Source organism: Paenibacillus sp. GXUN7292, from assembly GCF_050864975.1.
Classification (GTDB): domain Bacteria; phylum Bacillota; class Bacilli; order Paenibacillales; family Paenibacillaceae; genus Pristimantibacillus.
In genome coordinates, this window is record NZ_JBOZWO010000008.1 from 115,343 (window position 1) to 173,013 (window position 57,671).

At 45.6% G+C, this 57,671-nt stretch carries 41 protein-coding genes (2 of these 41 running past the window's edge); 28 read left to right on the forward strand and 13 right to left on the reverse strand.

Going from position 1 to position 57,671, the window contains the following annotated elements:
• On the reverse strand, window positions 1–32 hold the 5' portion of the coding sequence (locus ACRRU2_RS09700; protein ID WP_432501104.1) for a FadR/GntR family transcriptional regulator. Its footprint begins 655 nt before the window's first position; the window shows 32 of its 687 coding nt (coding positions 1–32); the start codon lies at window positions 30–32; its stop codon lies beyond the left edge, outside the window.
• Window positions 33–108: 76 nt separating this feature from the next.
• Window positions 109–1,188: a pyridoxal-phosphate dependent enzyme gene (locus ACRRU2_RS09705; RefSeq protein ID WP_432501106.1), complete on the reverse strand. Its 1,080-nt coding sequence runs from the start codon at window positions 1,186–1,188 to the stop codon at window positions 109–111.
• 280 nt (window positions 1,189–1,468) lie between these two features.
• Here ACRRU2_RS09705 and ACRRU2_RS09710 point away from each other — a divergent pair, with 280 nt between their 5' ends.
• The 4 genes from ACRRU2_RS09710 to ACRRU2_RS09725 all read left to right on the forward strand — a co-directional run bounded on the left by ACRRU2_RS09710 (window position 1,469) and on the right by ACRRU2_RS09725 (window position 5,226).
• Window positions 1,469–2,491, forward strand: coding sequence for a Gfo/Idh/MocA family protein (locus ACRRU2_RS09710; RefSeq protein WP_432501108.1), 1,023 nt, complete (start codon window positions 1,469–1,471; stop codon window positions 2,489–2,491).
• Window positions 2,492–2,512: 21 nt separating this feature from the next.
• Complete coding sequence (locus ACRRU2_RS09715) at window positions 2,513–3,247, forward strand: MBL fold metallo-hydrolase (RefSeq protein ID WP_432501110.1); 735 nt, start codon at window positions 2,513–2,515, stop codon at window positions 3,245–3,247.
• A 63-nt stretch (window positions 3,248–3,310) separates the two neighbouring features.
• The gene (locus tag ACRRU2_RS09720; RefSeq protein ID WP_432501112.1) at window positions 3,311–4,210 is read left to right on the forward strand and encodes a dihydrodipicolinate synthase family protein; all 900 of its coding nucleotides are present in this window, start codon (window positions 3,311–3,313) and stop codon (window positions 4,208–4,210) included.
• 11 nt (window positions 4,211–4,221) lie between these two features.
• Window positions 4,222–5,226 (forward strand): succinylglutamate desuccinylase/aspartoacylase family protein, encoded by a 1,005-nt coding sequence (locus tag ACRRU2_RS09725; RefSeq protein ID WP_432501114.1) that lies wholly within the window; start codon window positions 4,222–4,224, stop codon window positions 5,224–5,226.
• 299 nt (window positions 5,227–5,525) lie between these two features.
• Here the strand turns inward: ACRRU2_RS09725 and ACRRU2_RS09730 are convergent, their stop codons facing one another.
• The 7 genes from ACRRU2_RS09730 to ACRRU2_RS09760 form a co-directional block, all read right to left on the reverse strand.
• Window positions 5,526–6,311 (reverse strand): IclR family transcriptional regulator, encoded by a 786-nt coding sequence (locus tag ACRRU2_RS09730; RefSeq protein ID WP_432501116.1) that lies wholly within the window; start codon window positions 6,309–6,311, stop codon window positions 5,526–5,528.
• A gap of 45 nt (window positions 6,312–6,356) precedes the next feature.
• Entirely contained in the window at window positions 6,357–7,670 is a 1,314-nt protein-coding gene (locus ACRRU2_RS09735) for an aspartate aminotransferase family protein (RefSeq protein WP_432501118.1), read from the reverse strand.
• Between the two features lie 18 nt (window positions 7,671–7,688).
• On the reverse strand, window positions 7,689–9,161 hold the full coding sequence (locus ACRRU2_RS09740; RefSeq protein ID WP_432501120.1) for a M81 family metallopeptidase: 1,473 nt from the start codon (window positions 9,159–9,161) through the stop codon (window positions 7,689–7,691).
• The gene (locus ACRRU2_RS09745) at window positions 9,158–9,553 is read right to left on the reverse strand and encodes a RidA family protein (protein WP_432501122.1); all 396 of its coding nucleotides are present in this window, start codon (window positions 9,551–9,553) and stop codon (window positions 9,158–9,160) included. Before ACRRU2_RS09745 ends, ACRRU2_RS09740 begins: the two co-directional genes overlap by 4 nt.
• 28 nt (window positions 9,554–9,581) lie before the next feature.
• Complete coding sequence (locus ACRRU2_RS09750) at window positions 9,582–10,490, reverse strand: fumarylacetoacetate hydrolase family protein (RefSeq protein ID WP_432501125.1); 909 nt, start codon at window positions 10,488–10,490, stop codon at window positions 9,582–9,584.
• Between the two features lie 249 nt (window positions 10,491–10,739).
• Window positions 10,740–11,153: a hypothetical protein gene (locus ACRRU2_RS09755; RefSeq protein ID WP_331698050.1), complete on the reverse strand. Its 414-nt coding sequence runs from the start codon at window positions 11,151–11,153 to the stop codon at window positions 10,740–10,742.
• A gap of 23 nt (window positions 11,154–11,176) precedes the next feature.
• Complete coding sequence (locus tag ACRRU2_RS09760) at window positions 11,177–11,596, reverse strand: hypothetical protein (RefSeq protein ID WP_432501127.1); 420 nt, start codon at window positions 11,594–11,596, stop codon at window positions 11,177–11,179.
• Window positions 11,597–11,755: 159 nt separating this feature from the next.
• Between ACRRU2_RS09760 and ACRRU2_RS09765 the strand changes: the two genes are divergently transcribed.
• The gene (locus ACRRU2_RS09765) at window positions 11,756–12,754 is read left to right on the forward strand and encodes a MerR family transcriptional regulator (RefSeq protein WP_432501129.1); all 999 of its coding nucleotides are present in this window, start codon (window positions 11,756–11,758) and stop codon (window positions 12,752–12,754) included.
• Between the two features lie 93 nt (window positions 12,755–12,847).
• Window positions 12,848–13,534 (forward strand): class I SAM-dependent methyltransferase, encoded by a 687-nt coding sequence (locus tag ACRRU2_RS09770; RefSeq protein WP_432501131.1) that lies wholly within the window; start codon window positions 12,848–12,850, stop codon window positions 13,532–13,534.
• Window positions 13,535–13,796: 262 nt separating this feature from the next.
• Here ACRRU2_RS09770 and ACRRU2_RS09775 read toward each other — a convergent pair whose 3' ends face one another.
• Window positions 13,797–15,275 (reverse strand): MFS transporter, encoded by a 1,479-nt coding sequence (locus ACRRU2_RS09775; RefSeq protein ID WP_432501133.1) that lies wholly within the window; start codon window positions 15,273–15,275, stop codon window positions 13,797–13,799.
• Between the two features lie 139 nt (window positions 15,276–15,414).
• On the opposite strand from ACRRU2_RS09775, the gene ACRRU2_RS09780 reads away from it, so the two are divergent.
• From ACRRU2_RS09780 to ACRRU2_RS09790, 3 genes are all read left to right on the forward strand, one after another.
• Complete coding sequence (locus ACRRU2_RS09780; protein ID WP_432501135.1) at window positions 15,415–16,212, forward strand: SDR family NAD(P)-dependent oxidoreductase; 798 nt, start codon at window positions 15,415–15,417, stop codon at window positions 16,210–16,212.
• A 141-nt stretch (window positions 16,213–16,353) separates the two neighbouring features.
• The gene (locus tag ACRRU2_RS09785; protein WP_432501138.1) at window positions 16,354–17,949 is read left to right on the forward strand and encodes an AMP-binding protein; all 1,596 of its coding nucleotides are present in this window, start codon (window positions 16,354–16,356) and stop codon (window positions 17,947–17,949) included.
• Between the two features lie 13 nt (window positions 17,950–17,962).
• Window positions 17,963–20,179, forward strand: coding sequence for an ATP-dependent helicase (locus ACRRU2_RS09790; RefSeq protein ID WP_432501204.1), 2,217 nt, complete (start codon window positions 17,963–17,965; stop codon window positions 20,177–20,179).
• A 189-nt stretch (window positions 20,180–20,368) separates the two neighbouring features.
• On the opposite strand, the gene ACRRU2_RS09795 is transcribed toward ACRRU2_RS09790, so the two are convergent.
• Together ACRRU2_RS09795 and ACRRU2_RS09800 are read right to left on the reverse strand one after the other, a co-directional pair.
• A complete protein-coding gene (locus ACRRU2_RS09795; protein WP_432501140.1) occupies window positions 20,369–21,190 on the reverse strand; it encodes a Nif3-like dinuclear metal center hexameric protein in 822 nt (273 codons plus the stop codon).
• 1,408 nt (window positions 21,191–22,598) lie between these two features.
• On the reverse strand, window positions 22,599–23,264 hold the full coding sequence (locus tag ACRRU2_RS09800; RefSeq protein WP_432501142.1) for a GntR family transcriptional regulator: 666 nt from the start codon (window positions 23,262–23,264) through the stop codon (window positions 22,599–22,601).
• Between the two features lie 171 nt (window positions 23,265–23,435).
• On the opposite strand from ACRRU2_RS09800, the gene ilvD reads away from it, so the two are divergent.
• The 5 genes from ilvD to srtB all read left to right on the forward strand — a co-directional run bounded on the left by ilvD (window position 23,436) and on the right by srtB (window position 35,374).
• Window positions 23,436–25,193 (forward strand): dihydroxy-acid dehydratase, encoded by a 1,758-nt coding sequence (gene ilvD, locus ACRRU2_RS09805; RefSeq protein ID WP_432501144.1) that lies wholly within the window; start codon window positions 23,436–23,438, stop codon window positions 25,191–25,193.
• 12 nt (window positions 25,194–25,205) lie between these two features.
• Window positions 25,206–26,708, forward strand: coding sequence for a M81 family metallopeptidase (locus ACRRU2_RS09810; RefSeq protein ID WP_432501146.1), 1,503 nt, complete (start codon window positions 25,206–25,208; stop codon window positions 26,706–26,708).
• 35 nt (window positions 26,709–26,743) lie between these two features.
• Entirely contained in the window at window positions 26,744–27,508 is a 765-nt protein-coding gene (locus tag ACRRU2_RS09815) for an SDR family NAD(P)-dependent oxidoreductase (RefSeq protein WP_432501149.1), read from the forward strand.
• A gap of 359 nt (window positions 27,509–27,867) precedes the next feature.
• Window positions 27,868–34,464: a SpaA isopeptide-forming pilin-related protein gene (locus ACRRU2_RS09820; protein WP_432501151.1), complete on the forward strand. Its 6,597-nt coding sequence runs from the start codon at window positions 27,868–27,870 to the stop codon at window positions 34,462–34,464.
• Window positions 34,465–34,591: 127 nt separating this feature from the next.
• The gene (gene srtB / locus ACRRU2_RS09825) at window positions 34,592–35,374 is read left to right on the forward strand and encodes a class B sortase (RefSeq protein ID WP_432501206.1); all 783 of its coding nucleotides are present in this window, start codon (window positions 34,592–34,594) and stop codon (window positions 35,372–35,374) included.
• A 103-nt stretch (window positions 35,375–35,477) separates the two neighbouring features.
• Here srtB and ACRRU2_RS09830 read toward each other — a convergent pair whose 3' ends face one another.
• The gene (locus ACRRU2_RS09830; protein WP_432501154.1) at window positions 35,478–36,305 is read right to left on the reverse strand and encodes an AraC family transcriptional regulator; all 828 of its coding nucleotides are present in this window, start codon (window positions 36,303–36,305) and stop codon (window positions 35,478–35,480) included.
• Window positions 36,306–36,419: 114 nt separating this feature from the next.
• Here ACRRU2_RS09830 and ACRRU2_RS09835 point away from each other — a divergent pair, with 114 nt between their 5' ends.
• The 14 genes from ACRRU2_RS09835 to ACRRU2_RS09900 form a co-directional block, all read left to right on the forward strand.
• On the forward strand, window positions 36,420–37,241 hold the full coding sequence (locus ACRRU2_RS09835) for a phytanoyl-CoA dioxygenase family protein (RefSeq protein ID WP_432501156.1): 822 nt from the start codon (window positions 36,420–36,422) through the stop codon (window positions 37,239–37,241).
• A 251-nt stretch (window positions 37,242–37,492) separates the two neighbouring features.
• Window positions 37,493–38,203: an MBL fold metallo-hydrolase gene (locus tag ACRRU2_RS09840; protein WP_432501159.1), complete on the forward strand. Its 711-nt coding sequence runs from the start codon at window positions 37,493–37,495 to the stop codon at window positions 38,201–38,203.
• A 15-nt stretch (window positions 38,204–38,218) separates the two neighbouring features.
• Window positions 38,219–38,797, forward strand: a complete 579-nt coding sequence (locus ACRRU2_RS09845; protein ID WP_432501161.1) for a TetR/AcrR family transcriptional regulator — start codon at window positions 38,219–38,221, stop codon at window positions 38,795–38,797.
• A gap of 163 nt (window positions 38,798–38,960) precedes the next feature.
• Window positions 38,961–39,617 carry a hypothetical protein gene (locus ACRRU2_RS09850; protein WP_432501163.1) on the forward strand — a complete coding sequence of 219 codons (657 nt, stop codon included), beginning with the start codon at window positions 38,961–38,963 and terminating at the stop codon, window positions 39,615–39,617.
• Between the two features lie 76 nt (window positions 39,618–39,693).
• A complete protein-coding gene (locus ACRRU2_RS09855) occupies window positions 39,694–43,533 on the forward strand; it encodes a family 10 glycosylhydrolase (RefSeq protein WP_432501208.1) in 3,840 nt (1,279 codons plus the stop codon).
• A gap of 319 nt (window positions 43,534–43,852) precedes the next feature.
• A complete protein-coding gene (locus tag ACRRU2_RS09860; RefSeq protein WP_432501165.1) occupies window positions 43,853–47,749 on the forward strand; it encodes a family 10 glycosylhydrolase in 3,897 nt (1,298 codons plus the stop codon).
• Between the two features lie 504 nt (window positions 47,750–48,253).
• On the forward strand, window positions 48,254–49,792 hold the full coding sequence (locus ACRRU2_RS09865) for an ABC transporter substrate-binding protein (RefSeq protein WP_432501167.1): 1,539 nt from the start codon (window positions 48,254–48,256) through the stop codon (window positions 49,790–49,792).
• A gap of 100 nt (window positions 49,793–49,892) precedes the next feature.
• The gene (locus ACRRU2_RS09870) at window positions 49,893–50,861 is read left to right on the forward strand and encodes a carbohydrate ABC transporter permease (RefSeq protein WP_331698029.1); all 969 of its coding nucleotides are present in this window, start codon (window positions 49,893–49,895) and stop codon (window positions 50,859–50,861) included.
• Window positions 50,862–50,892: 31 nt separating this feature from the next.
• Window positions 50,893–51,732, forward strand: coding sequence for a carbohydrate ABC transporter permease (locus tag ACRRU2_RS09875; protein ID WP_331698028.1), 840 nt, complete (start codon window positions 50,893–50,895; stop codon window positions 51,730–51,732).
• 256 nt (window positions 51,733–51,988) lie between these two features.
• Window positions 51,989–53,821 (forward strand): cache domain-containing sensor histidine kinase, encoded by a 1,833-nt coding sequence (locus tag ACRRU2_RS09880; protein WP_432501169.1) that lies wholly within the window; start codon window positions 51,989–51,991, stop codon window positions 53,819–53,821.
• A complete protein-coding gene (locus ACRRU2_RS09885; RefSeq protein WP_432501171.1) occupies window positions 53,796–54,539 on the forward strand; it encodes a response regulator transcription factor in 744 nt (247 codons plus the stop codon). Before ACRRU2_RS09880 ends, ACRRU2_RS09885 begins: the two co-directional genes overlap by 26 nt.
• A 164-nt stretch (window positions 54,540–54,703) precedes the next feature.
• The gene (locus ACRRU2_RS09890; protein ID WP_331698025.1) at window positions 54,704–54,910 is read left to right on the forward strand and encodes a hypothetical protein; all 207 of its coding nucleotides are present in this window, start codon (window positions 54,704–54,706) and stop codon (window positions 54,908–54,910) included.
• Window positions 54,911–55,239: 329 nt separating this feature from the next.
• A complete protein-coding gene (gene hepB / locus ACRRU2_RS09895; RefSeq protein WP_432501174.1) occupies window positions 55,240–57,492 on the forward strand; it encodes a heparin/heparin-sulfate lyase HepB in 2,253 nt (750 codons plus the stop codon).
• Window positions 57,470–57,671, forward strand: the 5' portion of a protein-coding gene (locus tag ACRRU2_RS09900) for a sulfatase family protein (RefSeq protein ID WP_432501176.1). 1,307 nt of this gene lie beyond the right edge of the window; only the first 202 of its 1,509 coding nucleotides appear in the window; it begins with the start codon at window positions 57,470–57,472; its stop codon lies beyond the right edge, outside the window. Before hepB ends, ACRRU2_RS09900 begins: the two co-directional genes overlap by 23 nt.

Consider the following 57,671-nt stretch of genomic DNA (forward strand, 5'->3'; position numbering starts at 1 on the left):
GATTTGACTTCACTTGCTAATGGTTGTTTCAATTTGCAGAACCTCCTCTACATTATCATTATAGCCAACAATTTGAGAATGTCGATTGATTGTAAGTAGAATGAGGTTCTACAACTGGTCGGCGTCATACAGAGGGATATTGGTTGCTGTTCCCCGAACCATTAGTCGCTGCTGCTCCAAATCCTTATAGCCTGCGCCGCTAATGATGCATACTATTTTGTCAGTGCGGTTAATTTGGCCTGTTTCCACAGCCTGAACGAGACCGGCCAGTGAAATCGCTCCGGCAGGTTCGCAATAAATGCCTTCCCGCCTTGCAAGTTCACGCTGCCACTTCCATGTTTCCTCATCGGCTACGATGCAGCCCACGCCCTCGCTGCAATCCAGCGCTTCGAAGGCAATGTTTGCATCCGGCGGATTAGACACTTGAATGCCTGAAATCATAGATGTCGAGGCTCCTGCTGCAGGTTGTCCCAAACCTTGCTGCCAGCCTTTTACTAAATTGCTGCAGCCTTCTGATTGGCAGGCACCCATGTGGGGAAGCTTACTGGCTTTGTTTTGTTGGCAAATCTGTTGAAAGCCTTTATATATGCCGGAGAACAGCCCGCCTCCGCCAACAGGGACAAAGACGGCATCGGGCATGCCAAGCTGATCGGCTATTTCCCAAGCGATTGTTTGCACAGCTTCCATAGCTAGCGGAGCATAGGCGAAAGCAGTAATGACAGCTTCCCAATTATTGCGAACCGCCTTGTCCCGTACCTGTTCGAAAACCTTGTTTCCGATCGCCGGATCGAAGCCGAGCCCTTTTACCTTGTACACATGCGGTTGATGAACAAGCATTTGCTCCAGCTTGGCGGGAGTGATATTTTCCTGGACATAGACGTGATAAGGAATGCCCGCTTTGGCTGCATAGGCAGCGATAGACGCGCCTGCATTGCCGGAGGTGGTGCCAATACAGGCGGTTTTACCGGATTGTTTGGCCAGGGAGAGTGCCATTGCTGAGATGCGATCCTTGTAGGAACCGGTTGGATTCAGTGATTCCAGCTTAAAATAAAGCTTCGACAAACCTAGCTCTTCACCAATGGAACTGCTGGCAATAAGCGGTGTATGCCCTTCTCCAAGTGTAATGCGATTATGCGGCGCTACGGCCGGCAAGGAGTCTGCAAAATGCCATATACCTGTAGATATCATATAAAATAGCACCTTCCATATATGTTATGGTATTACCAATTATAGTACTGTATACTCATGGTAAGGTCAATGCTTATCTGGATACTTCAATCTATGAAGCGGCCTCGTATCCCCAATGAGTGAACAGATTTACATTGATCTAATCAAAAGTGAGCGGAAAACCGGACATAATGTATGATCGGAGGGGGATGCATGGAATGAAATGAAATTGACTAAAACAAAAAGTTAATGCTATATTAATTGGTAATACCATATTATAACTATACAAAGGGATGGTGCAATGGTTATTCATGAGCATCAGCAAGCTGCAGCGCATATTCGAGTGGGGATGATCGGGTTAGGACGCTTTTCACAATTTCATCTGAAATGCTTGAAACAGCTTTCAAATGTAAAATTAGTCGCTGCAGCAGATTTAAACGAGTCAAGAAGGCTGGAGACGGCTGAAGAGTGGGGCTGTGCCTGCTATGCAAGCTGGCAGGAAATGATCGACACAGAGAAGCTGGATGCGGTCATTGTGCTTACTCCCGAAATGCATCATGTCGAACCGGCTCTGGCAGCTTTACAGGCAGGCTGTCATGTATTTGTCGAGAAGCCAATGGCGCTTACAGAGCAGGATGCTGAGCGGATGATTGAAACTGCCAAGCGGAATAAGCGGTTGCTTATGGTGGGGCATGTTCTGCGTTTTGATCCTAGAATGCTTGCGGCAAGGCAAGCGGTTCAGCAAGGCGAGCTTGGCAGGATTCGCTCGATTTATTCGAGACGGAACAATCCGAGTCGTTATTTTTCGTTATATGAGCGTACGAATCTAATGTATATTCTCGGCATTCATGATATTGATCTGCAGCGTTGGTTGACAGGAGCAGAGGTTGTTGAAGTGTTTGCCCGATCAAGCAGCGGCGCCGGGAACGGACCGGATTTAATTTGGGCCATGCTTACCTTTTCAGATGGGACGATAGGTGTAATTGAGAATAATTGGCTCATTCCAGAGCAAGCGCCTGCGGAGATGGATGTGCGTATGGAGATTGTCGGCGAGGAGGGCAGCATACATTTTCAGGATCCTGATCAATCGCTTGTATTTTGGAGTGATCACGGCGTAGTTCATAAGGCTTCCTATATATGGAATGAAGCTTATGATTCTTATGCAGGCTATATTTTTGAGGAAATGAAGCATTTCTACCAATGCGTGCGCGATAGCACACCTTCTCCTATTTTGTTGCCAGAGGATGCGAAAGAAGCTGTTCGGGTGGCGGAAGCTATTATTTTGTCCAGTCAAACCGGTCAGCCGGTTCGATTAGCGCCTTGATGTGGAAGGGGAGGCGGCGCGATGGCGCAACTGACTGAGCGTGTTTATTTAGTAGGAAGCGGATTGTTAGGCAATCGTATGTCGGATGACTATGACTGTAATATTTACTATGTAAAGGCTGGTGATAAGGGGATATTGATTGATTGCGGAGGCGGAAGAAATACGCAGATATTGCTTGATCATCTTGCGCAGCATGGATTTTCGGGCGAAAAGCTGGAATGGCTTGTATTGACACATGCGCATGCGGATCATTCCGGTGGTGCCGCCATATTGCAGCAGCAATTCGGCGCTAAGGTCGTTTGTTCAAGTTTGACGGCAGAGCTGGTGAGCGGCGGGGAAGATACGCTTGGGATCGGCAAAGCGCGGGAACTAGGGATTTATCCGGCTGATTATCACTACGAGCCTTGCGTACCGACCATCGTGGTTGAAAATGGGGAAAAACTGTGCTGCGGCGACTTGGAGCTACATTTTATTGCGACACCCGGGCATAGCTGTGATCATATAAGTATCTACATCCCGCAGCTTGCTGCATTATTTTGCGGGGATGTACTATTTTCAAATGGAAGAATAGCTGTGCAGCAGGCAGAAGATTTCTCGCTTGAGGAGCTTGCTTGCAGTATACGCAGATTGAAGCTGTTGCCGGCAAAGGATTTGTTTCCGGGACACTGGCAAACATTATGTGGCGATGATGGAAAAACGTTGGCAGCGGCCGAACGGAAATTTGCAGCGGGGGAAATACCGGAGAGCATTGTGTAGGACGGATCGGATTGGATCGGTGTCCAGTAAGGAAAAATTTTGGGAAATGGTAGGGGATGAAGAATGAATCATTTATTGTCGGCAGGGTATTATCCAGCGCTTGGGACGCCTCTTGATGAGCAGGGGAATGTCATTGCTTCGAGCTTAAGTTTACATGTTGAGGATCAGTTGAGTGGGAATGCGGCAGGATTGTTGGTAATGGGCTCGATGGGCATACAAGCACAAATTAAAAACTCCGAATATGCAAGGACGGCACAGATCGCATCTGATGCTGTAAAGGCGGCGCAGTCTGATTGCCCGGTCATGGTTGGCGTTATGGACAACTCGATCGGACGGGTGATGGAACGAATAGAAAGTTTGAAAGGGATGGCTTTAAGCGGCGTTGTAGCGACTACACCTTATTATTTTGGATTGACGCAAATGGAGGTTAGAGCTTATTTCGAACGGATTGCGGCGGAGTCTGATTTTCCTGTGTATATGTATGATTTACCGGTTATAACAAAGACAAAGATTGAAGCGGCGACAGCTATTGAGCTCATGAAGCATCCGAATATTGCAGGAATCAAGACGGGAGACCTGGCTTTAGCCCGTGTGCTGCAACGCGAGAAGGCTCAGCATGCTCCTGGGTTTTCGGTATTGTTCAGCGGCCTGGATGTATTCGATGCGGCTTACGGTTATGGATTAACGAGCCAGCTTGACGGCATGTTCTCGTGTACGACGACTATTAATAAACAGTTGTATGAAAGTTTGAAGAATAATGATATGGCGACGGCTTCCGGCTGCCTGCATGATATTATTGCGCTTCGTGATGTATTTGCAAGTGTGGGTGTATTCGCCGGCTTTAGCTATGCGATGAACTTGCTCGGTTTTGCTGGAAGTTTTACGCCAGATTATGCGCTGCGGCTGACAGCTGAGCAAGAAGATAGGGTCCGGAGCTTCATGCAGTCACTTAAACTGGTTTAAGGAGAATAACGATGACGATTCCACATATTCCTGCAGAGTTATTCGATTGGGATTCAGTAAATCCGGGGCAGGTTAAGGATGTGATGTTGACTTTCCCATGTGAGGAAAGAGTCGGGGAAATTCCATTGCATATCGTAAAAGGGGAAGAGCAAGGGCCGACCTTACTTATTTTGGCTGCTGTTCATGGTGACGAATATGACGGGGTGCGTACTGTTATTGAACTTATTCATGCCTTGCAGCCGCAGCATATTCGCGGAACGGTATTGATGGTGCCTGTAGTAAACTTGCCTGCTTATGAAGAAATTTCACGCATTACACCGCTAGACGGCAAAAATCTCGCCAGAGCATTTCCAGGCTCACCAGAGGGAAGTTATACGGAAAGACTGGCTTATTACTTGGATCAGTATATTTTGGCGAAAGCGGATTTCTTGCTCGATCTTCATAGCGGCGCTATGGAATTTTCTATTCCGGTGCTTGTAGGCTATTATCATAATGAGGAAGAAGAGTTAGGGAGACGTTCTTGTGCTGCCGCAGAAGCGTTCGGCATGGAGACGATATGGGCTCATCCGCAGGTTGGGCCGGGGCGCACTGTAAGTGCAGCGATGCAGCGGGGTATTCCCTGGTTATACACAGAAGCGAGCGGCGGCCGCAGAATTAAACGTGCGGAACAGGAACAATACAGGCGGGGCGCTTATCGCTTGATGCATCATTTGGGTATGCTGCTTGGCCCTGAAGCCTGGCTGCTCGAGCCTGCCCCTGCTATTAAGCGAAGATTGAATGGTGATGGCAATTTTGATGCTTCTTTGCTTGCGTCCATTGAAGGTTTCTTTATCCCGGCAGTGGACTTACTGCAGATTGTTGAGGAAGGCGATAATGTCGGCAGTATCTATAATATATTTGGCGAGGAATTGGAGAAGCTGGGTGCGCCTTCCTTCGGGATCGTTGTGGGCCTGGCGGAAATGCCGTACGTCAAAAAAGGCGGGATCATTTGCTCCATTACGGGGTTGATCAGATGAAAACTAGTTTGGCTAAAATGTAGAGCTCAGTAAGCCGCTCATTTTGTAACGAATCCTAGAAGCGCTATTTCGCATAAAATGTACCTTTTGAAATTGTAACGCATCGTAGAAGTGCTATCTGTGAACAAAAGCTCATTTTGGCTGCGTTTTACAGCCAATAAGCACGCTAGGATTCGTTACATTTTTATAATGAGTTTTTTCGGTATAATAGCGCTACTAGCATTCGTTAGAGTTTCCAAATGAATTTTTAACAGTCTGAAATATGCCGACTTTTAACGCAAAAACTGGCGGTTACGCAATTAAACTTGAAAGCCGAGCTTTCGTGAAATAGCAGCTGCCGCTTCTTGCACATTGGCAGATATATCAGCCAGAAGCTCAGGCTTAAATCTATGCATGGCTCCCGAAAGGCTGATCGCTCCTGCCGGTTTGCCATACATATCGAATATAGTTGCTGCAACGCAGCGTGCACCTTCTACAATTTCCTCGTCATCAAGCGCATAACCGTCCGTTTGAATTTTTTTGAGCGCTGCTTTCAGCTGCAGCACGGACTGGATTGTATTTGGTGTAAGCGGGGGCAAGCCGTACACTTGCACAAGCCCCTCGACTTCCTTGCTGTCCATATAAGCGGCTATTGCTTTTCCCATTGCCGTAGCATGAAAAGGGGAGCGCGAGCCGATAGAGTCCATCATTCTAAGCGCATGCGTGCTTTCGATGATTTCGACGTAAAGAACCTTTCCATCAACTAATACACCCAGATTGACCGTGTCGCCATAACGCTCTGACAGCTTCTTCATTTCGTAAATGGCGGCAGTGCGCAGCGTATTTCTTTCAAGCAAATTCCGCGTCAGCATCAGCTGCTTATACCCCAGACAATATTTGCCGTCCTCATCGCTTCTGCTAATGTATCCCCGGTTCTCAAGCGTGAGTACAATACGGTAGGTTGAGGACTTGGGCTGCTCCAGCATGCTGGTAAGCTCAATCAGATTAAGCGAGCCATGCTCGGCCAAAAGCTCAATTAAATCGAGTGCCTTATCAACAGATTGAATAATATATCGTTCGGTGTTTTCGACTGCTTCTTTGCTCAAATGACATTCCTCCATTTATTCCAGGCGAAGCTGCTGCAGCATCAGTTAGAGACGGGCCAGCGCTCGATCAACGGCCTGCAAGGTAGCTTCGATGTCTGCCTCGCTATGGACCGTGGAAATATACCATAGTCCGCTAGGGCGAACAAGAACGCCTTCCTCCAGCATGATCTCCGCAAATTTCGTATATTTCGCAGCATCGCGCTTGCCGAAGGCTGTAAAATCTTCAACGCTGCTTTGATCGGTAAACATCATATGAAAGACTGGGCCAACGTGATTGATAAGCCCTTGTATTTGATGCTTGCCAAACAGCTTGCGAATCCCATCTGCAAGCTGCTTCATGAATTGCTCCATTCGATGATAGCTGCTTCCGTTATCTTTGCCAAGCTCATGCAGAGTTGCCAAAGCTGCGGCTGTTGCCGCGTAATTGCCGTTAAGCGTGCCAAGATGGCTGACCGTGCCATCTTCAATCAGCTTCATTATATCGTATTTGCCGGCTACGCCGCTAATGGCCATGCCGCCGCCCATCGCTTTGCCGATCGTGACCAGATCAGGGCTAAGTCCAAACTTGCCATGTGCGCCGCTTGTGCCGAGTCTAAAGCCGGTAATAACCTCATCCATGATCATAACAATGCCGTATTTAGCCGTCAACTCTCTCATTTTTTGCAAATATCCATCCTTAGGCTGGATACAGCCATTATTGCACATGATTGGCTCAGTAATGACGGCAGCGATAGTATGATGCTCTTCGTCCAGCAGCGCTTCAAGCGCAGCCGCGTCATTCCAAGGCAGCATAATAATATCGCCTAAGCTGCTGCTGCTTTGCCCATTCGTACCGGGTACGGCACTATCAGAGGCTGCTGCTGAAACAGCTGATTGCTTCATATCGGTGCTTGGGAAAGAGGTGAAGATCGTATCGGACCAGCCATGAAAATGGCCATGGAAGCGAACCACTTTTGTTTTGCCTGTATAAGCGCGAGACAGGCGCAGCGCCAGCATTACCGCTTCGGTGCCGGAGCCGCTTAAGGCTACCCGCTCAGCGCAAGGAAGTATCTCGGTAAGCAGCTTGGCGAGTTCAATTTCGCCGCGATGCTGAAGTCCGTACGTAAAGCCTAGCTTGGATGCCTTGCTCAACGCCTCCTCCAAAGCCGGATGGGCATGACCCAGAATAAGAGGTCCGTATGCCAGCAAATAATCAATATATTGATTGCCGTCTACATCAGTAACATAAGCACCCTTGCCCGATTCTACGAAAAGCGGGGCAGGCTTCATCGAGGCGCGCAGGGTGGAAGCGACGCCGCCAGCCAAGTAATGCTTGGACTCGGCAAACAGCTGCTCAGAGACTTTGGTCGTGTAAGTCATTTAAAATGCCTCCTAATATTAGGGTTGATTTATAGGGTCGAAAGGGTAGATTGGTCTGCGAATATGCTTATATTCGAAATGCTGCAGGTTCGCGCTGCAGCAGCCTGGCGTATCGACCAAGAGAACCTTTTTAGCGATTGGCCCAAATGCGGTTTGCCAGGCAATAGCTGATTTGACCACAATTAATTTAAAGCGGCTGGCATCCAGTCCTGCATATTGAATATGGCCGATGTCCCAAGGTGGAACGCGTTTTTCTGTTAAAACGACTATAAGCTTTCCGCATTCAATAACAGCGGTTAAACCCATAGCTGCTATTTGCCCGGTCATATAGGGACCCGCATGCCGATAGTTGCCATCGAATAATAGTTTGACTTTTCCTGTTACTTCAACGGGCTCGCCATGCAACCGGTCGCTTTTCCCGCCTATATGTGCTTTGAAATCGCCGCCGATGCCTAGAGCCGCAGCATACTGCACGGCCTCTTCATCCTTTATTACAATTAAGGCAGGCTGATCGATAGAAACAAGCTCCTCCAGCAAGTAGGTTGCATCAGCAGGGGCGCCGCCTCCGACATTGTCGGAGCCCTCCACCAATATAACAGGGCCTTCCCGCTCAGCGAGGGCGATAGAAATGGCTTCTGCTGGTGTGAGCTGATCGATAGCGAATGATTCCTTCATGCTAACCGCCAAATCGACGAGCTCGGCAGCGAGCTTGTTGGCAAGCTCCTGATTATTGTCAGTTGTAACGATAAAAGACATCCCGGCATCCGCCACATCGCTGTATGGAAAGCCGCCGATAACCGTTACATTAAGTACCGACTCTAACTCCTCCATCGCAAAAGCGCGGTCCATTAATATCTTCATGCTGCCTTCTTCAGTCATCATCGCTTGCGGCACGACAAGCATTTGCGTATGCTTCACACATCGCACTGGTGAGATATCCCCATTAATCATATTCACAAGCAGATGAAAGGCTTCGATAGCTCGTTCGTACATATCCACATGTGGATAGGTATCATAGCCTACGATAATATCGGCCAGCTGTCCCATCTCCTGGCTTACATTAGCGTGCAAATCGAGCGTCATTGCGATTGGAAGCTTATCTCCAAGCTTGGCTCGCAGCCGTCTTAGGCACTCTCCCTCGAAGTCGGGATATTGCTCGGAAACCATAGCGCCATGCGCGATAACGACAAGGCCATCGATATGCTCCGGCAGTGATTGTACAAGCTCGCCAAGCAGCAGCTCGGCACTGTTCGCTTCAATCATGCCACTGGGCGTAGTCGTTGTATATAAGCCGACCTCAAGCTGAATGCCGCGTTGCTTGGCAGCGTCCAGTACGCCGCCCATTGAGGTTCGTGTGCCAAGATAGCGCTGTTCAAACATTTCCTTTGTTGTGCTGCGCTCCTTTGAAAAATGCTCTGCGGTTGTCAATCCGGGAGCAAATGTGTTGGTTTCATGCAAAATACCAGCGACAGCGATTGTTAAAGGCTTCATGAATGTCCTCCCCGAACGCTCGGAGCATAGGCAATAGCATCGATTTCAACCAAATAGTCGCCTATGCCGCATTGAATAGAAGTGCGGGTAGGGAAAGGCTGCTTGATCATTTCTGAATAAGTACGGTTATAACCAGGGAAATCCTCGTATTTCGAAAGAAAAGCGTTCATTTTAACAATATGATCTAGAGTAAGTCCAGCTGCCTGCAAAATGGTTTCGATATTGCGCAGCGCTTGTGCCGTTTGCTCTTCAATGGTGGAACCTGCAACCTGCCGTGTTTGCGGGTCAACGCCTACTTGGCCGGATACATAGACAAAATCTCCTGCTCTCAGCGCCTGCGAGAAAGGCAGCGGAAATTGTGGTGCTAGCTCAGTATGAATAGGTTGTGACATTGTGCTCATCTCCTTTAAATGAATTGGATTATGAAGGATCGACCATACGATTTGTCAGAGAGCCAAGCTTTTCAATTTCGATCGTAACGATATCTCCGTCCTTGAGCCATACCTGCTTATCTTCTGGATAGCCGAGGACGACACCTTCAGGAGTTCCAGTCAAAATAATATCACCAGGAGATAGGGTCATATGCTTGGAAATATAGCTGACAATTTCGTCGCAATGGAAAATCATATCGGAAGTATTGGAGCTTTGGCGCACCTCGCCATTAACGGTGCATTTGATTTGCAAATCATTCGGATTGCCAACTTCGTCAGCCGTAACCAAATAAGGCCCAAGCGGGCTGAAGCCGTCGCAGCATTTGCCCAGCAGCCACTGGCTGGTGCGCATTTGCAAATCGCGGGCAGAGAGATCGTTGACGCAGCAATAGCCAAACACATGGTCAAGCGCATTAGCCTTGTCGACATTTTTGGCTGTTTTGCCAATGACGATAACAAGCTCTGCTTCGTAGTCGACTTGAGAAGTGACAGCAGAAGGGAGAGTCACGTCTTTGCCATCGGCAGTCAGAGTATTGGAAAATTTATTAAATAATATAGGGAAGCTTGGAATAGGAGCATTCGTTTCCTCCGCGTGTTTACGGTAGTTCAGTCCGACGCAAATGATTTTACCGGGATTTGTAACACAAGGCTCTAGCTCCAGATCGGATTGCGAGGACAAATACATGCTTGCTTCCGGAGATGCAAGTGTATCAGCCGCAAGCTGCTGCAGCTGTTCGATTGCCGAATTGCCTGCAGAGATTGCATCCATGACTTGAAGCGGAATGGTATGCCCTTGTGGATAAAGCGCTGCTGCTGCCCGGTCGACATGCAGGACGCCTTGCTCTGTAAAGATGCCCAGCCGGTTTTGCTCGTTTTCTGTAAAAGTTAACAGTTTCATCGTATGCCTCCTATGAAATGAGTATTTCGTTTCATTATTTGAAACCATGGTTTCATTTAATATAGCATGTGCTAAATTTGTTGTAAATGCTTCCATGTCATGTTTTTGGAAAAAGCACCTTTCGGAGGAGGGAAATGAACTGGACATACAACAAAAAACCGCCAGAAGCGCTTGAACCGCCAACAGCTAGATGGTATCTAACTCTTGGGGGGAATTTAGCGTCTAACGGTTTTGTTAATTGCGGTGCCATTATGAACCGGCATCTTCAAAGAGAGACTTTATGGCTTCGAGCAGCTCGTTGTTGGAAACGTAATACACGTTACGGATAGAGTTGTTTGTAAATGTAAGCCGCAGTTGTTTATTTTCGAATAAGTAAACCGAAAATAAAGTGCCGACACTGCCTTCTTGATCAGCTTCAGGCGTTATGACGATGTTTGCTATAGAACTCAGCCATTGCTGAATTTGCTCACGGTCAGAATACGTTTTGAGCTCACCGGTGGAGCCGCTGCGAATTTCGATAGAATCTACCTGCTTTAGATCGCCAGGGTACAGCTCTTGCACTTTTTGCGGAGCAAGGTCAGGCGTTGGCGATGATTTACTGCAGCCAGCGGCAACTAGCGCCAGCGCAATAAACAAGGTTAAAGCTAGGCGAGACAGGTTCATATAATCCCCCCGTTCCGGATAAGTTATATACAATGCTCCTCAACCGTTACCTGTTTGTCTGTAATCGTAACCGTTGAATAACCGGAAGCACTTTCGGTGTAAGAGCAAACGGTTTTTTTCGTTGTTTTCCCGCTGGAGTCTGTAAATTCCATATAAATGGAGCCTTCGCCGAAAAACTTCAGCTTCGGAGTGATTTTTGCTTTTTTCCCGCTGGCAATCGTTTGTTCAAAGGAATGCTTTGACTCGCCAGGCTGTGCGGGCGTACCGCTTAATAAGCCTGTTTCTACTTTTACAATATCAAGTTTGGATTGGTTTACAATCTCTACCGTAAGGCTTTGAAATTGGCGAAACAAGTTTTCATACGTTTTATATGCGATAAAAATTCCGGCAGCTAATATTGCAGCAGCTACTATTGTTACTATTATTGGTTTGCGCAGCTTCATGGGTTGGATCATTCCTCCTTTTGAAAAGCAGACGATCATGCTGCTGGAAAGGTTGCGGCTGTCCGCAAGAAAGGATTGCTTATAAAGAAATAGAATAAGCCTCTTTACATTTCCGTTACGTTAACGTTTAATGTAGGCAAGTGAATGAGGTGATGCAGCATGCATATTAAAGAAGCGGCAAGACGGCTGAATATATCGGCGCGGGCGATTCGTTTCTATGAAGAGAAGGGATTGATTGATCCTGCCAAGGATAAGCATAATCAGTATCGGATTTTTCAGGAAAAGGATGTCTGGCGTTTGCAGACGATAATTGCTTTGCGTGAATCTGGCATGACGATCGAGGATATTAAACAGGCTTTAGCTAATATAGAAGGCGATGATTACGAGGAGCTGCTGTATTATTTGGAGCTGCAGCGCTCGGTAATGTTTGCGAAATGGCTTGAAATTCGCGGAACGATCGAGATGACGGATCATATGATCCAAGTGGTCCGCACCAAGGCCAGGCTTCCGCTCGAGGATATTTACCAGCTGGCGGAGCGGTCCAAACGGCTTAGAGATCAGCGCAGCAACTGGCAGGACAGATGGAATTTTGATAAACAGGCTGTAGAGCATGATGAGCGTGTCAAGCACGCGGAGGCCAAGTACCGTGATTACGAGGCTGCGCTGGCATTAACCGTGCAATGGGTTGCGCCGCTTGCTGGCGAGCGGGGGCTCGATATTGGCACCGGCACGGGTAATTTGGCCAAGCAACTGATTGAACGCGGGGCGCTAATGGCCGGTGTCGATCAATCGAAGGAAATGCTGAAGCGCTGCCGCGAAAAGCTGCCTGAGATGGAAACGAAGCTGGGCAATTTTTTGGCGCTGCCTTATTTGGGGGAACAATTTGATTTTGCAGTGACAAGCTTTGCCTTTCATCATTTGTCTGAGCAGCAGCAGGTGCTTGCCATCGAGGAAATGCGCAGAGTGCTTAAGCCGCATGGGCGTATTTGTATTGCCGATCTCATGTATAGCGGAGCTTATGAGAAGCTGCCGTGCAGCGGTGAATCCTACATTCATTTGGAGAAGCTTATCGAGGTGCTGGAGCAGCGCAGATATGTGACCAAATGGCAAAGGCTCAATGAGCATTTGCATATTATATATGCTATTCCTATCCGATAATGGTATTGACCTTTCCGTTACGAGAACCCTTATGCTAGGAGCTGAAAACAAAGCTGAACTGCTGGCTGCACGCTGGCATAAGGAGGAAAAAGAATGACTGATCATGCACGTATTTATGTAGAGGAAGCAGAAAAATACCATCTGCTTATTTCCAAGCAGCCGCTGCTTCATGACGTAATCGAGGAAATAAAGCCGCTGAAAGGGCTGGATGTCGTGGATGTTGGTGCAGGTACAGGACGGCTGACTGTTGCGCTTGCTCCATTAGTGAAATCTGTTATTGCGCTGGATGCTTCCGCTGAGATGCTGGCTGTTACAGCAGAGCGATTGAAGCAGAAAGGGTTGAGAAATTGGCAGACGCATATTGCGGACCATCGTTATTTGCCGATCAAGGATAATAGCGCGGATTTGGTAGTTGCAGGCTGGACTGTTGCTTATATTGCCAATGACGAGGTAAAGGATGGAGCGCTTAATTTGCAGGAAACGATTGCGGAAATGAAGCGTATTTTGCGACCTGGCGGCACTATAATTATTTTCGAAACGATGGGTACGGGAGAGACTGCACCGAATCCTCCGGATATGCTGAAAAGTTATTATAAGCGGCTACAGGAGGAATATGGCTTCGCTCATCGCTGGATCCGAATGGATTATCAGTTTGAGAGTGTGCAGCAAGCGCTTGAGCTTACGCAATTTTTCTTCGGGGACGAGTGGGCGGAGAAAGTGAAGCAGAGCCAGTCCAGTGTTGTTCCTGAATGTGCGGGGATATGGTGGCTGCATGTGTAAGCTGTATGGGGTGTAAATACAGCTATTAGCGGTTGCACTGCGTCACTTTGTACGAAAAATCATACAAAAGGTCGTGTTTGTGGCGCGCCCTGTGCCACTTTGTGCGAAAAATCGTAAAGCCGTTTCAGACACGCAAATCGGAAAAATAAAACCTGCATCTGCCTAAGCAGCTCAGCTTAGGCGGTGCAGGTTTTTTGTACGGTGAAAAACAATTCTCCGCGAAATGATGCGTCACAAGAACGGTACAATGCGCCTGCTAGATTTAATTTTCCTGCTGGTGTTTGGCAATCGCAACTTTGGAGCGCGATACGATTAACACAAGCGCAGAGTATGAGATGAGAATAACGCCAGTAATAATAAAACCGCCTATTACATCGGTCGGCAGCCAGCCAATTAATGCAGATCCGGCAACTACGCCAAGCGAGAAGAAAGCATAGAAATATCCATAAGCCTTGCCTCGAATATCCTCAGTAGTGGCGTCGATGAGCACAGAGTTAAGAGATGGGAACAGCAGCGCAAAGCCGATGCCGTAGCAGGAAAGAGCTGCATATAGTATCATGCTTGAATGCCCCTGGCTAATGAACAGCTGCCCCGCGCCCATTAGACATATGCCAAGCGATAGAGTATACATTGGAGATACCTTGTCAAATATGCGATTCGTTGGCAAAATAAAGACAAGCACCGCAACAACACCGAACATGCTCATTAATGTTCCGCTAAGCCTGGAATCAAAGCCAAGCGACTGGACATGCAGCGGTAACAAATAGGCCAGACAGCCTTGCGAGAACATTAGGAAAAAGGCGCCGCTATAGGCCGTCATAATGCCTTTATTCATAAAAAAGGTGCGGAGCGGGATGCGGACAGCGGCCTTCTTCTTGCGTATGACAGGCGCTTTGGATTTCAATGCGATGTAAACGATAATAGTAAGCAAAAAGCCGCTGATCGCGACGACCGCAAACACGGATGGCACACTAGTGCGGCTTGCCATAATGCCGCTGAAGGCCGGACCGACGATCGCTGCAATACCGACGAAGGCTCCAGATATAGCACTGTTTTTGCCGCGCTTTTGTCCTTCTGAGCTATTGGCCAGATACGTGAAGGCTGCAGGAACAATTAAGCCCCCAACAAAGCCGTGGATAAATCGGATAATAAGCAAGGTGGTCGTATCTTGAATGACCCCGTACAGCAGCAGTGCGCCGCTTGTCATGAACAATCCGGTCAGCAATATAATGAAAGGATTGCGGCGATCTGTCAGTACACCTGATAAAATATTGCCGAATGTGTTGGAGAAGGAATACATGCCAACAGCAAGACCAGCGACAAGTGATGAGGCGCCCAAGGATTCAGCAAATGTACTCATGACAGGCAGCTGTGAAAATAAATCAAAAAATGAGAAAAAGACGACACAGTAAATCAGGTAAATCGTATTAAATGGCTTAACCTCGTAGCTCGCTTGCACTTTTTTTAGCTTAATATCTAAAATAAAGTTGCCAAACGGTATAAATGCGGCCAAAAAGGCGACAAGGGACCAAACAATGCTCCATTGAATCCGGATAGCAGCATAAATAATAGCAGCCGCGTATCCGACGAATATAATACCGTGCAGACTGCCAACGATACGTACCGCAGCATCAATACCGCCCATATATTTTAGCGGCATCGCGATAAGCAGTAATATTAGCAACGATAAACCATCCAGCATGCCTGCGGCTCGCAGTATGCCGATTGGATGACGAAACATAATAAAACCCCCAAGTGATGCGAATGATGTTAATCTTAACCTATTATAACGTACATTATTTTTATATAAACCTTGTTATTTTGACAATGTTGAAAACAGTAAGCATGATTGGATCAAAGGCTGATCGAAAGGAGCGACTATGCCGACCTATACCTGGCTGGAAGCTATATTATTTCCTCAAGTGCGCATAAACGAGCAAAAGCTGCTTCAACACTTATCCGGTAAAACGATTATTATTACAGGCGCCAGCTCGGGTATTGGCGAAGCATTGGCTGTCAGACTGTCCAATATGCCTGTTCATCTTATTTTGATCGCCCGAAGAGAGCAGAAGCTGATTGAGCTTAAAAACAGCATCGCCGCAAAGGGTAAGGCGAAGGTGTCAGTCTACGCTGCAGATCTTCGTCAAGCCGATGAAATGGAAGCCTTGCTGCTGTGGCTTGAGGCTGTGCCTGGCGGCATTGATATTATCGTAAGCAATGCAGGCAAGTCGATCAAGCGCTCAATTTTTGCCAGCCTTGACCGGTATCATGATTTTACACGAACGATGGCCATCAATTATTTGGCACCAGTGCAGCTCATGCTTGCTTTAATTCCTGTGCTGGAAGAAAAAAAAGGGCAGATCATTAATGTTTCAACTATTAATATGCTTCTGCAGCCTTTTCCGCATTGGTCTGCCTATCAAGCCTCCAAATCGGCCTTCGACCAATGGCTGCGTGCTGCTGCGCCCGAGCTTCGCGCCAGAGATGTGAAAGTAACGACTTTTTACCTCCCTTTAGTGCGCACCCCTATGATTGAGCCGACCGCCTCCTACAAGTCGATGCCGGCTATGTCGCCCGAGCATGTGGCGGCGCATATCAGCAAGGCGATGTATACGCACAAACGAGCTTTCAAGCCATGGTGGCTTTGGCCTGCAGAGTGGCTGTCTTTCTTTAAATGATAAGACTTTATAAGTTTTCACTATAAATTTGTTCTTATAATTCGCCGGTAAACGCGCCTGTCCAAAGGACGGCGGAGCTGTTTATCCTTGTGCGCGCGCTTGGGACAGGCTGGCGCCAAGATGGATAAAGGGGGAGCGCTGATGGACTTTTCAAAGCTGCTTCGCGTTATTTATAGACTGAAATTGCACACGCCTGTTGGCTGGATAAGACTGATGAATGCGATGAGACAATATGGGACGAATGTTTTGGCGCTGCTCCAATATGCCAGTCGATCGTACGGCTTTCGTTCTGCATTAAGAGATGAAGAGGAAGCTTTCACTTATAATCAATTGTTTGACCAATCCTTATCCCTAGCGTACTGGCTCCGCACCAAATACGGGTTGCAAAAAAAAGACCGTGTGGCCATTTTGTGCAGAAATCATGCCAGCCTTGTTCATTCGATATTTGCGGGCTCCGGGCTAGGCGCAGATTTGTACTTCATAAATATTGAGATGAGCAAGGATCAGTGGCAGCGGCTGGCAGCGCAATACGAGTTCAGCTTTGTCATATATGATGAGGAGTTCACTGAGTTTCTTCATGCATCCTGCTATGCCGGTAGGAAACTGTTAAGCTATCATGATAAAGCTGATTCAGTTTATAAGCTCGCTCGCACAGCTGCACCGGAAAAAATAAAGCTGGCAAGAGTCAGCGCCGGAAAATTAATGCTTTTAACAGGAGGAACGACAGGCCATTTCAAAACGGCTGCTCATAAGCCTTCGATATCGCAATATATAGGTCCTTTTTTATCTATCATGACCAGATTGAAATTAGCTGATTACGAGCGAGCTTATATTGCCACGCCTATTTTTCATGGCTATGGCATAGCGCTGCTGTTCGTTATGACCGCGATGGGCGGAGAGATGGCGATTTGCCGCCGCTTCACCGCTGAGCAGGCCTGCGAGATTGTAGAGCAGCATAAAATTGAAATGATCTCGGTTGTGCCGCTAATGCTTCATCGCATGCTTGCGCATTCCAAGCAGAGCTTGAACTCGCTGCGCTGCATCGCTTCCGGAGGAGCAGAGCTTCAGCCGGCATTTGCAGAGCTCGTATTAGAACAGCTTGGTCCTGTCCTGTACAATTTGTACGGCACCTCAGAGGCTGGGCTTAATACAATTGCGTCTCCGAACGATTTAAGCAGCAACTCGGCAACGATTGGCCAAAAAATATTCGGCATTCAAATAGCGGTGATGAATGATAACAATAAGCCTATGCAGGCTGGCGGGATCGGACAGCTATGCGTTTCGCATGAGCTCTTTCGCAAAAGATCAAGGAAGCGCTGGATTCCATCTGGAGATATGGGCTATCAGGACGAACAGGGGCTTTATTACTTAAGCGGCAGAATGGATGACAGAATCGTGTCAGCAGGAGAGAACGTCTATCCGCTTGATGTGGAGCGAGTGCTTTTGCAGCATCCTCTTATTGAATTTGCAGCCGTCGTGGGCGCAGCGGATGAGCTGTACGGCCAGCGATTGCATGCTTGGATCGTACCCGCTTTTGCGGCGGACCTGACAGAGGAGTTGCTGAAAGAATGGCTGCGCAGCAGATTGGCGAGGTATCAAATGCCTGCTCAGTTTACATTTGTGGAGCAGCTGCCTTATACTGCTGTAGGCAAGCTGGATCGGAAGCAGCTGAAAAGCTGGAAAGGTGAGAAGGATGAAACAGGCAATACAAGAACAGAAAAAAATAATGGAGCTTGAGCAAATAGATCGAATGGAGCAAGCACAGTCGTTTTTTGTGCGCAAGCAGAAGGAAACGGGCGTAGAGCTGAATGAGGTTCAGAAGCGGGCCGTCGCCACAACTGACGGGCCGGTGCTTCTGCTCGCTTCTCCCGGATCAGGCAAAACAACGACGATGGTGATGAGAATCGGCTATCTGATTGAGGAGAAGCAGGTTAACCCTGCGCGTATTAAGGCGCTTACCTTTAGCCGAGCTTCGGCGGCGGATATGAAGCAGCGCTTCCAGCGCTTTTTTCCTTATTTGCCGGCCGCCCAGTTCTCTACCATTCATAGCTTTTCCTTCGAAATTATGAAAAGCTACTTGCGCAGCAAGGGGCGGCGCTTTCGCCTTATTGAAGGGCGGGCGCTGGCAGGAGAAGCGCCTTCTGCTGCGTCCTCGTTATTGGAGAACGGGCAGCCGCCGCATAAAAAAATGATTTTGCGCATGCTGTACGAGCGAATAACCAGGCAGATCCTGGCTGAGGATCAGATGGAAGAGCTGCTTCGGTACATCAGCTATGTCAAAAATAAAATGATTCCGCAGCAGCAATGGGCTGATGTGCGTACAAGCCTCGTGAAGGCCGATATTGTATTGCGGGAGTACGAGCAGTTCAAGCTTGATCAGCACGGCGAACAGTGGATCGATTATGACGATATGCTCGTTATAGCCGAGCGGGCCTTGCGCGAGGATCCGGTGCTGCTGGAGAGCTTTGCGCAGCAATTCGATTATGTGATGACGGATGAAAGCCAGGACACCTCGCTTATTCAGCATGCGATTGTAGAGAAGCTGGTAAGCGGGCATGTCAATTTATGCGTCGTTGCTGACGATGACCAATCCATCTATAGCTGGCGTGGTGCAGAGCCTTCCTATTTGCTCGATTTTCAGAAGGTATATAAAAATGCGGAAATATTATTTATGGAACAAAATTATCGTTCAACGCCGCAAATTGTTAATACTGCTAATGAATTCATTAAGCGCAACCGTGACCGTTATCCGAAAAATATGTTTACAACCAAAGAAAAGCAAGCAAATGAGTCGATCCTATTTACACAACTTCCGGTTTATGATCGCCAGGCTGCTTATATTGTAGAGCGAATTCAACAGTATAAGCTGGAAGAGCTATCCGAGGTCGCTATATTATACCGCAATCATGATAGCTCCATTCCACTTATCCATGCTTTCGACCGCGCGGGTATTCCTTTTTATATGAAGGATGCTGACAATCGCTTTTTCTCTCATTGGGTTGTTGAAGATATTTTGAATTTTATGCGCATGACCTTTACTGATCGGCGTGTGGACCTGCTGGAAGCTATATATCGGAAAATGAACGGCTATATAAGCAAAGCGCAAATGGAAGCGCTGAAGCAAATAGATAACAAGCAGTCTGTGTTTGATAACTTAGTACAATATGTTGAATTGCAGGATTATCAGCCGCAGCTGATTACCGAATGCAAGGAAATATTTCAGCAGATGAAAGGGATGCCGCCGCTGCAAGCTATTCAGGTTATAAGAGGGCGGTTAGGCTACGACAAAGCGATTGAGAAGCTGAGCGAGCGTTATGGCTTTCGCAAGGATTATTTGCTGGGCATATTGGATACTTTGGAGAGCATTGCGGACTCGTTGGAGACGATGGAGCAATTCGCTGCGCGCCTAAAGCACTTGGAGGAAAGGCTTAAGCATGCTAAGAAGATAAAAGGGCAGCCTGCTGTAACGTTTTCCACTCTTCACAGCGCCAAAGGGCTGGAGTTCGACCATGTATACATGATTGATATGATGGAAGGGATTATTCCTTCGGCAGATGAAATGAAAAACAGTGAGCAGAGCAAAGCTGCAATGGAGGAAGCGGTACGGTTATTTTATGTCGGCATGACGCGAGCGAGACAGAGGCTGGAATGCATGACTTACTCGGAGCGGGGCGGTGTAAAAGGGATGGAGTCGCGTTTTGTCAGCGCCATTAAGGCTAAGGCAGACCCGAAGGAGCCGGGCACAGCCCTTCAGCAGACTGTCCCGGCGCTGCTTCCAATGAATAATCCCAATGCTATAAAAAATAGATCGGAGCTCGTAGTGGGCAGCTCGGTGAAGCATAGCAAATTCGGCATAGGCACGATTGTGCAAGTGGAAGGCGACAGCGTACAAATTCAATTTACTGATCGCGAAGCGCTGCTTTCCATCCAAATATGCCTCGATATGTGTCTGTTGGAGCTGGCTTAGCGACCTGTGGGCAGTTAGGCAGCGGGTGAGTAAGCAGGCTTGGGTGGGGTTAAGCAGGCTCGAGCAGGATAATGAGGCTTGCAGGATAATGCAGGCTTGAGCAGTATAATGATGCAGGCTTGAGCAGTATAACAGGCAGAGTATTCATTTACTGCGCTTTGCTTGTTTACCGGTCAGCTAACTTGTTTGTTAAAGTATCGCGTATAACGGCTTGTCTATCAGGGTATGAACAGCTATATGGGGAAATTGCTCGGCAAGCAATTGTGCGATATAGCGCATGCCGGGCGCTTCACTTTCTGCATGTCCAAGCATAATCATGGAATAATCCAACCCTTGCTCACGGGCATCGCGAACATACTCAGGCGCCTCCCATTCCGGACCCTCCCCTGCGATAACGAGCTGTACTCGCTGCTCACGCAGCAAAGGAAGCACGACATTGCCGCCGCCGCGATAGCCTACAGTAATCGCAACGCGCGAGCATGCCTGAGAGGGGTCTCCTATTAACCGCACATAAGGAATCCTTAATGTATGCTTGATATGCTCCGCAATGTCGGCAGCAGACATAGAAGGCAGAACGGCGATCGAAGCGGCAGGCAGCCGCTGCTCCATATACGGCTCCCACTCCAGCTGGTGAACTAATCCATCTGTAATAAGGTCGATTTGCTCGCGGTGGCAATGGTCATGATAGCGAAATATAGCTATGCCGGATTCCATAATGGATAAATGCTTGTTTTGCGCTACAGCATCCTCTTTCCACTGTTCGTGCTGCATACCGTTATGATTATAGTAAGGATGCTCATGTGAAATAATGAGGTTCGCTCCAAGCTCGGCAGCCTGCTTAATGACAGATTGCGTGGCCAGGAAGGTTACAGCAACACTTGTTATAGTTGTATCTGGTTCACCATACAGAAGCTTGTCTACCGTTGGGGATACTGCGGGTCCGCGGCTGGTCAAGTAGTCAATGAGCTCTCCAATCGTAAGGCTGGTGTTATGCTGAGCAGACAGGTTCATCTCTATTAACTCCTCTGATACTATGATTAGCTTTCATTATAAATGATGGCTAATGATGCGAACAGTGCGAATAGGTGTCTCGGGTCATCTTAGTGTAATTTGTCAGGCTGTTGAAAATAATTCTAACGAAGCTGACAAGTGCTATTTCAACGAAAACAGCTCATTTTTAATTGTAACGAAGACTAGCAGCTCTATGTGTGAACAATCCACGTTTTTAGGCCCTTTTGACCCAAATAAGCCCGTCAAGCTTCGTTAGATTTTTAATTCAAGCTTTTTCGGCATAATATCGTTTCTGGTCTTCATTAGATGGTCACACGTTCCGTTATTTGCCTAAAAACTGCCATTGATTTAATTACGCGGACACACATTCCGCTATTCGTCTCTAAATGGGACTTTTTCTTCGATTTATTGACCAATAGCGGAACGTCTGTCACTTTACCTCCTCAAAACTGCGGTTTTGGGCCAAATAGCGGAACGTGTGACCATGTACATTCATTTTGGGCAACATTTGGTAAGCAAAAGAAAGGGGAACGGAGAGCAAGATTGGGACTGAAGCGATAGCGTCCGCCTTTGTAGGCCAGTTTTAACTATTACAGGTTTTATATGCACCAAAAAATTGGCATATAACAGCGGTCGTAAAGCCCAAACTTGATCGCAGTGCCACCTCTTCAATTGCTTGTTGCATCATTCACAATTGAATGGACACACCTGAGAAGCCTTATTGGTGTAAAAAGTGGGCTCCAAATGGCGGTTTGCTTACACAGAGCGCTTGGCGAATTCGTTACAATTTCAAACACTCCATTGTACACATATAGGCTCCACGCAGCCGTTAGGTCTGAACCCGATGCCGGGCTCAGGCTTTTTTTTGTTAGTAATAGGCAGCTGTATAAAATTTGTTCAATCAGACTTGTGGATAACATGTGTACAAACATCCATTTACATGTTGATAAGGCTGTTGATTTTGTGGATATCTAACTTGAAAACTGTGAGTTTCATGTGTATGAAATGTGGATAAGTGCATAAATGCGTGAATAACTTGGTGTGCGGCTTGAATGTTGGGGTGAAAATGCAGTGAAGCAGCTTCTCGCGATTATTAACATGTTTATAGTTTGATTTTGTGTATCAGTCATTACCCTAACAGTTGCCAGAGATGCTATTTCGATTATTTTAGCTCATTTGAGCATTTAACGGTTGCCACGAGCGCTATTGTACCATTTCTCGAGCAAAAACAGTGCTTTTTGGGAAATTAAGCGCGATGGCAACCGTTAGAAAATTAAAGCTGTCTTTTTTGCACGAATAGCGTTTGTGGCAACCCTTAGAGGTTCATCATTGCTCGGTATTCTCTGCGACGAAGTAAGTCAACTCGAATGGACGATCGCATAAGTAAGATTTCTCTATTAACTTGTTCTTATTCTTGTTTGTCCAAAAAGTCCCAGTTCACAATTTGAATATGCTCAGTTAATGCTGCACATATGTCGTTCTCGTTGCCTAGCTTAATCGCTTCTAATAAGGTTTCATGCTCCTGGCATAATTTTATTAGATCGTCATAGGTGCGGGCTTGAGTTATGAAATGAAGACGAATCCGGTTATAGATAGAGTTCCAGATGCTTATGATGTTGCTCATTCCGGAAAGCTCCACTAAATAAGCGTGAAATTGCAAGTCATAATCTGCTATTTGTGCGATATCCTGACGATTTGCTGCCTCTTTCATCTTGTCTATAATATTATGCAATTTAGCATAGTGGGAATCATCAAGTAACGCTAATGCCTTCTTAAATGCAAATTGCTCTAAGGTCAGCCTTATTGGAATAAGCACGTGAACAACTTCCTCGCGTGAAATATCGGAAACCATCGTTTCCTTGTAGGGCTGAGAAATAAGCAAGCCTTCCTGCTCAAGCATCCGCATAGCTTCTCGAATAGGTCCCCGGCTGACACCCATTTGCTTTGACATCTCCACCTCACGCAACCGTGTACCTGGCAATAGATGTCCGCTAAAAATCGCTTTGCGTATATCATCAGTAATTTTATGGCGAAGAGAAGTGTTTTTCTGTTCTTCGAAAGTGAAATTTTCCATATGAGCCGTAAACTCCTTTACCAACAATAAATCCTTATTAATCTAGACTATAACTTACAAAAATAAATTTGTAAAACTAACTTGTAACATTGTAGACAATCTTACAATATGAAATTATAATGGGGGTAAGTTGGTTAAATATTCAAGTATGGGAAAAGAGGCTACCTAAAGATGAGCAGAGAACTCGAGACATTAGAAAGTCAGAAAGTGCGCAAAATCAGCTTTGAGGGCGATGCCCTGAGGATGTCGATGGACTGGACAGTTGAGGATCTGAATAAGGTTCAGGTTCTCGTCGAAAGTACCGATGGGGCCAGCCACCCTAGCTCTTATCACTTAAATCAGCTGGTGAGCGAGATCGAAAAGGGCGTATTTCAAATGAATGGTAAGCCTGCCATCTATACGACAACAGACATTTGCGATGGAGTAGCACAAGCGCATCAAGGCATGAAGTATTCTCTTCCATCCCGGGATATGATTGCTTCCATGGTCGAAATTCATGCAATGGCTACCCCATTCGACGCAATGGTGCTTTCTTCTGCTGGAGATAAGGCGGTTCCGGCTCATTTGATGGCGATAGCCAGATTGGATATACCAGCTATACATGTGCCTGGCGGAGCCATGGGGGCGGGCCCTTGCATGCGTTCCAACGAAGAGCTTTGGCATATGAGCGTAGAGGTGGATAAAGGAAAAATGACCAAGGAAGAGTTCTTGGCGTTTCAACGTGCTTGCTGCCCTACCTGCGGAGCCTGTCAATATATGGGTACGGCAGCTACTATGCAAGTAATGGCAGAAGCTCTAGGATTAGCGCTTCCTTGGTCAGCCTTAATTCCTGCAACGAATGCAGAGATTGGGCGCATGGCACGGGCTGCTGGTCAACAAATTATGCGGCTGATTCATGAAGGGATATCACCTTCAAAGATATTAACGAAGGAAGCTTTCGAGAACGCCATTATGGTTCACTCTGCGATTGGAGGCTCGTTAAATGCAGTCATGCATTTGATTGCAATTGCCAGGGAAATTGGGATTGAGCTCGATGTACAAGAGTTCGATCGCATTCATCGTCAAATTCCAGTGCTAGTTGATACGAAGACAGCCGGTCATTATCCGACGGAGTTGTTTTGGTACGCTGGGGGCGTGCCGCAGGTTATGCTTGAGTTGGAAGCTTATTTGCATCTTGATGTGATAACCGTAACCGGAAAAACATTGAGAGAAAACTTAAACGAATATCGAAACAACGAAATGCCGCGTTTTGCTGAAATGTTTTTGGCTAATTACAAACTAAATCGTAGAAACGTTATTTATCCAATGTCCAAACCGCTTAAATCTCACGGGTCGCTTGCCGTGCTGAAAGGCAATTTGGCTCCGAAAGAAGCCACTATAAAAATTTCCGCTGTTTCAGCAGACATGCAGGTGCATAAAGGAAAAGCAAAAGTATATGATAGTGAACGGTCTGCCGTTGATGCATTGATCAATAAGGAAATTGTGCCGGGAGATGTTATTATTGTCCGTTATCAAGGTCCTAAGGCTGTCGGCATGCCGGAAATGTTTTTTCTTTCTGAATTAATCGCTTCTGATCCTGTTCTTTCACACACGACATCGCTGGTGACGGATGGAAGATTTTCCGGTGCTACACGCGGGCCTTGCGTAGGATATTTGGGACCTGAAGCGCTCTCGGGAGGACCGATTGCTGTTGTTCAGAATGATGATATTATTTTAATAGATATTACTAATCGAATCATTGATGTAGTTGGAACTGAAGGCGTAGAACGTACTTCGGCTGAAATCGATCAAATTTACAGCGAGCGTCTGAAAAACTGGACACCTCCGACTATTCACCATAAAGGCGTGCTGGGACAATATACGCGTGGAGCAAGACCAGCTTTAGAAGGCGGCTCGTGCTCGAGCTATCATTCAAATCATTTTGAATAGGGGAGAATGGTTATGGTAAAAAAGCTGAATATCATTGTTGGAGGCATGCTTCAGGAAAGCAATACATTTAGCTCGTACAAAAGCGGCATTGCGGACTTTTACAACTATTATTTTAAAATAGGAGAGCAACTGCTCGATAATAACGTAGATAATGAACTGAGCGGATTTCTTCGTGCCGCCAAAGAGCGGCAAAATGTCACGATACTTCCAACCTTATTTACACAAGCGTGCTCTTCCGGACCAATCCGTCGGAACGATCTTAATGAGCTGAAGCAATTGCTTGCGGAGCGATTGAATGAATGGCCTGCATGCGATGGTGTCTTGTTTGTTCTGCATGGTTCATGGGTAGCTGAAGACAGCGATGATGTTGATGGAGAAATTGTAACCCTGATTCGCAATAAGGTAGGTGCAGATATTCCAATTGTAATAACACTTGATTCGCATGCAAACGTTACTCAGACGATCATGAATCAAGTTGATGCGCTTGTTGCATACCGAACATTCCCGCATGTCGATTATGCTGATACTGGCTACAGAGCTGCTAATATATTGTTTTCAATTATTGGCAAGGAGTTTAAGCCGTTTATGTATCATGTGAAGCTTCCTTTAATATTGCCAGCAGAGGCGCATACAACAAGTGTCGAGCCCATGAAGGAGCTGTGGCTGGAGGCAGATGCAGGGCAGCAAAGCGGAGCTTCATTAGCTACTTCGCTCTTGATTGTTCAGCCATGGCTAGACGTAGCTGAGCTCGGCTGTACCGTTGTCGTAGTAGGAAAGGATGCAGTAGAAGCTGAGACGGAAGCGAAGCGGCTCGCATCATTACTATGGAGCAGACGTCAACAATTTCAAGTCGATTTATGGAATGTGGAGCAAATTATAGAGCTTATGCGAAAGCAAAAGCCCGCAGGGCCTGTTATTGTTTCAGATTCAGCCGATAGCCCTGGTGCCGGGTCACCTGGAGACAGCAATGCAGTTTTGCGGCAGCTCCTGCAATTTGGCAATGAATTGAAATTTACTTGTCTGTTAAGTATGGTTGATGGCGATGCTGCCAAGCTAGCTGCAGACAAAGGCGTAGGTCAAAGTGTTAGATTAACCGTCGGTCACTCTATGAGTGTTGAATATGGACAGCCTATCGAAATTCAAGGGATAGTGGAGTATGTCAATCGAGAGGGTTCATTCACTTTTGGGGGTGGGACGGTCCCAAATATGAAGGCGATTATGGGCTGCTGTGCAGTTATTCGAATCGATAGCATTTATTTATTGCTTATGGAGCATTCGACCTTTACCGGTGATCCGGCTATGTATAAAAGTGTTGGATTGGAACCGCTTGAAGCTGACCTTGTCCTAGTGAAATCTGCTTCGCAATTCCGTGCGGAATATGAACGCATCGCTCATGGCGGCATTTACATAATCGATACGCCTGGAGCAAGCACGGCCAATTTTTCTAAGCTGTCTTTTAAAAAGGTGCCGAGACCTTTGTATCCTTTAGATGAATGCCTGGATTACATCATATAGCTGCTTGGCAGCAAGAGGAAGGGAAGGAGTCACTTATGCGTTTATATAATAAGGTCGCTTTGGTTACCGGCGGCGCTACTGGAATTGGCCGAGAAGTATGTTTAGCCTTTGGCCGTGAGGGGGCCAAGGTAGTTGTCAATTACATAGGTGATCCGAAAAGCTCTGAAAAAGTCGTGTCTGAGATTGAAGCGGCTGGCGGAACAGCGATCGCTATTTGTGCGGATGTCAGCAGTGAAGAGCAGGTCGGAGGTATGATACAAGAAATCGAAACAAAATGGGATGGCGTGGATATTCTCGTGAATAACGCTGGGATTTATCCCCGCAAAGCCTGGCATGAGATTACCGGAGATGAATGGGACAAGGTGCAGGCTGTCAATGCCAAATCCTGCTTCCTGACGAGTAAAGCCGTGTATCCCCATATGCGCAGCAAAGGGTATGGCAAAATCATTAACGTCACCTCTGTAACTTTTTTTCGAGGTCAAAAGAATTTTGTCCATTATGTTGCTTCCAAAGGAGCAGTTATCGGTTTCACTCGCGCATTGAGCCGTGAATTAGGAGCAGAAGGAATTACCGTTAATGCGATATCTCCTGGAGCCGTTATGACCGAACAGGAATTGTTGGATTTCCCGGATAGTTCTGTACAAGAAGAGACGAGACTCTATTTGGAGCAAGAGCAAGCGATTCCTAGACGACAGCTGCCGCATGATATGGTAGGCAGCTTTATCTTTCTTGCTTCGTCAGACAGTGATTTTATGACGGGCCAAACATTAAATGTAGACGGTGGCTGGGTGATGCACTAAGGTGCCAACCTGTTGCCACGGGGATATAAACAAGGAAAAGACCTTATCCGACATCCGAGTTAAGGTCTTTTTGCATTATAAATTACGATATTCCTAGGGGGTCATTTATATTTTTATCGCATTTATGTGAATTTAGAGATATTGGTTTTTTATTTAGGACTATATTTTTCAGTTTTTTTTCAGAATGTTTGTAATAAGATAGGTTGGATAGTGTCTTGGATGGAAAATAGGCATATATAATTAAAATGCAACAAACCCCGAAGTATACTTTAACGACAAATGGAGTGATATAGGCAGATTAAATAGATAGTTAGCGATAATGTTGCTATTAAAATTATGTGTAGGAAGAAGAGGACATCATGCGAAAATATGCAAAAATATTTTGGATTTGTTTATTAGCCGTTGCTTTGCAGCTCGGTTCTATTTCTGCTGTACTCGTTTCATATGCGGCAGGCAATGATGTGACGGGTCAAGTATTAACAGACTTTATTACAGAAGTAGACTTAAAGGAAAAGACCGGCGTTCTAGGCAATCCACTGGGAAATACTCTTTTTGGTCAAACAGAAATTGATAAAAATATTGAATTTTGGCTTTATTATGAGTTTCATTTGCCTAATGATCATACCATTGAAGCAGATGACTACATCATTTTTGACGTACCTGCAGCAATATCATTGCCGCCTAGTACAGGCACTCCTTTTGAATACTTAAGAACAGAAGATGGCGATGTAATTGCTAATGCTTATATCGAGCCAGGCAATAAAATTAAAGTTGTATTTACCGCGGGTGTGACGGAAGAATCCAACGTAGGCGGAGCATTTTTCCTTGCTGGCGGATTCAATCAAAGCGAGATTAATACAAACGGAGATTCGACAGATATCCAATTTACAGATCCAAGCAAAACGATTACATTAACATTTGAAAAAGATTTTGTTCCGCCACCGCCTCCTGTAACGGTTCAAAAGAGTGGTGCGCTCGTTAACGGTACGGACATTAAGTGGACAATTGTTGTTAATAGTGAAAATGTAGCGGTGGAGAATGCAACGCTAATAGATGCAATTCCAGCTAGTCAAGTACTTGATCAGTCTACTATTACACTTAATAATGTTGCTCTTGCAAGCGGCGATTTCACGGTTAGCGGTAATACATTGAGTATCCCTCTAGGCGATATCGATTCTCAGCAAACGATTAGCTTTGTTACAAATCTGGATCCGGCTGCTCTTGCAGCTGCGCTGGAAGAGGGAAAAACCTCCATTAACGTAACAAATAATGCACATCTAACACATGACGGAGATAAAACTACGAATGCGGATAACCCGGCAACCGTTCCAATCCCAATCAATATATTAAGCAAGTCGGGTTCGAAATTATCTCCAACTACAGCAAACAACACGAAAAATATTAAATGGACGATTGTCGTCAATGAGGACGGCTTGCAGTTCAACGATGCTGTAATTAAGGACAAGCTGCCAGCGGGACTAACTTTTGTTGCGGGCTCTGCAATAGTAACTGGTGCTTCCACTGTAGCACCTGTAATATCTGGATCCAATATTACGTTTAATCTTGGCAATATTACGGATAAGGTTACGATCACATATGAGACCGAAATTGCTCCAGACTTCTTCCAGAAAAATGGATACTACGACTTCAAGAACGAAGCTGAGCTTTCATGGGCTGGCCTAGCTGCAGGTGCTGGTGTTGTCAACAAAGGGTCTGTCGGAGTAGGAAGCAACCTGTTTACAAAAAGCGGCACAGGCTATAACCGCGCAAACGGCGTTATATCATGGTCCATTTCAATTAATAATGAAAATATTAAATTGGCTGCCCCAACCATTTCCGACGTGATTCCTTCAAGTCAGCAATATATTGCAGGATCAGCAAAAATTGTCGACGCAAACGGAAATGTTTATTCGGGCGGTGTTTTCAGCTACAATAGCAGCACCGAAACACTAACGTATACATTTAACTCAGATATTAACTCAAAATATACGATTACGTTTGATACTAAGCCGGTAAGTACAGATGATATAACAGCTAACGGAAGCGGCAGCTATTCAAACACAGCTACCTTTACGAGCGGTGCTATAAGTTTTAACTCAACGGGCACACAGTCCTATTCAAGCAATGTGCTTCAAAAACAAAATGCCGGCTATAATGCTGGTGATCGTTATATTAAATGGAAGCTAGTTGTTAATGAAAATGGGTCATTCGCTACACCAGTTAATCCGGGAGCATTGAATCCATCGCTGTATAATCCTATTACATTGAAAAATGTGAAAATTGTGGATGATCTGCCTGCGGGTCTGAATTTCGTTTCTGACCCTTCTAAATTAATTGTAAAAGATAAGTCGGGCAATCCTGTCAATGGCCTTGTAACAGCAACTGAAACTACAGATGCTAGCGGGAAAAAAGTAACATTTCAATTCAATCAAGGCATAACTGAGATGTACACGATTGAATTTTTCACTGAAATTGCAGATTTGACCAAATTTACGGAGCAAAGTGGCAATTTCAATAATGGCAGCTTTGATATTACGAATAAAGCTACATTAACACATAATGAATCTAACAAAAGCAATGTCCAAACAGCGACTGAGACGATCAAAAACCATATCGTAAGCAAAAAAGGCGTTGTTCCTGTGAGAGCGTTGGACAGCCGTTATATCGATTGGATCGTTTATATTAACTCCAATGCTGTTGACTTGAATCAGCTGTTGGGCGTCAAGGAGTTTTGGCTGATTGATATTCTGAAGCCGGGATTGGAACTGGATACATCAAGTGTTACGTTGACGAAATACGCTGGTCCTATTCAAGTTCCAAATTCGATTCCAGCAGATTTGAATGATGGTTTGGGCGCGGGCACGAATGTTCCTCTTGATGGCTCGAATATCAAGTACGATTCTACAACGAATGAGTTTAGATTTGATTTCCCTTACAATGAGGCAGATGACCAGGATTCCATTAAACATGCTTATAAGCTTTCCTTCCGTACGTACACAACCGAAAATGTGGCTAATGGAACTTCATTCACTAACAGCATTAACTTATTCGGAACCAATGCGTCAGGAGAAAAAGTAGAAATTAGCGATGCTTATAAATCCAATGATTCGAAAACCGTTTCCTTCTTTGAATCAGGAAGTATTGCTTATGGCAATCTAGGTACTATAACTGTAAACAAAGTAGATCTGGATACACCGAGCAAGGCGTTGTCCGGTGCGAAGTTTGCTTTATATGACCGTTATGGCAATAAAGTTCAAGAAACCACTACCGTAGACGGTAAGATTGAATTCAAGCGGATTAAGCTGGACTTGCCTTATTACGTTAAAGAAGAGGAAGCTCCGGTAGGCTACCTGATAAGCGGCGATGTGTCTATTGACGATACTCCTGTGATATTAACAACGGCTGCAGACGTAGCGGCGAACACCGCTGCAGTAGCAGGTGCCGCTAAAGTAGAGCTGAAAAGCGCGCAAAACCAGAAGTCATTGGATATAACATTTAAAAACCAAGTGATTAATGCAGATATCCGTTTTGAGAAGAAAAATGAAAACAATGGTCCGCTTCAAGGCGCGGTGTTCGGTTTATTTGCTCGCGGCGCAGCTGCTGACTCTGCACCAATAACGACAGCAACAAGCTCTGCAACAGGTGAGGTATTGTTCGCAGATGTGCCGTACGGGCAGTACGATATTCGTGAAGTGACGGCACCATCAGGTTATCGCACACTTACAGGCGTTGTTCATGCTGTAGAGGTTACTGCTGCCGATCACGAAACTACGCTCCAGCTTTCTGCAGTGACTAATGCATTGATTAAAGCAAATATTAAATTTGTTAAGAAGGACAATGCGGGCAATGAACTGGAAGGTGTAGAATTTACACTGTTTAACAGCAGCAATCAATCTGTAGCCGTATCGGAATCTGACGAAGATGGAATCGTGGAATTCCAAAATATTTTGGCTGGCACTTATACGATTCGTGAAACGAATACGCCATTCGGCTATGTGCCGCTTACCGGCAATGTTCATACAGTAACAGTCGCTGAAGCGCAGCATGGAACTACCATTCCACTTGCCGATGTCACGAACACACGGATTCAATCGAGCATTGAATTCATTAAAAACAACGAGAATGGCGCTCCATTAGCTGGCGCAACTTTCGGACTGTATGATGGTCAAGATGCTCTTGTTCAATCGAAAACAAGTCAATCTGACGGTAAAGTAACCTTTACAAACATTGGTGAAGGCAGCTACACGATAAAAGAAATTTCACCGCCTCATGGCTATGTTCCTATTACAGGTGTTGTTCACAGCGTGACGGTTACAGCTGGTGATCACAACGATACGATTACGCTTGGCTCTGTTGCTAACACACTTATTAAAGCTAGCATTGCGTTCGAGAAGCAAAATGAAAACAATGGTCCGCTTCAAGGCGCGGTATTCGGGTTGTTTGAACGAGGTGCAGCTGCAGGCTCTACACCAGTAACTACAGCAACAAGTTCTGCAACGGGAGAGGTATTGTTCGAAGATGTGTCATACGGGCAGTACGATATTCGTGAAATAACGGCTCCATTCGGATATCGCACACTTACAGGCGTTGTTCATGCTGTAGAGGTTACTGCTGCCGATCATGGGACAACCATGCAGCTTGGTAACGTTTCGAACGAGTTGATCAAAGCAAATATTAAATTCGTTAAGCTGGACAATTCAGGCAATGAATTGAAAGGTGCAGAGTTTACACTGTTTAACGGCAGTGATCAAGCTGTAGCCGTTTCAGAATCTGACGAAGATGGAATCGTGGAATTCATTGATGTTTTGGCTGGTACTTATACGATTCGTGAAACAAAAACTCCATTTGGATATTTGCCGCTTACTGGAGATATTGGAACGGTAACCGTTGAGGAAGCGCAGCATGGAACTACGATTTCGCTTGCCGACGTCACGAACACACTGATTCAATCGAGCATTGAATTCATTAAAAACAACGAGAATAGCGCTCCATTAGCTGGCGCAACATTCGGACTGTACGATGGTCAAGATGCTCTTGTTCAATCGAAAACAAGTCTATCTGACGGTAAAGTAACCTTTACGAACATTGGAGAAGGCAGCTACACGATAAAAGAAATTTCACCGCCTTATGGCTATGTTCCTATTACTGGTGTCGTTCATAGCGTGACGGTTAAAGCTGGTGATCACAACAATACAATTACGCTTGGTACTGTTGCTAACACACTTATTGAAGCTAACATTGAGTTCGTGAAAATAGGTAATAAAGGGCAAGGACTAGCGGGTGCAGAGTTTGTGTTGTTGGATGAAAACGAGGATGTTGTACAAACGGTAACAAGCGGCACCGATGGCAAAGTTACATTTACTGATGTACGCGAAGGTGAATATGTTATTCGTGAGAAAACACCTCCAATCGGCTATAATCCTTTAACAACTGACGTTGCGACGGTAGATATTAATGCACTAGTTCATAATACTACTGTAACTCTGCCAAATGTAACGAACCAGATCATTAAAGGAGATGTCGAGTTCGTCAAGGTCGCTAAACATTCAGGCAATCCGTTGAAGAACGCGCGTTTCGCATTATATGCGGCAGACGACACAACATTGGATTATGAAATTGCAACAGCAACTTCTGATAATGATGGTATTGTTCGTTTTGAAGATGTAGAGTATGGAGATTATACGATTATTGAAGTAGCACCTCCTAGCGGCTACTATCTGTCAAAAGACAAGCTATCTGTTTCTGTGACAGAAGAAGGAAAAACTTATCAGCTTGGAAACTTCGAGAACCAATACATTCCGGTTATGCTTATCGAAGGAGCAATCGAAGTTAAGAAGGTCAACATACTAGACAAGCCGCTTGCGGGTGCGAAATTTGCGCTTTATGACGCATTTGGCAAACTCGTTGCGGAAGCAGTGAGCAACAGCTCCGGTATTGCCCGTTTCGCTCCAGTGATCCAAGGCGTTTACACAGTTGAAGAGGTTGAAGCTCCTAAAAACTATGTGAAATCTGATCAAGTGGAGAAAGTAACAATTGCAGCTAATCAAAACGACATAAAGCTGACGTTTGTCAATGAACGCAGCAGTGACGCTCCTTGGCCGAGCGTAACTGTTCAAAAGGTTGATGATGCAGGCGCAGCAATTGCTGGTGTTGAATTTGCATTGTACAAAGCGGCAGATACTGCATTTGCAGCACCGATTGCAAATAGCATAACGGATGCTAAAGGTGTTGCAGCATTTACCAATGTTGTTCCTGGCAGCTATGTTGTCAAAGAATTGAAAGCACTTGAAGGCTACATTCTATCGCATGTTACTCTGCCTATAACAGTAACTGAGGATTCGCAGACGTTTAATGCGGGGACTGTAGAAAATCGTGTTATTCGCGGCGACATTGTTGTTACAAAAGTTAATGAGCTCAATCAACCGCTGGAAGGCGCGGAGTTTGGTTTATATGACAAAAACAATAAATTAGTTACAGTCGCAGTAAGCGACAGCAAAGGTATCGCAAGCTTCGAAAATATTCCATACGGTTCTTACCAATTGAAAGAGCTGTCGGCACCTGTGTCTTATAAGAAATCGGACGAAGTCATTGCTATTAATATTACAGTTGATGGTGAAGTTAAAGCCTACACGATTGTAAATAAAAAAGCTGATGATGAAGATACAGAAGGTGAAAATGGCGGAAAACCAGGAAAACCTACGGATCCATCAGAAAATACTGATCCGAATTCAGGAACAGGCACCCCTGGAACTGGTTCAACAGACAACGGCACTAATAATGGTTCAGGCAACGGGGCCCAAGAGGAAACGGGCAGCGTTAACAGCGGACCAAATCAAAGCAATAAGCTGCCAAAGACAGGAGATTCGATCTCTACAATGGTTTGGCTGTTTATTGGCAGCGGACTGCTTCTTCTTACTATAACGCTGGTTGGAAGAAGAAGAGCTCATAAACAATAAGGTTCTTTCTGATCGAATGCGTATATTCCTCAAGGAATGTACGCATTCTTTTTTGAAAACATAAGAAAGTATAAGGTTTTCATTTATAATAAGATTAAAATAGTACGAGAAACTTAAGTTGAGGGATATGATGGCGAAATCAATAAAGAGAGTTGTGCTAATTGTGCTTATCGGCGTTTTTTTGTACAGCGGTTATCAATTAGCACAATATTTATATGACGGCTACAAAAGCAGCAACTTGAATGATCGCATAAGAGAACAGTATGAGGCTGCTCAGAAATTAAAGGACAACTCGCAAAATGCCGGGCACCAGATAGAGCAGGAAGCTTTAACGGAGGAGCAGCTGAAGCAAATCTATCAGGAACGATTCGCCCCTTTGCTGGAGATCAATTCTGATGTTGTCGGCTGGATCAGCATTGACAATACGGGCATTGATTATCCTGTAGTAAAATCTAACGATAATGACTATTACCTCAATCATAATGTTGAGAAGAAGCGCTCTGCACGCGGTTCGATTTTTATGGACTATCGAAATGCGGATTTGAATGATGATCTTCATACTGTGATTTACGGCCACTACATGAAGGATGGCAGTATGTTTGGAGAGTTATCCAAGTATAAGGACGCTGCGTACTATCAGGGGCATGACAGAATCATTTTTGAAGGAATTGAAGAGCCAGCGGAGTATCAAATTTTTTCCGTGTATATATACTCACCTGAGGACCAGTTTTTTGAATATGAATTTGCAGATGAGCAGCAGTATCATGCCTATTTGGACAAAATAACAAAAAAATCCCGGTATGATACGGGGATTACAGTGACGCCGGATGATCAACTGCTTACACTTGTTACCTGTACGTATGAAGTTACAGATGCCAGATTAATTATTCATGCGAAAAGAGTGGATTGATCAATAATCAAGGGATAGGGTCATAAAGGATGCTTGGAAATGAATGAAGGCATGCTGTCAGTAACATGACGTCATGCCTTTTCGATTATCTGAGGTTAATAATTCACTGGTGCTGCTTTCGATACTGCAATGGCGACAATCCCATCTTCAGCTTGAAGAAGCTGCCGAAGTGAAACATATCGTTAAAGCCAAGCAGTAATGCGATATGCTCGATGGGAAGATTGGACTCTTTTAGGAGCGAACAGCCACGATCCAGGCGAAGTTTCATAATGTAAGCATAGGGTGAAGTGCCGGTCATTTGTTTAAACAGCTTGCTGTAATATGTCCGCTCTAGACCGACATAATTGGCAACGTCTGATATAGAGATCTTTTTATCGTAATGCTCTTGCATAAATTGCTTAGACGTTATGATCCTCGCGTCAGGCAAATGCTCATTTTCCTGATCATTAACGTACTCCATATCGCGCCCATACTCTGCGAGTAAAATTTGTAGCATACCGGATTTGAACAACATATCCGGCCGCGGATGATGAGCTTCGTAATTGAGAAGTTCATCGTAAAGAAAGCTTAGCCGATGAGGGTTGCTGTGGACGATAACTGGTTTTTCTTGACGAATGCCGCAATCCTTCATAATTCGGTCGCAACGACTGCCCGTGACTCCTATCCACTTATAGGCCCAGGGGTTGCTAGTATCAGCTTCGTAAACGGTGAACGTGTTGGGAAAAAGAACAAAAGAACTGCCGGCTTCAAGCTCGATATCGAACCCATTGGCCTGATAACGGCCGCGCCCCGACTCGATATAAACAATTAAATAATGGTCGCGTACTCCGGGCCATCGCTGCCCCGGAGCACACTGCTCTTTCCCATAGTAGCTTAGGTAGATTTCCTGCTGATTATCCGGAAGCAAATAGGTTGGCTGATCGAATGACATTGTCGTACATCCTCCCAATCACACAAATTTGAATATTTATGCCACACTTCAACATTCGGAATACTTAACTGCTATGTTACTATATTCACGAATTTGAATAAAGGAGGCAACGTAATGCAGGTGCAAATCGGTAAGCATCAATTGGAGATGGGAGGCCCTTATTTGACAGAGCTGCGTGATTCAAGTGATATTCGAAAGGATACAGCAGCGCTGAGGGAGAGGATGAAGGAGGATGGGTATTTGTTTATCCGCGGCTTCCATTCCCGAGACCGGATTATGGCGGCAAGAGAGGAAATTTTGAGCATGAATACGGCTGCGAAGAAGCCGAGAGACGTGTATGACGATTGTCCGGCTTTTCTTAATGTAGTCAATCATCCCGATGTTATGGGCTTTTTCTCAGAGTTGTTGGGAGGCGAAGCTATGACCTATGACTACAAGTGGCTTCGTCAAATCGCAAAGGGCGACAGTACCGGCGCGCATTATGACATCGTATATATGGGACGCGGCACTCCAAACGTGCTCACGCTGTGGACGCCGTTCGGCGACAATCCGATCGAATTGGGAACACTTGCGATTCTTCAAGGGTCGCATAAGTGGGACAGATTCAAAGAGACATATGGCAAATCTGACTCCGATCGGGATGGGATCGGCTGGTTTACGAACGATCCGATCGAACTGATAGAGAAATTTGGAGGACAGTGGGCAACTGCGGACTTTCGCGCGGGAGATGCGATTATGTTCGGAATGTACACTATGCACGCATCCACCGTAAATATGACGGATCAAATACGAATCAGCTGTGACACGAGATATCAGCTTGCATCCGATCCTGTAGACGATCGTTGGATTGGAAAAAAGCCTAAGGGCCATCAGATCGAGCAGCCCGAGCGTCATAAAACAATTGAGCAAGCCCGCGAGGAGTGGGGGTTAGCCTGATAGATTACCAGTACTTCAAGGAGTCGTTAGCCTGGCAGCTGTGTTCAGCAAAGCTGCCGGGCTATTTTTATTTACAAGTCCGATAAAAAAGTGCTTGACGAAAACTAATGGTATTAGTTATTATAAAACTAACACCATTAGTTTTACTTGTTTACAATGAGTTTTTTACAAACCTGTTCTTATCATTTATCGGTAAATGCGCCTGTCCAAAGGACGGCGGAGCCGTGTAACCTTATTGGGAGTTGATTCTATTGAGAATAATCCAGCAAAATGAAGTATACCAGCTATCTTTTTTACCTCGTTTTTTTCCGGTTAATTGTTATTTGGTCGAGGAAGACAAGGAACTTACGCTAATAGATGCGGCGCTGCCTTATAGTGCGAAGGCCATTCTGAGGGCTGCTGACCGCATAGGCAAACCGATTACTCGCATCGTGCTGACACATGGACATCAGGATCATGTCGGCGCATTGGACGAATTAAAGCTTTCCTTGCCGAATGCGCTTGTGTATATTTCTGAAAGAGACTCACGTTTGCTGCAAGGGGACCGTTCCCTTGATCCGAAGGAGCTTAATACTCCTATTCGCGGCGGCGTACCGAAAAATATAAAAACAAGAGCGGATCATTTGCTGTATGATGGAGATAGAATAGGGTCTTTACAAGCGATAGCTGCCCCTGGACATACGCCAGGCTCGATGGCTTTTTTGGATACGCGCTCCCATGCCTTAATTGCGGGGGACGCTTTTCAGACAAGAGGCGGCGTTGCAGTATCTGGAGATACACGCCTCGCATTCCCTTTCCCAGCTATGGCTACCTGGAGCAAACATGCCGCTTTAGAGAGCGCGCAAAAATTACTGAAATATAAACCTGCCCTCCTGGCAGCAGGACATGGGCGAATGCTTCAACAACCGACAGACATTATGGAACAAGCAATAGATAGAGCGGAACACACATTATCCAAGTAGAAAAGAGGTTATTCAATGTCACCCAGAGCGGGACTGGATTTATCCATTATTATTGAAGCTGCGGTTGAATTGGCGGACACGCAAGGGCTTCAAGAGGTCACATTAGCCTCTGTAGCCAAAAAATTAGGCGTCCGCTCGCCATCTCTGTATAACCATATCAATGGTCTGCCAGAGCTGCAGGCGAAGCTGGCTGCTTTTGGCATCGAAAAATTGTATGCAGCATTGCATAAAGCAATTGCCAATTACCGCGGAGATGATGCTATCCGTGCAGTGGTTAAATCGTATATATCTTTTGCAAGAGCGAATCCCGGCCTCTACAGTGCAACATTAAAAGCTCCTGATTCAAGCGATATCGAATGGATGAAGGCTTCTGAAAAAGTAGTAGAACTGCTTGTTGAAGTCGTTAAGTATTATGGACTCGACGAGCAGCATGCCTTGCATACTGTCCGCATTTGCCGCAGCATGCTGCATGGCTTTGCTTCATTAGAGCAGTCCGGCGGATTCGGCTTGCCGCTTGATTTGGACGTTACGCTGAAGCTGCTGACGAATACCTTGTTATCTGGCATTCACCATATACAGAAGCAAGAAGATTAATTTAAGCAAAGTCGGATATAGAAGGTGTCGATTATTACGGGCACGATGAATAAGCAAGACTGCAACAGCGGTCGGAATCCCAAACTTGATTGCAGTACCATCCCTTTCTATTGCTTGTTGCCCTATCCGCAATGAATCGCCACCTTCATATAAGAGGTTAGGAGTGAATAAAAATATGAAAGCAGGCAGCAGCAGGCAGCTTTTTTACTTACAAACGACAGCTGAGACGCTGGATGAATTTATAAAGGAAAACTATATTAGCATAGATGTGCCTTGGCTGCAGGAGGATGTGGAGCTTATAAGCTGGGAGCAGCTTTGCTCTATGTTTGCTGAAGCTTCCGTTAGTGAGGAGCTTCGTCTTTTTGTTTACGAGATGAACGATGAGGACTTGATTCTAGCTTCAGACGGGAAGCGCGTTTACTCGGGTGATATGGGCGATTATTACTTTGTTGCCGGTGAGAACCAAGCAGAGCTGCAATCCGTACAGCTGCCTCCGAGACTGCATCGCAGAGGCGTTACATGGCTGCAAGGCATCGACAAAAGCAAGGCGCAACAAAAATTGTTAAAAATGATGCCGGAAAGTGAAACATTAGTCAGGTTAGCACAGTCTGTAACGATAGAAGAAGTGGAGAGTCTAATAATAGAAAAGCCGCAAGCTGATCATTTGATGGAGACTGCCGACAATTCCTTTATTTCTTGCGCTGTAGATGCGGCAACAGTACGCGAGGCGATAGAGGTTTTGAAGCAGGCGCTAAAAAGTGAGGATGCTGAAAGAAGAGAAAGAGCGGCTATAGCGCTTTTGCAATTTGCAAAGCAGTGATTTTGAAAGAGGATGTGATTGGAAAGGCAAGTCGCTTGGAGAACTGATAAATCGTAAGGAGGAATGGTGATTGGTAATGAAAAAAATGAAAAAATTTCGTTTTTTGTTCATGCTTGTCCTTATTTTTTCGTTATGCATAAACGGTAATATTTATCCGGTTGCTAGTGCAGATACAACGACGATAAGTGAGGCTGTGTATAAAGTAATAGAGGAATTCGAGGGTACAGGTTATATAAGCGCCAGAGACCCGATCAATGCAGGAGCTCAATTTGAATATGCCAGCCGCCCAGCGCCAGTCGTGTTTGGCAACCAGTCTGGCAAGCTGAGCTATCAGTTTACAAGCGGAAAACCAGGCAACGCTGCGGCGTATATGAACTTCTGGAATGACAGAAGGCAGACGGAGTTTCTAGAGCTGGAAGGCAAGCCAAGCAAGCTGGGCCTGTGGGTATTTGGGGACGGCAATAACAATCACTGGCTGCGCGCAGAGTTCAATGACGGCAAAGTTTCTGAGCTGACGAAAAGCAATGAGTTTAACTGGATCGGATGGAAGTACGTCGTGTTTGATGTGCCAGTGGAGCTGCTGTTGGACGGTTACACTGATCCGATCAAGCTTCGCCGCATTTATCCGGTTCAGACAAGCGACAGCAACAAAACAGACGGCGTCATTTATTTTGACCGGCTTTCAGCCTTCTATGGGGATACGGGCGGAATATATGGGCTTGATCTATCGGGCCTGACTCCTATGAAAATAGGAGAAACCAGAACAGCGCAAGCGCTGGAAACCCGCGCAGGCTATATGGCGCCGCAACCAGCAACTGTTTCGGTTATTTATGCAAGCAGCAACAGTGAGGTAGCTACTGTATCGAGTGCAGGCCAAGTTACAGCAAAGGCAGCAGGCACAACGACTATTACAGCGGCATACGGCGGATTTACGGCGACCTATGAACTGCAAGTGGGCAATGATACAGCAGCGGTTCAGCAGCTTTCTTTGACTGGACCTAATGAAGCAGCACTTAAAGATACTTTTACTGTTGAATTATATGCAACTTTTCAAGGCAATCCAGCAGCGGTTCGTATTGTAGACGGTGCAGTATTTAAAAGCGACAATACAAAAGTAGCATCCGTAGACAGCAAAGGGACAGTTACTGCTCTTCAAGCGGGCACGACTACTATCCGCGCGACCTACGGCGGTAAAACTGCAGAGCTTAAAATTACAGTAAAAGAGCAGCAAAAGGCGCTTGATAGGCTGCAAATTGTCAATCTTTCTCCGGTCGATATCGGTGCGACTCAAACAGCCAAAGTGATGGCGAAATACACCAATTCCGATCAGCTTGTAGAAATCAAGCAGGGCGTGAAGTTTTCATCCAGCAAGCCAAAGGTTGCAACCGTTGACAGCAGCGGCAGAATTAAAGGCGTTTCAGTAGGGGCTACCGTCATTACGGCAACCTTTGAAGGTAAAACGGCTGTTTATACGATGGTTGTAAATAAAGCTGGGCTAAAGCCGCAAAAGAGGGAATTAAGGGCGGCATGGATCGCGACGGTGGACCGAATCGATTGGCCGAAATCTACAAATCGCGAGCAGCAGAAGCAGGAGTATATTGACATTCTCAATATGCATCAATCCATCGGCATGAATGCAGTTGTCATGCAAATAAAACCGACAGCAGATGCCTTCTATCCTTCCCAATATGCGCCGTGGTCGCATTGGCTTACCGGCAAGCAAGGGCAAAACCCGGGCTATGATCCGCTCGCGTTTATGATCGAGGAGACGCACAAACGGAATATGGAGTTTCACGCGTGGTTCAATCCTTACCGGATCAGTACGACCAATGATTGGAGCAGCTTGTCTGCGGATCATCCGGCACGTAAGCATCCTGATTGGGTGATGGAGTACAAAGGCAAGCTTTATTTTGACCCGGGTAATCCGGAAGTAATAGACTATATTACAAAAACAGTAATGGAAGTTGTCGAAAAATACGATATTGATGCGGTACATTTCGATGATTATTTTTATCCGAATCAATTCGATGGGCCTAACTATCCCGACCAGGCGACCTATGAGAAATATGGCAAGCGCAATTATCCTAACAATATTAATGCTTGGCGCAGAAATAATGTAGATACACTTATTAAAACGGTAAGCACCAAAATTAAAGAAAAGAAAAATTATGTGAAGTTCGGCATCAGCCCGTTCGGCGTATGGCGCAATAAAAGTGTTGATCCCAATGGTTCGAATACTGCCGCTGGACAGCCGAGCTATGATAATCTTCATGCGGACGTTCGCAAATGGGTGACGAACAGCTGGATCGATTATGTGGCACCGCAAATTTATTGGAACTTTGGCTTCGAACCGGCAGCTTACGAAGAGCTTGTCAAATGGTGGAGCGATCTTATTCGAACAAGCAACGCCAAAACACAGCTTTACATTGGCCATGCCGACTATAAAGCATTTGAAAATGAAAATTTCACAGATCCATATGAAATTGCCAACCAATTGAAGTTCAATTTGAACTATAGCGATGTCAAAGGCAGTATTCATTTTACGACTCGCGACTTAATAAATAAGCCTCAGCTTCGACAAATGATTAAAGATGCTTATCGCTATCCGGCGCTAGTGCCAACGATGTCTTGGCTTGGCGGCAAAGCCTCCGAGAAAGCGGGCGTTTCAAGCATGTCTGCCATGCAGCAGGCATTTAAGGCGAAAATAAGTTGGACGGATACGGATACTGCATCCACTTATTTTGTTATTTATCGTACGCAGGGCAACCAGGCGATTGATATCAACAACCCGGCTCATATTCTGACTACGGTTCGCAAAAATTCCAATCAGATGGCTTATGTTGATGAACAGACCGTTGTCGGCGAGACGTATAATTACGCAGTTACTGCTGTAAACAGGCTGCATGTTGAGAGCAAGTTAAGCAATACCTCGACTGTAAAAGTGTTAGCAAACCCCGGCGCAGAAGTTTCATCTACGATTCCTTCGGGCAAATCGGGCCTGCTTAGCTTGGAGAATGAGGTAACGGTCAGTGTCCCGACTGGAGCTCTAAGCAAGGAATTTACGCTTAAAATCGCAAAAGTGCTTGATTGGTCTAATATTAGATTCAATAACCGCAAGCTGGTAAGCCAGATTTATGATATTACGAAAAATGTTTCCGGAAGCTTCAAAAAATCTGTTCAAATAAAGATGGCGTACAATACTGCGCAGCTTAATAGCAACGAATATCCGGCGATGTTTTATTATGATGAATCGAAGCGGGATTGGGTCAATATAGGCGGTATAGCAAGTGGTGGATATATAACGGCCGATACGACTCACTTTACAAAGTTTGCTGTATTTGCAGTTGAGAGACCAGTTGTAACTCCTGATCCTTGCAGTGCGGTTGCTTTTACAGATACCGTGACGCACTGGGCCAAAGATCAAATTCGTCAAGCGGTTGTTAAATGTATCGTAACGGGATATTCCGATCAAACCTTCCGGCCTGAGAAGCCGATTACACGCGAAGAGTTTGCCGTAATGCTTGTTCGCGCATTATCGCTTGATAGCAAAGGAAAGCAGCTGACGTTCAAGGACAACAGCAAAATTAGCAACTGGGCATATGCAGAAGTGAAAACTGCTGTAAATGCTGGAATTATTACAGGCTATGCTGACGGAACTTTCCGGCCTCAAGACAGAATCAATCGAGCAGAGGTGACTGCTATGGCAGTCCGAGCTCTGCAGCTAGAGCATAAGCCAGTAGTGCGAACGTCCTTTGCCGACGATGCTTCGATTCCTGCTTGGGCGAAAGAGTATGTTAAAGCTGCAAGCGACAAGAAGATTGTAGAAGGCCGATCGGGCAACAACTTTGCGCCGCTTGCCCAAACGACTCGAGCGGAAGCTGCAGTCATTATGCTGCGTATTTTGGATAAAAAATAATAGTTTCATACTAATCAAAAATCTCAGTACCTTATCGGTGTTGGGATTTTTGCTGTTGTCTGATAGTCAAAAAGCTGCGGTACATGCGGGTTCTTGTCGGAAAATTTTAAGCGGGAAAAGTTCAAAAACAATTGCACTATTTGAATTTATATATTAAATTATTTCGTGGAGGTGAAATAAAGTTTCGAAAGTTTGCGACATTAATTATTTTTATTTCGCAAATATTATTTTTTATAGCCTTTGACAAATTAGCAAGGTCAATAAAAAAAGCTTATAGCAGTATGAGATTGAAGTAGTTTACAAGAGAATAGGAGGAACTATGTTGACGTTATTAACTGTAACTCAAAGAAAAGTTTTATCCTGTTGTTTAGTTTTTGCTCTTATCTCATCTATATTTGTAAGCGGTGCCAATAACGTAGCTCAAGCAGAATCATCGGCGGGACCAAACCTGCTTCCATACAAGGTGTTGGAGGAATTTGAGGGAGATGGGTTTGTTGGTGCAGTTAATCCTATAAAAGCAAAATCACAATTTGCGCATGTGAGCAGGCCAGAACCTGTCGTGTTTGGAAAACAATCTGCTAGACTTAGCTATCAATTTACGAATTCTGAATCTGGAACATCAGCTGCTTATTTGGATTTCTTTAATGACAGTACAATGAAGTCACCACTCAAGCTGGAAGGCAAGCCGACGAAATTTGGTGTTTGGGTGTATGGGGATGGTAATAAGCATTGGCTGCGTGCTCATTTTAATAACCGTGCCAACTATGCAGCGGATCTTACACAAAATAATAAGTTGGACTGGGTGGGATGGAGATATGTGGTGTTTTCTTTGCCAAGTGAATACTTAAAATCTGATTACCCTGAACTAGTTTTAAATAGAATTTATGTAACGCAGCTTTCTGATAGCAGTAAAACGGACGGCATTCTGTATTTTGACCGCTTGACTGCTTTTTACGAAGATACAGACGGGCTTTACGGACTAGATTTGGCAGGTCTTACGCCGATGAAGGTGGGGGAAAGTAAAACCGCACTAGCGCTCGAGACGCGCGAGGGGTATAGCGCGCCTATGCCGGCTACTGAAGGTGTGACATTTACAAGCAGCAATCCTAATGTCGCGATAATTGACTCCGATGGCGTAGTGAGTGCTTTATCTGATGGAACAACTATAGTTACTGCTTCTAAGGGTGTCTTTGAGTCCACCTATGAGCTTGTAGTTAGCAATGAGGACGCTGTTGTTTCACAGTTAACACTGATGGGGCCTAATCAAGTAGAAGTAAAAGATGTATTTTCAACAGAGCTTTTTGCTACATTTGAAGGATCAACTACTCCACTAAAGATTTTTGAAGGTGCAGAGTATAATAGCTCGGATAATGATGTGGCTACAGTAGACTCGAATGGAGTAGTGACGACACATAATATAGGAACAACTACGATAACAGCAGACTACAAAGGGGAAAGGGTTACGCATTCCCTTGAAGTAATTGCTCGCATTCAAAGGTTAGAAAGTATCCAGATTACAGACTTGTCTCCTGTTGATATAGGAGCGAGCAAGAAGGCAAAGGTTCTGGCGAAATATAATATTTTTGATGAGTTACAAGAAATTTCAGAAGGTGTAGTTTTTAAATCTAGTAAGCCTGGGATTGCTACAGTGGATAATAATGGGGTTATTACTGGCATTTCTGTAGGTGCGACTATAATTACAGCACAGCTTGAAGGGAAGTCAGCAATGTATAAGATGGTAGTTAACAAACCTGGACTTATAGCGCCTAAGCGAGAATTAAGAGCGGCTTGGATTGCGACTGTTGAGAAAATAGATTGGCCTAAATCGACGGTATTGGAGCAGCAAAAACAAGAGTACATCGATATTCTTAATATGCATCAAGACATTGGCATGAATGCTGTTATAATGCAGGTGAAGCCTACAGCTGATGCTTTCTACAAGTCTGACCTTGCGCCATGGTCGCACTGGCTGACAGGAACTCAAGGGAAGGATCCGGGCTATGATCCGCTTGCTTTTATGATCGAGGAGACACATAAGCGCAATATGGAGTTTCATGCATGGTTTAATCCGTATCGAATAAGTATGAATACGGATCGCAGCCAGCTAGTTGCTGATCACCCAGCCATCGAGAATCCGGATTGGGTTATCGAATACGGAGGAAAATTATATTTTGATCCAGGTGTTCCAGAGGTAATCGATTATATTACAAATAGTGTGATGGAGGTGGTTAAGAAGTATGATATTGATGCCGTACACTTCGATGACTACTTCTATCCAAATCGATTCGATGGCGAAAACAATCCAGATCAGGCGACTTACGAGAAATATGGAAAATCCAAGTATTCAGATATCAACGAGTGGCGCCGCAACAATGTAGATACATTGATTCAGGGATTAAGTGAAAAGATTAAAGCTGAGAAAAGCTACGTAAAATTTGGTATAAGCCCATTTGGCGTATGGAGAAATAAAAGCGTTGACCCATCAGGCTCCGATACAGCTGCGGGTCAGCCGAGCTATGATAACCTGCATGCTGATATTCGCAAATGGGTAGATGAAGGCTGGATCGACTACGTAACACCGCAAATTTATTGGAATTTCACCTATTCTCCGGCAGCATATGAAGTGCTGGTGAAATGGTGGAGTGATCTAATGAGAGACAATAAGAGTAAAAAGACTCAGCTTTATATTGGCCATGCTGATTATAAAGCAGATGATGTTAATTATCCGGACTTCTCAGACCCTTATGAGATTCCAAATCAATTGAAATTTAATTGGAACTATCCAGAAGTAAAGGGTAGTATGCATTTTACTACTCGCGATTTCAAAAATAAACCAGAGCTTACTCAGAAGATCAAGGATGTTTATCGTTACCCTTCTCTTGTGCCAACTATGTCTTGGCTTGAAGAGGATGCGCCTGCAAAAATAGCATCGTCCAGCATTTCAACTGTGCAGCAGGGCAGCAAGGTTAAGCTAAGCTGGAAGGATGCAGATGATAAGACGACTTACTTTGTTGTTTATCGAACTGTAGGCGACCAGCCGATCAATATGGAAAACCCGGCTCAAATCGCCTCCATTATTCGTAAAAATGCTGAACAAATGTCTTACATCGATGAGCAAACTGTAGTGGGGGAGACTTATAATTACGCCATTACAGCAGTAAACCGTCTGCATTATGAAAGCTTGCTTAGCGACAGCAAATCAATTAAGGTACAGTCCGTGCCAAGTGGAGGCGACGGGGGTGGAGTCATTATTGCACCGCCATCGAGCTCTTCAACAATTGCTGCTGGCTCGGCAGGTTCAGTAAGCCTGGAATCCAATGTGACGGTTGATGTGCCAGCTGGAGCAATGGACGAAGCGTTTATTTTGACTATTACTAAGCTGTTAAATACAGCTAATCTCAACAATGGCAATCATAATATTATAAGCTCGATCTATGAGATTACTAAGAACGTGACAGGCAATTTCAAAAAAACGGTACAGATTAAAATGGCCTATGACCCGGCTAAATTAGCTGACAATGAACGGCCTGCTCTATTCTACTACGATGAGGATAAGCGTGAGTGGGTTTATATTGGAGGCATTGCTCAAGACGGCTTTGTAACGGCAACGGTAGATCATTTCACCAAATTTGCAGTTATTGCAGTTGAGAAAGGAACGGTTGACCCGGGCTGTGAGGCAGCTGTATTTACCGACATCGACATGCACTGGGCGAAGGAGCAGATTAATGCTGCTGTTGCCAAGTGTATCGTGAATGGTTATAGCGATAAAACCTTCCGTCCAGAGAAATCGATCACGCGTGAGGAATTTGCGGTTATGCTCGTTCGCGCTATAGGCCTTAGCGGAGAAGCGGGATCGCTGAACTTTAGCGATAGTGCAAAAATTAGCAGCTGGGCACAGACTGAGGTAGCCTACGCGGTTCAAGCGGGTATTATTACCGGTTACTCCGATGGCACCTTCCGTCCGCAAGCTGAAATCAACCGTGCAGAAGTAACGGCGATGGTCGTTCGTGCCTTGCAGTTAGAGCATAAAGCAGCAGAAAGCACTTCTTTTGCAGATGATGCCAGCATTCCGGCATGGGCGAAGGAATATGTAAATGCTGCGGTAGACAATAAGATCATCGAAGGTCGTTCCGGTAACCGATTTGCGCCGCTTGCACAAACGACACGAGCAGAAGCAGCGGTCATTATGCTGCGGCTGTTGGATCAATTAAAGTAAGTTAATAGCAAGGAAGCCATTTTCGAATTTCGAAAATGGCTTCTTTTTTGCCAATGATAAATTTCTAACGGTTGCCACAAACGCTATTTGTGCTAAAATCACGGATTAAATATTCTAACGGTTGCAGTTACGCTTAATATGGTAAAAACCGCAGATTTTTTCGGAAAATGGTACAATAACGCTTACGGCAACCGTTAAATGTTCAAATTAGCTAAAATAATCGAAATAGCGGCTATGGCAACCGTTAGCGCAATCAAAACAAGAAAGGGAAACGGAGAGCAAGATTGGGAATGGAGAATCTTCCGAGCTAGGATGAAACGAAAGGCAATCAGAGAAAAGTTAACATTTGGAATAAATTTTCTGTTGTTTTTTAATAAGGGCTGTTACTATGCTAAAAGTAAAAAATAACCCCCCGCATGTGTGAAGTTGGCTCCTATGTAAGCGGTGCGGTTCTAAATACAATAAGGATGTAAGCGCAATCAAACATATGAGGGGGAAGTTGAATTGAAAACGTTTTTTCGTTGGCTAGTCCCAGTAATGGCAGTGCTACTCATTATTTCGGGATGCGGCTCAAATGGCGGCAGCGGTAATGGCAACGGAACAAAGCCGGAGCAAAGCAGCAAGCCGTCGGCTACTGACACAAAGAAGGAAGCTGTTATTACGGTTGCAGGGTTTGATGATTTTTGGAAGGGCGAAGACAGCCCGGGAATGATTATTACAAAACAGTTTAATGAAAAGTATAAAGGCGAAATTAAAGTTGAAGTCAGATACATGCCGACTTCCGAGTACAATACGGCTATTCAGGCTTCGATCGCAAGTAACGATTTGCCGGATATTTTTCTAACACCTCAAGGCATGGATGTTCGGCAGGTTGTAACGAATGGCTGGGCAGCACCGCTGGATGATTTCGTTTCAGAGGAATGGAAGGCTCAGTTTATGGAAGGTTCATTCCAAGAAGGCACGAATATGATTGACGGTAAAATATACACTTGGCCGCTTCGCGGTTTAAATCACCGCTCGATTCTTCACTATAATAAAAAAGTGATGAGAGATGCCGGCCTGGATCCGGAGAAGCCGCCAAAAACATGGGATGAGCTGCGCGAAATGGCGAAGATCATTACCGAAAAAGGCGGCGGTAAAACATTCGGCCTTGTATTTGCCGGAGGGCAGCCGCTTGAGCTGGATCAGATGATTTTGGGAATGACAGCTTCGCAGGTTCCTACCCACGGTAATTTGCCCGGTTTTGATTTGACAACAGGCAGCTATGTATATGATTCTCCAGCTTGGATCGGAGCAATTGAACTGCTGCAGCAAATGAAGAAAGACGGAAGTATTATGCCTGCATCTTACAGCATGAAGCCGGCAGAGACGAATGTGTTCTTCGGTGAAAATCTGGCAGGCTTCCTGATCGATCCGCGCCACCGCATGTGGCAAATTAAGCGGGATGCGCCGGATGCTGAATTCGGGCTTGCACCGGTTCCGCAGCAAGATGGCGAGCTGCCTTACTATGGTCAGAACGTAGCCAATGTCGCTGGTTATGTATTGTCTGCAACCTCCAAGAACAAAGAAGCTGCGGGCAAATATATTGAGGAAGCTTTTGGCTCCAAAGAGTTTTTCAAGAGCACGATTCAAAGCGGCGCATCTTTATCGCCTATCGATGAGCTGAATGCGGATGAGTCTCTATATCCTTATCCAGAGTACAAAGTATTTTATGATATTCACGTAAATACGATGCGTGAAGCACCGAACTATGTGAATCTTAATCCGGATACGGCTCTCGTAATCGGAGAGCTGGGCCATATTCGTCAGCCAAAAATTAAACCGACATTTGGTGAGCTGTTGATGAATTTGCTTGTTGACGATAAGATGGACGCTGCAGCGGCCATGAAGGATTATAATGCTAAAATGAATGCTGGAATGAAGGCTGCAATCGAAAAAGTGAATGCTTCAGGGAAAAAAGTAAGCCTGGATGACTTTATATTCCCGAATTGGGATCCTTCCAAGGATTATACCGAAAGCGACTATGAGGCGTTGAAAAAATAAATCATCGTGCAATGCCCGCTAATGTTTCCTGCGGTACGGTCGCCGTACTGCAGGAAGCAAAGGTTTAGATACAGATACGCATAGCCGAAAAAGGAGGCTTATGATGGGAAACCTTGCTGCTGCAACCACACAGGAACAGCTGCCGAAAAAAACAGCAAAAATGAGCCAGATGAGGCGTAAAAAGCTGTTTTACTGTTACTTGTTTATATTTCCGCAGCTGATTCTTTTTTTAAGTTTTACTCTTTATCCGATTGTAATGAGTTATGTGTACAGTTTTTTTAACTGGAGCGGCTTTGGACCGCTTACCGATTTTGTCGGGTTTGATAATTATTGGGAAACGATTCAAGATCCGTTATTTTGGAATGCATTTAAAAACAGCTTTATATTTATGTTCTTCTTAGTTATTATTCAAGTCCCATTAGCGCTTGTAGTGGCTATTACGCTTAATTCGGATTGGATGAAGGGTGCAACCCTATTCCGGACGATTTATTTCTTGCCGGTTGTTACAACGACTGCGGTAATCGGTATCGTAATGCGCTTCATATTTGGTGCATATAACGGGTTAGTTAACGAGATTTTGATAAAGATTGGAATTATCAGCTCGCCGATTGACTGGCTCGGATCGATGGATACGGCTTTAATTATCGTTATTGTAGTCGGCATCTGGAAAACATTCGGGATGAAAATGGTGTACTGGCTTGCTGCCTTGCAGTCTTTGCCAAAAGAACTATACGAAGCGGCCAAGGTGGACGGCGCGAATGCCATGCAGTCATTCCGGTATATTACAATCCCGCTGTTGCTGCCAGTAGGAAGTGTTATTTTGCTCCTGTCAACAGTTAACGCGCTGCATGTATTTGATCTTGTGAAATCAATGACGAACGGCGGTCCTGCCTTCAGTACCGACATGGTCGATTTATATATTTACCGTTATGCATTTGAAGGAATGGGCTTGCCTAGATCAGGCTTTGCATCAGCGGCTGGTATATTCTACGGTATCGCAATCTTGTTTATTTCGTTAATTCTAGGAATTTTAGTGAAGCGCTCAGGCGGTAAGAAAGCCGCACATTAAACGGAGCAGTGCAAGCGAGGAGGGGCAGCGCATGCTGATCACCAAAAATAAGCGAATTGGAAAAACGATTGTATATATTTTATTAAGTGTTGTTGGGGTTATATGGATTTATCCGTTTGTGTGGATGATTGCTGCTTCATTAAAAACCAATACGGAATATATCACGAAAGGCTTTAGCTTGCTGCCGGATAAGTTTCAATTCGACAACTATGCAAGAGCCTGGCATACAGCCAATTTCTCGACTTACTTTATTAATACTGCCATTATTACAGTATCTGTAGTAGCTATTGTTGTAGCTGTCTGTGCAATGACAGGCTATGTATTGGGACGCTATAAGTTCCCGGGCAGAATTGTATTTATGTCTGCTATTACGGCCACGATGTTTATGCCAAAGGGATATACTATTATTCCGATTTATGTGTTCATTAATGCACTGGGGTTGAACAATACGCTGGCAGGCATTATTCTTGCCGAGGTTGGCGGCGCGCATGTTTTGTTTATTCTTTTGTTTACAGCGCATTTCAGCGGCTTGCCGAAAGAATTGGAGGAAGCGGCCGAAATTGACGGAGCGGGCTTTATTCGTACGTTCGTACAGGTTATGCTTCCGTTGTCCAAGCCGATTTTTGCAACGACAGCAATCTTGCAGTTTATGTGGGCGTGGAATTCGTTCCTGCTGCCGCTCGTCTTTACACTAAACAAGCCGGAGCTGAGAACTTTAGGTGTCGGAATGTACCAGTTTGTCGGCGAGCATAGTATCGACTGGACGGGGATGGCTGCAGCAGCTACAATATCGCTGCTTCCTATTATCATTATCTTTGTCGCGTTCCAGCGTTATTTTGTAGAGGGCGTTGCGGGTGCGGTAAAAGGTTAAAGTTAAGTGATGGCTATAGATTAATGTTAATCTATTAAAGAAAAAGTATGCGGAACGGGAGAGCAAGATTGGAACTGGAGAAGCGGCAGCGTCCGCCTTTGTACGTCAATTTTAACCACTTAGTGGTTAATTAAATCAAGAAAATTGAGCTTACAACAGCGGTCGGAAGACCAATTTTGCTCACAGTGACGGAATAAACTTTTGGTTGCTACAGCTATATCATCATTGCATAGGCTGAACGCGAAAGGAACCGAATATGAAAACGCTCATCAAGAAAAACTCGCTATTTCGAAATATGAATATGCGCAATAAGCTGCTGATCATTTTTATTATGATCGGCCTTGTGCCTGTTCTGTTTTTCGCCGCCTTCTTTTTTCAACAGTCGAAGTCGGCGTTCGAGGATGAGCTGGGGAAGTATACGCTGGAAATTTCCAAGCAGGTAGGAGGCAGGCTTGATGCCTTCGTGCAGGAAATGGAACGGGTGAGCAACATTATTCGGTTCAATCCCGATGTTCAAACGGTGCTTTATGAATGGACGGAGGAAAGAACAGCGCCATCGATTTATGCAGAGCGCAATGTGCGCAGTCTGTTTGAGAATATCGGCAATTTCCGTGATGATTTCAAAGGAATATTTCTTGTGACGGATCGCGGGCTGCTTGTATACAACGGGACGGGCGAGGTTGCCAAGCTGAATTATAATTTCAGTGAAAGCCCATGGTATCAAGCGGTAAAGGAGCAAACCAGCTTCAGGCTGAATACGGCACATCCGCAAAACTATGTAAAGGGGGAGGAGGTCGTTACCTTCTCCGTTCGCTTGACTGATAATCGCGAGTTCAAAACGAAAGGGACATTGCTTATTGATTTTACCCCGCATACGATTTTGAGCATGAGCGAAAATATTCAGCTGGGCAAGTCCGGGCATGTATGGATGATGACGCCTGAGGGCGAGCCGGTTGTGTCCTCACAGCAGCTGCCGGACTGGCTGGAGGATGAGGAGCTGCTAAGGAAGGTGCAGCAGGAGCCGTCTGGATTTTTTCATTTTGAATATGCAGGGGTGCAAATGCTGGCCGGCTTTTATACGTCCTCTGAAACGGGCTGGAAAATTATCGGCTCTGTCCCTTTTGAGGAGCTGGCTTATGGGCTGTATCGCATTAGAACCTTTATCGTAGTGCTTGCAGTAGGTGCTTTAATTGTAATTATTTTTTTGGCAACAGCGCTCAGCCGCATGTTTACAAAGCCGCTCAAGGTTATGGAGCGCCGCATGGTTGAAGTAGGAAAAGGGAATTTCGAAACAAGTTTGCCAGTTATGGCAAGAGATGAAATTGGCAGGCTGAGCATTAGCTTTAACCGGATGATAGCAGAGCTGCATCGCATGAATCATGAGGTGTTTCAGTCGCAGCTGAGGGAATACCAACAGCAGATTCATTTGAAAAATACCGAAATGCGGGCGCTGCAGGCGCAAATCAATCCGCACTTTTTGTACAATACGCTCAATACGATTGCTTGCATCGCCGAGGTATATGATCGGGATGAGATAGCGGAGGTCAGCCATTCTTTATCGCGGATGCTGCAATACAGCATTACTGGGGGATTGACGGCGACAGTTGAGGAAGAGCTGAATCATTTGCAGGCCTATATGAGCATTGTGAATGTCCGCTTTCCAATGAAGCTTGATTTGAAGCTGCAGGTCGATCCAGAAATTAAACGGATGCGCTTTATGAAGCTTGTCTTTCAGCCGATTGTAGAAAATGCGGTGAATCATGGATTTGCAGGAATTGATCAGGGTCATATTGTTGTGGAAGCGAGGCTTGATGGGGATACAGCCAGCTTTGCGTTTATGGATGACGGAATCGGGATGACGGAGCAGAAGCTGTTGTCCGTTCAGGAGCGGCTGCGCGCCAAGGAAATGGACACGGATACGAACACTGAGGTCAATCATATCGGGCTGCGCAACGTTTATCATCGTCTCTATATGCTCTATGGCGATCAGTTTAGCATGAATATTTGGAGCAAGCCGCAGCAAGGCACAAAAATTGAAATCCGAATTGAAGGAGGAGCAGCAGATGCTAAGGACGTTAATCGTGGATGATGAGTTTTGGATGCTGGAAGGATTGAAAAAAGTCATTAAACGGGATTGTCCTCAGTTTACAGTTACTGCTGCCGCCAGAGATGGGATGCAGGCACTGGAGCTGCTCGAGCAGGAAGCCTTTGATCTGGTCATTACGGATATTCGCATGCCGAGAATGGATGGGCTGCAGCTGCTGCAGGAAATGAGATCGCGCGGAAAAACGATGCCTGTGCTTATATTCTCAGCATACAGTGATTTTGATTATGCGAAGCAGGCTATTCATCATGGCGCCTTTGACTATATTTTAAAGCCGATTAACCGTACTGAAATTTGTGCAGCGCTAAAGCGGATTGAGGAGCTGCTCCATGCGCAGGGGCAGAAGCGCGAGGCGCTGATCGATACTGTGCCGGAGCAGCCGCTGCAGGGCAAGCAGGCGGTAGAAGAAATGAAGAAGCTGATTCATAGCGAGTATATGCACGATTTGTCGATGGTTGATATTGCGGACAAGCTGGGCTTTAACTCGGCTTATTTGAGCCGGCTGTTCAAGCAGGAGAGCGGCATGGGCTTCGTGCAGTATATGACAGAGTACAGACTTTGTATCGCCGTGCAGCTGATGCAAAAAAGCGGGTTCAGCATGACGGAAATCGCCAGGCAGGTAGGCTATCCCGACTATAAACATTTTCGTAAAGTATTCAAGCAGTACAAGGGCATGCCGCCTAGTGATTTTGCGAAAATATAACCATTAACACGAGCCTTACAAGTGTACCTGTTAAGGATTAAGATCGAGCATTCACGTGCTAAAGCTAAGTGCATTTCCTGTGCTTAGTTTTAAGAAATTTGGCCTTTTTGTGATTCTAAGGGTAGTTTGGAAACTCTAACGAATCCTAGGAGGGTGTCGATTAATTGTGGGCAACTATTAGTAAGCAAAAAGTAAGGGGAACGAAGAGCAAGATTGGGAATGGAGAAGCGGCAGCGTCCGCCTTTGTAGGCCAATTTTATCCTTTACAGGGGTTATTTCATCAAAAAAATTGGACTACAACAGCGGTCGGAATCCCAAACTTGATCGTAGTAGCATCCCTTTCGACTGCTTATTGCCCTATCCACAATTAATCGACACCCTCCCTAGTAGCGTTATTACACCGAAAAAGCTTGTTTTGAAAATGTAACGAATCGTAGCGTGCTTATTGGGTATAAAATGGTGCCCAATGACCATTTGTTCACAGATAGCGTCTCTGTGATTCATTAGAATTTCAAAAGGGGCATTTTATGCGAAATAGCGTATGCAGGATTCGTTAAAAAATGAAAGCATCTCGAGTTCCGCTCTAGGTCCGTTATGCAGACTATTAAGCCGCTGTAGAGCTTCTTCAATTGTATACTTTTTAACAGCTTGACTTTTGCATCATTAATTATACATTTCATAATCAGGGGTGGTGAGGCAAGTGTGGAGCAAGCCGAAAATAACGCCGCCCGCAGAGAGGCCTTGTTTATTTCTGCGTGCAGAAAATATTGAGCCTCTGCGCAAGCGGCTGCAGCATGCGGATATGCAGAGCATGTGGGAGCGCATGAAAGCTTTTGCCCCTCAGTCGGAAGAGGCATGGCTTGAGCTGTCAATGGGCGGCACGCTAGATATTGTATATGCGATTGAATCCTATGCGCTGCAATATTTGGTGACGGAGGACAAGCAGCTTGGGCTGCATGCCAAGAAGCTGGCGCTGCTTGCTTCTAGGCGCAGCTTCAATCCCAATTTGCAGGATATTTCGCGTGAAATAGGACGGTTGATGGTGGCGCTGGCGCTAGTATACGACTGGTGCAATGCACTGCTTGATAAGGAAGAGAAGCTGCAGCTGGTCAGCCAGCTCAAGCGGCTTGCAGGTCTGCTGGAATGCGGATATCCGCCGGTCCATGAAGGAGCCTTCGTCGGACATACAAGCGAATGGATGCTGATGCGTGATATGATGGCAGCTGGCATCGCGATCTATGAGGATGATCCGGAGATGTACGACTATGCCGCAGGCCGATTTTTTGAGGAATTCGTACCCGCACGCAATTTTTTCTATCCCTCCGGCTGGCATCATCAGGGTGATAATTATGGCAGCTATCGCTATCAAGCGGAGCTGTTTGCCACTTGGCTATTTGGCAGAATGGGCTATAAAGAGGTGTTTGATTCCACGCAGGAATTAATAGGCTATCAATGGATTTATACACGCAGGCCAGATGGCAAGCTGCTGCGGGATGGCGATGCGGACAATCCGCTGTATGCAGAGAATGAATATATTCAACTGTTTCCGCTCGTTTACCTAATGGCAGGGAACTATTACAATAACGGCTATTTTTTGCAGCAGCAAGCGATTGAGCATCCGTGTATTCCGGATTTATATTTGCTTTTCGCCTTGCTGTTTCATAATCCTGGGGCAGAGCTAAGGCCGCTGCAGGAGCTTCCGCTTACCCGATATTTTGCAGAGCCGGCCGGCATCATGATTGCGCGTACGGGCTGGAATGAAGGAGCGGCAATCAATAAGCAGTCCTCTGCAGTAGTGGCTGAAATGAAAATAGGCATGTATCAATACAACAATCACCAGCATCTCGATGCCGGTGCATTTCAAATCTACTATAAAGGCTATCTCGCGATCGACTCGGGCATTTATAAGGGTTCATCGGGCAAGTATCAGTCGCCGCATAACAAGTACTATTTCAAGCGCACAATCGCTCATAATGCCATGCTGGTCTATGATCCGGATGAAGTTAAGGAGCAGCCTTATATTTTGGATGGCAAGCTGACCTGGCCCAATGAGATAGACGGCGGGCAGCGCTGGCCTGGCGCAGGCAAGCCGCCGCAAAATTTAGCTGAGCTGCTGAGCGGACAATATGAGCGGGGCAAGGTGCTTGCACATTCCTACGGGCCCTGCAAGCAGGAGCCGGACTATTCTTATTTGAAGGGTGATTTGACAAAAGCCTATTCAAAGAAGGTGCGGAACTATACACGTTCCTTTGTATTTATCAATTTAAAGCAAGAAAAAATACCAGCTCTCATGATTGTTTTTGACGCAATAGAATCAGCCAGCAAAGCATTTGAGAAAACTTGGCTGCTGCACAGCGTCGAACAGCCAAAAGTAACAGGCAAGCGCTCGGTTATTGCACGGACGGAGGAGGGTTACAACGGTGAACTGGTCGTCGATACTTTGTTGCCAAAAGAGGCGGTTATCACCACCGTTGGCGGAGATGGCAGGCAATTTGAGTCGCGCGGCGTTAACTATGCCAACGATTACTCCGCCACAATCGAGCAGGGCTCCTGGCGCATTGAAGTGAAGCCGGAGGCTGCTGCGGAGCGCGATATCTTCCTTCATGCCATGCAGATTAAGGATCATGATGGAACAGAGGCTGCCGCAGCGGTTCTGGCAGAGGATGAGAAAACAGCAGGCGTCCTCGTGCAGGGCTGGCTGGTGTTGTTTAGCCGAAGCGGCTTGTTATTCGAGGATAAGCTCTTTATTGCCGCTGACCATACGTCAACTCGTACAAATGTGCTTATTGCGGATATAGCTTGCGGAACATGGCTTGTCTGTCGCAAGTTTCCTGATGGCCAACAAAGCTGTCAACCGTTCGAAGTGACGGAAGGCGTGCTAAGAGCAGAGATTGGCGCTGAAGAAGTCATAGTGGAAAGGATGAGGACGGATGGAGCCGAACCAGTCAAGTAACGGAAAAACCACAAGCAATGGTAACAGCCAGAGCGAACAAAGCAAACCGCATGTTGTAGTCATTATGGCAGATCAGCTGCGTTATGACGTTGTCAATGAACGCTATATGCCGAATGTAAGCAGACTGATGAAGGAAAGTGCCGTGTTTGAGAGGGCTTATTGCGCTTCGCCATTATGCG

Excerpts from the sequence above, each read along its gene's own strand:
- ACRRU2_RS09875 (WP_331698028.1), top strand. The coding sequence starts at position 50,893 with ATGCTGATCACCAAAAATAAGCGAATTGGAAAAACGATTGTATATATT.
- ACRRU2_RS09775 (WP_432501133.1), bottom strand. The coding sequence starts at position 15,275 with ATGTTTCGTCATCCAATCGGCATACTGCGAGCCGCAGGCATGCTGGAT.
- ACRRU2_RS09830 (WP_432501154.1), bottom strand. The coding sequence starts at position 36,305 with ATGTCATTCGATCAGCCAACCTATTTGCTTCCGGATAATCAGCAGGAA.
- ACRRU2_RS09800 (WP_432501142.1), bottom strand. The coding sequence starts at position 23,264 with ATGGAAAATTTCACTTTCGAAGAACAGAAAAACACTTCTCTTCGCCAT.
- ACRRU2_RS09870 (WP_331698029.1), top strand. The coding sequence starts at position 49,893 with ATGATGGGAAACCTTGCTGCTGCAACCACACAGGAACAGCTGCCGAAA.
- ACRRU2_RS09780 (WP_432501135.1), top strand. The coding sequence starts at position 15,415 with ATGCCGACCTATACCTGGCTGGAAGCTATATTATTTCCTCAAGTGCGC.
- ACRRU2_RS09740 (WP_432501120.1), bottom strand. The coding sequence starts at position 9,161 with ATGAAGCCTTTAACAATCGCTGTCGCTGGTATTTTGCATGAAACCAAC.
- ACRRU2_RS09710 (WP_432501108.1), top strand. The coding sequence starts at position 1,469 with ATGGTTATTCATGAGCATCAGCAAGCTGCAGCGCATATTCGAGTGGGG.
- ACRRU2_RS09705 (WP_432501106.1), bottom strand. The coding sequence starts at position 1,188 with ATGATATCTACAGGTATATGGCATTTTGCAGACTCCTTGCCGGCCGTA.
- ACRRU2_RS09720 (WP_432501112.1), top strand. The coding sequence starts at position 3,311 with ATGAATCATTTATTGTCGGCAGGGTATTATCCAGCGCTTGGGACGCCT.
- ACRRU2_RS09760 (WP_432501127.1), bottom strand. The coding sequence starts at position 11,596 with ATGAAGCTGCGCAAACCAATAATAGTAACAATAGTAGCTGCTGCAATA.
- ACRRU2_RS09795 (WP_432501140.1), bottom strand. The coding sequence starts at position 21,190 with ATGAACCTGTCTGCTCAGCATAACACCAGCCTTACGATTGGAGAGCTC.
- ACRRU2_RS09715 (WP_432501110.1), top strand. The coding sequence starts at position 2,513 with ATGGCGCAACTGACTGAGCGTGTTTATTTAGTAGGAAGCGGATTGTTA.
- ACRRU2_RS09735 (WP_432501118.1), bottom strand. The coding sequence starts at position 7,670 with ATGACTTACACGACCAAAGTCTCTGAGCAGCTGTTTGCCGAGTCCAAG.
- ACRRU2_RS09820 (WP_432501151.1), top strand. The coding sequence starts at position 27,868 with ATGCGAAAATATGCAAAAATATTTTGGATTTGTTTATTAGCCGTTGCT.
- ACRRU2_RS09835 (WP_432501156.1), top strand. The coding sequence starts at position 36,420 with ATGCAGGTGCAAATCGGTAAGCATCAATTGGAGATGGGAGGCCCTTAT.
- ACRRU2_RS09810 (WP_432501146.1), top strand. The coding sequence starts at position 25,206 with ATGGTAAAAAAGCTGAATATCATTGTTGGAGGCATGCTTCAGGAAAGC.
- ACRRU2_RS09785 (WP_432501138.1), top strand. The coding sequence starts at position 16,354 with ATGGACTTTTCAAAGCTGCTTCGCGTTATTTATAGACTGAAATTGCAC.
- ACRRU2_RS09815 (WP_432501149.1), top strand. The coding sequence starts at position 26,744 with ATGCGTTTATATAATAAGGTCGCTTTGGTTACCGGCGGCGCTACTGGA.
- ACRRU2_RS09765 (WP_432501129.1), top strand. The coding sequence starts at position 11,756 with ATGCATATTAAAGAAGCGGCAAGACGGCTGAATATATCGGCGCGGGCG.
- ACRRU2_RS09725 (WP_432501114.1), top strand. The coding sequence starts at position 4,222 with ATGACGATTCCACATATTCCTGCAGAGTTATTCGATTGGGATTCAGTA.
- ilvD (WP_432501144.1), top strand. The coding sequence starts at position 23,436 with ATGAGCAGAGAACTCGAGACATTAGAAAGTCAGAAAGTGCGCAAAATC.
- srtB (WP_432501206.1), top strand. The coding sequence starts at position 34,592 with ATGATGGCGAAATCAATAAAGAGAGTTGTGCTAATTGTGCTTATCGGC.
- ACRRU2_RS09885 (WP_432501171.1), top strand. The coding sequence starts at position 53,796 with ATGCTAAGGACGTTAATCGTGGATGATGAGTTTTGGATGCTGGAAGGA.
- ACRRU2_RS09855 (WP_432501208.1), top strand. The coding sequence starts at position 39,694 with ATGAAAAAAATGAAAAAATTTCGTTTTTTGTTCATGCTTGTCCTTATT.
- ACRRU2_RS09880 (WP_432501169.1), top strand. The coding sequence starts at position 51,989 with ATGAAAACGCTCATCAAGAAAAACTCGCTATTTCGAAATATGAATATG.
- ACRRU2_RS09755 (WP_331698050.1), bottom strand. The coding sequence starts at position 11,153 with ATGAACCTGTCTCGCCTAGCTTTAACCTTGTTTATTGCGCTGGCGCTA.
- ACRRU2_RS09860 (WP_432501165.1), top strand. The coding sequence starts at position 43,853 with ATGTTGACGTTATTAACTGTAACTCAAAGAAAAGTTTTATCCTGTTGT.
- ACRRU2_RS09770 (WP_432501131.1), top strand. The coding sequence starts at position 12,848 with ATGACTGATCATGCACGTATTTATGTAGAGGAAGCAGAAAAATACCAT.
- ACRRU2_RS09750 (WP_432501125.1), bottom strand. The coding sequence starts at position 10,490 with ATGAAACTGTTAACTTTTACAGAAAACGAGCAAAACCGGCTGGGCATC.
- ACRRU2_RS09845 (WP_432501161.1), top strand. The coding sequence starts at position 38,219 with ATGTCACCCAGAGCGGGACTGGATTTATCCATTATTATTGAAGCTGCG.
- ACRRU2_RS09745 (WP_432501122.1), bottom strand. The coding sequence starts at position 9,553 with ATGTCACAACCTATTCATACTGAGCTAGCACCACAATTTCCGCTGCCT.
- ACRRU2_RS09790 (WP_432501204.1), top strand. The coding sequence starts at position 17,963 with ATGGAGCAAGCACAGTCGTTTTTTGTGCGCAAGCAGAAGGAAACGGGC.